Source organism: Streptomyces sp. LHD-70, from assembly GCF_031157275.1.
In the GTDB taxonomy this organism is placed as follows: Bacteria; Actinomycetota; Actinomycetes; order Streptomycetales; family Streptomycetaceae; genus Streptomyces.
This window is the reverse complement of record NZ_JAVIFW010000009.1, coordinates 110606-167138: the sequence shown is the minus strand read 5'-3', so window position 1 is coordinate 167138 and position 56533 is coordinate 110606. Positions and strand designations below refer to the sequence as shown.

Annotated in this window: 52 protein-coding genes (2 of these 52 cut by a window edge); 33 read left to right on the top strand and 19 right to left on the bottom strand. The window is 71.9% G+C overall.

Annotated features, from left to right (window positions below; all coding sequences use genetic code 11):
- Window positions 1-1011 carry the 3' portion of an NCS2 family permease gene (locus tag RCO28_RS19500; protein WP_308942433.1) on the top strand. It extends 435 nt beyond the left edge of the window, so 1011 of the gene's 1446 nt are visible here — the last part of the coding sequence; its start codon lies off the left edge, out of view; its stop codon occupies window positions 1009-1011.
- A gap of 11 nt (window positions 1012-1022) precedes the next feature.
- On the opposite strand, the gene RCO28_RS19495 is transcribed toward RCO28_RS19500, so the two are convergent.
- Window positions 1023-1223: a hypothetical protein gene (locus tag RCO28_RS19495; RefSeq protein ID WP_308942432.1), complete on the bottom strand. Its 201-nt coding sequence runs from the start codon at window positions 1221-1223 to the stop codon at window positions 1023-1025.
- A 68-nt stretch (window positions 1224-1291) separates the two neighbouring features.
- Window positions 1292-1480, bottom strand: coding sequence for a ribbon-helix-helix protein, CopG family (locus RCO28_RS19490; RefSeq protein ID WP_308942431.1), 189 nt, complete (start codon window positions 1478-1480; stop codon window positions 1292-1294).
- A gap of 141 nt (window positions 1481-1621) precedes the next feature.
- On the opposite strand from RCO28_RS19490, the gene RCO28_RS19485 reads away from it, so the two are divergent.
- From RCO28_RS19485 to thpR, 3 genes are all read left to right on the top strand, one after another.
- Entirely contained in the window at window positions 1622-2062 is a 441-nt protein-coding gene (locus RCO28_RS19485) for a MarR family transcriptional regulator (RefSeq protein WP_308942430.1), read from the top strand.
- Between the two features lie 64 nt (window positions 2063-2126).
- The gene (locus RCO28_RS19480) at window positions 2127-3476 is read left to right on the top strand and encodes an MFS transporter (protein WP_308942429.1); all 1350 of its coding nucleotides are present in this window, start codon (window positions 2127-2129) and stop codon (window positions 3474-3476) included.
- Window positions 3477-3588: 112 nt separating this feature from the next.
- Complete coding sequence (thpR, locus tag RCO28_RS19475; RefSeq protein ID WP_308942428.1) at window positions 3589-4161, top strand: RNA 2',3'-cyclic phosphodiesterase; 573 nt, start codon at window positions 3589-3591, stop codon at window positions 4159-4161.
- A 141-nt stretch (window positions 4162-4302) separates the two neighbouring features.
- On the opposite strand, the gene RCO28_RS19470 is transcribed toward thpR, so the two are convergent.
- From RCO28_RS19470 to RCO28_RS19460, 3 genes are all read right to left on the bottom strand, one after another.
- On the bottom strand, window positions 4303-5292 hold the full coding sequence (locus RCO28_RS19470) for an aldo/keto reductase (protein ID WP_308942427.1): 990 nt from the start codon (window positions 5290-5292) through the stop codon (window positions 4303-4305).
- 41 nt (window positions 5293-5333) lie between these two features.
- Window positions 5334-5930: a Uma2 family endonuclease gene (locus RCO28_RS19465; protein WP_308942426.1), complete on the bottom strand. Its 597-nt coding sequence runs from the start codon at window positions 5928-5930 to the stop codon at window positions 5334-5336.
- A 91-nt stretch (window positions 5931-6021) separates the two neighbouring features.
- Window positions 6022-6705: an SGNH/GDSL hydrolase family protein gene (locus tag RCO28_RS19460; RefSeq protein WP_308942425.1), complete on the bottom strand. Its 684-nt coding sequence runs from the start codon at window positions 6703-6705 to the stop codon at window positions 6022-6024.
- A 139-nt stretch (window positions 6706-6844) separates the two neighbouring features.
- Here RCO28_RS19460 and RCO28_RS19455 point away from each other — a divergent pair, with 139 nt between their 5' ends.
- The gene (locus RCO28_RS19455) at window positions 6845-7840 is read left to right on the top strand and encodes a WD40 repeat domain-containing protein (protein ID WP_308942424.1); all 996 of its coding nucleotides are present in this window, start codon (window positions 6845-6847) and stop codon (window positions 7838-7840) included.
- A 252-nt stretch (window positions 7841-8092) separates the two neighbouring features.
- Here RCO28_RS19455 and serC read toward each other — a convergent pair whose 3' ends face one another.
- Complete coding sequence (gene serC / locus RCO28_RS19450) at window positions 8093-9211, bottom strand: phosphoserine transaminase (protein WP_308942423.1); 1119 nt, start codon at window positions 9209-9211, stop codon at window positions 8093-8095.
- Between the two features lie 223 nt (window positions 9212-9434).
- Here serC and RCO28_RS19445 point away from each other — a divergent pair, with 223 nt between their 5' ends.
- Window positions 9435-10307, top strand: coding sequence for an EamA family transporter (locus RCO28_RS19445; protein ID WP_308942623.1), 873 nt, complete (start codon window positions 9435-9437; stop codon window positions 10305-10307).
- A gap of 27 nt (window positions 10308-10334) precedes the next feature.
- Here the strand turns inward: RCO28_RS19445 and RCO28_RS19440 are convergent, their stop codons facing one another.
- Both RCO28_RS19440 and RCO28_RS19435 read right to left on the bottom strand, forming a co-directional pair.
- A complete protein-coding gene (locus RCO28_RS19440; protein ID WP_308942422.1) occupies window positions 10335-10721 on the bottom strand; it encodes a hypothetical protein in 387 nt (128 codons plus the stop codon).
- Window positions 10718-10984, bottom strand: a complete 267-nt coding sequence (locus RCO28_RS19435) for a hypothetical protein (protein WP_308942421.1) — start codon at window positions 10982-10984, stop codon at window positions 10718-10720. Before RCO28_RS19435 ends, RCO28_RS19440 begins: the two co-directional genes overlap by 4 nt.
- A gap of 119 nt (window positions 10985-11103) precedes the next feature.
- On the opposite strand from RCO28_RS19435, the gene RCO28_RS19430 reads away from it, so the two are divergent.
- The 8 genes from RCO28_RS19430 to RCO28_RS19395 all read left to right on the top strand — a co-directional run bounded on the left by RCO28_RS19430 (window position 11104) and on the right by RCO28_RS19395 (window position 21371).
- Window positions 11104-11895 (top strand): TIGR03084 family metal-binding protein, encoded by a 792-nt coding sequence (locus tag RCO28_RS19430; protein ID WP_308942420.1) that lies wholly within the window; start codon window positions 11104-11106, stop codon window positions 11893-11895.
- A complete protein-coding gene (locus tag RCO28_RS19425; protein WP_308942419.1) occupies window positions 11892-13610 on the top strand; it encodes an acyclic terpene utilization AtuA family protein in 1719 nt (572 codons plus the stop codon). Before RCO28_RS19430 ends, RCO28_RS19425 begins: the two co-directional genes overlap by 4 nt.
- Window positions 13611-13641: 31 nt before the next feature.
- Window positions 13642-15246 carry a carboxyl transferase domain-containing protein gene (locus RCO28_RS19420; protein WP_308942418.1) on the top strand — a complete coding sequence of 535 codons (1605 nt, stop codon included), beginning with the start codon at window positions 13642-13644 and terminating at the stop codon, window positions 15244-15246.
- Between the two features lie 10 nt (window positions 15247-15256).
- The gene (locus RCO28_RS19415; protein WP_308942417.1) at window positions 15257-17146 is read left to right on the top strand and encodes a biotin carboxylase N-terminal domain-containing protein; all 1890 of its coding nucleotides are present in this window, start codon (window positions 15257-15259) and stop codon (window positions 17144-17146) included.
- On the top strand, window positions 17143-18309 hold the full coding sequence (locus RCO28_RS19410) for an acyl-CoA dehydrogenase family protein (RefSeq protein ID WP_308942416.1): 1167 nt from the start codon (window positions 17143-17145) through the stop codon (window positions 18307-18309). Before RCO28_RS19415 ends, RCO28_RS19410 begins: the two co-directional genes overlap by 4 nt.
- An 87-nt stretch (window positions 18310-18396) precedes the next feature.
- The gene (locus RCO28_RS19405; RefSeq protein ID WP_308942415.1) at window positions 18397-20007 is read left to right on the top strand and encodes a 4-coumarate--CoA ligase family protein; all 1611 of its coding nucleotides are present in this window, start codon (window positions 18397-18399) and stop codon (window positions 20005-20007) included.
- Window positions 20008-20046: 39 nt separating this feature from the next.
- Window positions 20047-20781: an enoyl-CoA hydratase family protein gene (locus tag RCO28_RS19400; RefSeq protein WP_308942414.1), complete on the top strand. Its 735-nt coding sequence runs from the start codon at window positions 20047-20049 to the stop codon at window positions 20779-20781.
- Complete coding sequence (locus RCO28_RS19395) at window positions 20769-21371, top strand: TetR/AcrR family transcriptional regulator (protein WP_308942413.1); 603 nt, start codon at window positions 20769-20771, stop codon at window positions 21369-21371. Before RCO28_RS19400 ends, RCO28_RS19395 begins: the two co-directional genes overlap by 13 nt.
- 140 nt (window positions 21372-21511) lie before the next feature.
- Here RCO28_RS19395 and pdxH read toward each other — a convergent pair whose 3' ends face one another.
- Window positions 21512-22204 (bottom strand): pyridoxamine 5'-phosphate oxidase, encoded by a 693-nt coding sequence (gene pdxH, locus RCO28_RS19390; RefSeq protein WP_308942622.1) that lies wholly within the window; start codon window positions 22202-22204, stop codon window positions 21512-21514.
- A 206-nt stretch (window positions 22205-22410) separates the two neighbouring features.
- On the opposite strand from pdxH, the gene RCO28_RS19385 reads away from it, so the two are divergent.
- Both RCO28_RS19385 and RCO28_RS19380 read left to right on the top strand, forming a co-directional pair.
- Window positions 22411-23511: a citrate synthase 2 gene (locus RCO28_RS19385; protein ID WP_308942412.1), complete on the top strand. Its 1101-nt coding sequence runs from the start codon at window positions 22411-22413 to the stop codon at window positions 23509-23511.
- 415 nt (window positions 23512-23926) lie between these two features.
- Window positions 23927-25384, top strand: a complete 1458-nt coding sequence (locus RCO28_RS19380; protein WP_308942411.1) for a PAS domain-containing protein — start codon at window positions 23927-23929, stop codon at window positions 25382-25384.
- Between the two features lie 60 nt (window positions 25385-25444).
- Here the strand turns inward: RCO28_RS19380 and RCO28_RS19375 are convergent, their stop codons facing one another.
- The gene (locus RCO28_RS19375) at window positions 25445-26212 is read right to left on the bottom strand and encodes an SIS domain-containing protein (protein WP_308942410.1); all 768 of its coding nucleotides are present in this window, start codon (window positions 26210-26212) and stop codon (window positions 25445-25447) included.
- 249 nt (window positions 26213-26461) lie between these two features.
- On the opposite strand from RCO28_RS19375, the gene RCO28_RS19370 reads away from it, so the two are divergent.
- Complete coding sequence (locus tag RCO28_RS19370) at window positions 26462-27154, top strand: metal-dependent transcriptional regulator (protein ID WP_308942409.1); 693 nt, start codon at window positions 26462-26464, stop codon at window positions 27152-27154.
- A gap of 693 nt (window positions 27155-27847) precedes the next feature.
- Window positions 27848-28699 carry an alpha/beta hydrolase gene (locus RCO28_RS19365; RefSeq protein ID WP_308942408.1) on the top strand — a complete coding sequence of 284 codons (852 nt, stop codon included), beginning with the start codon at window positions 27848-27850 and terminating at the stop codon, window positions 28697-28699.
- A 212-nt stretch (window positions 28700-28911) separates the two neighbouring features.
- On the opposite strand, the gene RCO28_RS19360 is transcribed toward RCO28_RS19365, so the two are convergent.
- The 3 genes from RCO28_RS19360 to RCO28_RS19350 form a co-directional block, all read right to left on the bottom strand.
- A complete protein-coding gene (locus tag RCO28_RS19360) occupies window positions 28912-30525 on the bottom strand; it encodes a transporter (protein ID WP_308942407.1) in 1614 nt (537 codons plus the stop codon).
- Entirely contained in the window at window positions 30522-31346 is an 825-nt protein-coding gene (locus RCO28_RS19355; RefSeq protein WP_374991198.1) for an ABC transporter ATP-binding protein, read from the bottom strand. Before RCO28_RS19355 ends, RCO28_RS19360 begins: the two co-directional genes overlap by 4 nt.
- Before the next feature lie 77 nt (window positions 31347-31423).
- Window positions 31424-32083 (bottom strand): bifunctional DNA primase/polymerase, encoded by a 660-nt coding sequence (locus tag RCO28_RS19350; RefSeq protein WP_308942405.1) that lies wholly within the window; start codon window positions 32081-32083, stop codon window positions 31424-31426.
- A gap of 502 nt (window positions 32084-32585) precedes the next feature.
- On the opposite strand from RCO28_RS19350, the gene RCO28_RS19345 reads away from it, so the two are divergent.
- Both RCO28_RS19345 and RCO28_RS19340 read left to right on the top strand, forming a co-directional pair.
- Window positions 32586-33965 carry a transcriptional regulator gene (locus tag RCO28_RS19345; protein ID WP_308942404.1) on the top strand — a complete coding sequence of 460 codons (1380 nt, stop codon included), beginning with the start codon at window positions 32586-32588 and terminating at the stop codon, window positions 33963-33965.
- A 160-nt stretch (window positions 33966-34125) separates the two neighbouring features.
- Window positions 34126-35994, top strand: a complete 1869-nt coding sequence (locus RCO28_RS19340; protein WP_308942403.1) for a hypothetical protein — start codon at window positions 34126-34128, stop codon at window positions 35992-35994.
- A 36-nt stretch (window positions 35995-36030) separates the two neighbouring features.
- Here RCO28_RS19340 and RCO28_RS19335 read toward each other — a convergent pair whose 3' ends face one another.
- Window positions 36031-37353 (bottom strand): ABC transporter substrate-binding protein, encoded by a 1323-nt coding sequence (locus RCO28_RS19335; RefSeq protein WP_308942621.1) that lies wholly within the window; start codon window positions 37351-37353, stop codon window positions 36031-36033.
- Window positions 37354-37524: 171 nt separating this feature from the next.
- On the opposite strand from RCO28_RS19335, the gene RCO28_RS19330 reads away from it, so the two are divergent.
- Window positions 37525-37971: a hypothetical protein gene (locus RCO28_RS19330; protein ID WP_308942620.1), complete on the top strand. Its 447-nt coding sequence runs from the start codon at window positions 37525-37527 to the stop codon at window positions 37969-37971.
- 54 nt (window positions 37972-38025) lie between these two features.
- Window positions 38026-38895, top strand: a complete 870-nt coding sequence (purU, locus tag RCO28_RS19325) for a formyltetrahydrofolate deformylase (RefSeq protein WP_308942402.1) — start codon at window positions 38026-38028, stop codon at window positions 38893-38895.
- A 69-nt stretch (window positions 38896-38964) separates the two neighbouring features.
- Here purU and RCO28_RS19320 read toward each other — a convergent pair whose 3' ends face one another.
- Entirely contained in the window at window positions 38965-40392 is a 1428-nt protein-coding gene (locus RCO28_RS19320; protein ID WP_374991197.1) for a zf-HC2 domain-containing protein, read from the bottom strand.
- The gene (locus RCO28_RS19315) at window positions 40389-40970 is read right to left on the bottom strand and encodes a sigma-70 family RNA polymerase sigma factor (RefSeq protein WP_308942401.1); all 582 of its coding nucleotides are present in this window, start codon (window positions 40968-40970) and stop codon (window positions 40389-40391) included. The genes RCO28_RS19320 and RCO28_RS19315 overlap by 4 nt, the downstream gene beginning before the upstream one ends.
- Window positions 40971-41406: 436 nt before the next feature.
- On the opposite strand from RCO28_RS19315, the gene RCO28_RS19310 reads away from it, so the two are divergent.
- Together RCO28_RS19310 and RCO28_RS19305 are read left to right on the top strand one after the other, a co-directional pair.
- Window positions 41407-41781 carry an STAS domain-containing protein gene (locus RCO28_RS19310; RefSeq protein WP_308942400.1) on the top strand — a complete coding sequence of 125 codons (375 nt, stop codon included), beginning with the start codon at window positions 41407-41409 and terminating at the stop codon, window positions 41779-41781.
- Between the two features lie 242 nt (window positions 41782-42023).
- Window positions 42024-42542 carry an EF-hand domain-containing protein gene (locus RCO28_RS19305; protein WP_308942618.1) on the top strand — a complete coding sequence of 173 codons (519 nt, stop codon included), beginning with the start codon at window positions 42024-42026 and terminating at the stop codon, window positions 42540-42542.
- A gap of 45 nt (window positions 42543-42587) precedes the next feature.
- On the opposite strand, the gene RCO28_RS19300 is transcribed toward RCO28_RS19305, so the two are convergent.
- Window positions 42588-44138 (bottom strand): AMP-binding protein, encoded by a 1551-nt coding sequence (locus RCO28_RS19300; RefSeq protein ID WP_308942399.1) that lies wholly within the window; start codon window positions 44136-44138, stop codon window positions 42588-42590.
- A gap of 184 nt (window positions 44139-44322) precedes the next feature.
- Here RCO28_RS19300 and RCO28_RS19295 point away from each other — a divergent pair, with 184 nt between their 5' ends.
- From RCO28_RS19295 to RCO28_RS19280, 4 genes are all read left to right on the top strand, one after another.
- On the top strand, window positions 44323-45513 hold the full coding sequence (locus RCO28_RS19295; protein ID WP_308942398.1) for an amidohydrolase family protein: 1191 nt from the start codon (window positions 44323-44325) through the stop codon (window positions 45511-45513).
- A 5-nt stretch (window positions 45514-45518) separates the two neighbouring features.
- The gene (locus tag RCO28_RS19290) at window positions 45519-46682 is read left to right on the top strand and encodes an acyl-CoA dehydrogenase (protein ID WP_308942397.1); all 1164 of its coding nucleotides are present in this window, start codon (window positions 45519-45521) and stop codon (window positions 46680-46682) included.
- 8 nt (window positions 46683-46690) lie between these two features.
- The gene (locus RCO28_RS19285) at window positions 46691-47563 is read left to right on the top strand and encodes an acyl-CoA dehydrogenase family protein (protein WP_308942396.1); all 873 of its coding nucleotides are present in this window, start codon (window positions 46691-46693) and stop codon (window positions 47561-47563) included.
- 489 nt (window positions 47564-48052) lie between these two features.
- Window positions 48053-48562, top strand: a complete 510-nt coding sequence (locus tag RCO28_RS19280) for an ATP-binding protein (RefSeq protein WP_308942395.1) — start codon at window positions 48053-48055, stop codon at window positions 48560-48562.
- A gap of 271 nt (window positions 48563-48833) precedes the next feature.
- Here RCO28_RS19280 and RCO28_RS19275 read toward each other — a convergent pair whose 3' ends face one another.
- Window positions 48834-49760, bottom strand: a complete 927-nt coding sequence (locus RCO28_RS19275; RefSeq protein WP_308942394.1) for a cyclase family protein — start codon at window positions 49758-49760, stop codon at window positions 48834-48836.
- 84 nt (window positions 49761-49844) lie between these two features.
- Between RCO28_RS19275 and RCO28_RS19270 the strand changes: the two genes are divergently transcribed.
- The 4 genes from RCO28_RS19270 to RCO28_RS19255 all read left to right on the top strand — a co-directional run bounded on the left by RCO28_RS19270 (window position 49845) and on the right by RCO28_RS19255 (window position 54456).
- On the top strand, window positions 49845-50756 hold the full coding sequence (locus RCO28_RS19270) for an SDR family NAD(P)-dependent oxidoreductase (protein ID WP_308942393.1): 912 nt from the start codon (window positions 49845-49847) through the stop codon (window positions 50754-50756).
- A gap of 119 nt (window positions 50757-50875) precedes the next feature.
- Complete coding sequence (locus RCO28_RS19265; protein WP_308942392.1) at window positions 50876-52087, top strand: acyl-CoA dehydrogenase family protein; 1212 nt, start codon at window positions 50876-50878, stop codon at window positions 52085-52087.
- Entirely contained in the window at window positions 52084-53151 is a 1068-nt protein-coding gene (locus tag RCO28_RS19260; RefSeq protein WP_308942391.1) for a Zn-dependent alcohol dehydrogenase, read from the top strand. The genes RCO28_RS19265 and RCO28_RS19260 overlap by 4 nt, the downstream gene beginning before the upstream one ends.
- 54 nt (window positions 53152-53205) lie before the next feature.
- Entirely contained in the window at window positions 53206-54456 is a 1251-nt protein-coding gene (locus tag RCO28_RS19255; RefSeq protein WP_308942390.1) for an MFS transporter, read from the top strand.
- On the opposite strand, the gene RCO28_RS19250 is transcribed toward RCO28_RS19255, so the two are convergent.
- A complete protein-coding gene (locus RCO28_RS19250) occupies window positions 54394-55392 on the bottom strand; it encodes a helix-turn-helix domain-containing protein (RefSeq protein ID WP_308942389.1) in 999 nt (332 codons plus the stop codon). The two genes, RCO28_RS19255 and RCO28_RS19250, sit on opposite strands and share 63 nt — an antisense overlap.
- 38 nt (window positions 55393-55430) lie before the next feature.
- Between RCO28_RS19250 and RCO28_RS19245 the strand changes: the two genes are divergently transcribed.
- On the top strand, window positions 55431-56533 hold the 5' portion of the coding sequence (locus RCO28_RS19245) for an MFS transporter (protein WP_374991196.1). Its footprint extends 250 nt past the window's final position; 1103 of the gene's 1353 nt are visible here — the first part of the coding sequence; the start codon lies at window positions 55431-55433; its stop codon lies off the right edge, out of view.

Here is a 56533-nt window from a genome sequence, read left to right as displayed (position 1 = left end):
CGGGTCATGAACGCGGTGCCGCTCGGCCTGCGCAAGGGCATCGCCATCGGTATCGGCCTGTTCATCATGCTGATCGGCCTCGTCGACGCCGGTTTCGTCTCGCGCATGCCCGACGCCGCGCACACCACCGTCCCGCTCCAGCTGGGCGCCGACGGCCACCTCAACGGCTGGCCGGTCCTCGTCTTCGTCCTCGGTGTGCTGCTCACGCTCGCGCTGATCGTCCGCAAGGTGCCGGGCGCGATCCTGATCTCGATCGTCGTGATGACGATCGTCGCGATGGTCATCAACGCCGTGGCCACCGTGCCCTCCTGGGGACTGACCACCCCGAAGTGGCCGGGCAACCCGGTCGCCTCGCCGGACTTCGGGCTCGTCGGTCAGGTCAGCCTGTTCGGCGGCTTCGAGAAGGTCGGCCTGCTCACGGGCATCCTCTTCGTCTTCACCGTGCTGCTCTCCTGCTTCTTCGACGCCATGGGCACGATCATGGCCGTCGGCGAGGAGGCCGAGCTGATGGACGAGAACGACAACATGCCGGGCATGAACAAGGTCCTGTTCGTCGACGGCGTCGCGGTCGCCTGCGGTGGCGCCAGCTCCTCCTCGGCGACCACCTGCTTCGTGGAGTCCACGGCCGGTGTCGGCGAGGGCGCCCGTACCGGATTCGCGAACATCGTCTCCGGTGGCCTCTTCACGGTCGCGCTGTTCCTCACGCCGCTCGCCACGATGGTGCCGTCCGGCGCGGCGACCCCCGCGCTGCTCGCGGTGGGCTTCCTGATCCTGTCCGGTTCGATCGGCGCGATCGACTGGAAGGACTACACGATCGCGATCCCGGCGTTCCTCACGATGGTGATGATGCCGTTCACGTACTCGATCACGAACGGCATCGGCATCGGCTTCATCACGTTCACGGTGCTGCGGGTCGCCGCCGGACGGGCGCGCGAGGTGCCGGTGGCGATGTACGCGGTCTCCGCGGTGTTCGCCTTCTACTACCTGATGCCGGCACTCCAGCTGACGTAAGTCCCTGGGGTCTAGCGCCAGGTGTGCTTGCCGCCGACGAGGAGCGTGTGCTCAAGGACGTCCTCCATCGGGTCGTCGATCTGACCGGTGTGGACGAGCGTGACCACGGGCGCGTTGTGCGAGTTCGTGTGGGTCTCGTCCGCGGCCGCGCTACCCGCGGCCGCCGCGCTGAACGTCATCACCAGGGGCAGAAGGGTCATCATCTTTTTCATGCCGTGATCAACGACGCCGTTGATCACGGGATGCGCTGCGTCAACCGGCAGGTTCCGCAGCTGGGCGATCACCGCACCCCGTAGAACTTCTCCGTCTCCTCGACGGCCGTCTTGAACCGCTCGTCGAAGTCGTCACGAATGAGCGTCCGGACCACGTAGTCCTGGACGCTCATTCCTCTTTTCGCCGCGTGACCCCGGAGCCGGTCGAGCAGCTCTCCGTCTATGCGCAGGCTGAGCACGTTGGTCTCCATGCACATCAGGGTCGCCGGACTGTGACGGGCGGTGTGTCACTTTCCGCAGCCGTCTCACTCATATGGGTGATCTGGATCGATTCCGCTTCCGTGCGGCCCAGGTAATGGGCTGTTCCTTAGTCAGGGTAATGAGTTATGCTAACGAACATGCCGGACCTCTCCCATGGCGACGACGTAGCCGCCGTGAACGCACTCCGCTCCGCGATCATGCGCATCGGGCGCCGCCTCAAGCATCAACGGGTCGACGAGTCGCTGAGCCCGACCGAGATGTCGGTGCTCGGCACCCTCGCCCGGTGCGGCTCCGCGACCCCGGGCGAGCTCGCCCGCAAGGAGCACGTACAGCCGCCGTCGATGACCCGCATCGTGGCCCTGCTCGAAGCCAAGGGACTGGTCCGGCTTGAGCCGCATCCCGAGGACCGCCGCCAGAAGGTGGTCAGCCAGACCGAGACCGCCGAGGCGATGCTCGAGGAGAGCCGCCGCAAGCGGAACGCCTGGCTGGCCCAGCTGGCCGAGGGCCTCGACGAGGAGGAGTGGGAGAAGCTGCGCGCAGCCGCCCCCGTCCTGGAGAAGCTCGCCCACCTGCAATAACCACCCGCACGACCACCCGCACAACCACCCGCACGATCGTCAAGTACCAAGGAGGCGAACTCTTTTGAGTACGGGATCCGGAGCAGACTCCGCCCCCGCACCAGCCACCCACGACACCCCCGTCCGCACCGACTCCCGCAAGCCGAGCATGTTCAGCTCGCTGAAGGTCCGTAACTACCGGCTCTTCTTCACGGGTCAAGTCGTCTCCAACACCGGCACCTGGATGCAGCGCATCGCCCAGGACTGGCTGGTGCTCAGCCTCACCGGCTCCGCCACCGCCGTCGGTATCACCACCGCGCTGCAGTTCCTGCCGATGCTGCTCTTCGGGCTCTACGGCGGCGTGCTCGTCGACCGGCTGCCCAAGCGGAAGCTGCTGTTCTTCACCCAGACCGCGATGGGTCTGACCGGTGCCGCGCTCGGTGTGCTCACCCTCAGCGGGCACGTCCAGGTCTGGCACGTCTACCTCACCGCGTTCCTGCTCGGCCTCGTCACCGTCGTCGACAACCCGGCGCGGCAGACCTTCGTGTCGGAGATGGTCGGCAAGGAGCAGCTGGCCAACGCCGTCAGCCTGAACTCCGCGAACTTCCAGTCCGCGCGCCTGGTCGGGCCCGCCGTCGCCGGTGTCCTGATCACCGCGGTCGGCAGCGGCTGGGCGTTCCTGCTCAACGGCCTCTCCTTCCTGGCGCCGATGGCCGGCCTCGCCCTGATGCGTACGGCCGAGCTGTACAAGGTGGAGCGGGCGCCGCGCGGCAAGGGCCAGCTGAAGGAAGGCCTCAAGTACGTCGCCGGGCGGCCCGAGCTGATCTGGCCGATCGTCCTCGTCGGGTTCATCGGCACCTTCGGGTTCAACTTCCCGATCTGGCTCAGCGCCTTCGTCGACGACGTGTTCGGCGGCGACGCCGGGACGTACGGCCTGCTCAACACCCTGATGGCGGCCGGTTCGCTCGCCGGTGCGCTGCTCGCCGCCCGCCGCGCCACCTCGCGGCTGCGGCTGCTCGTCGGGGCCGCGCTCGCCTTCGGGCTGCTGGAGATCGTGGCGTCCTTCGCGCCCACGTTCTGGCTGTTCGCGGCGCTGCTCGTGCCGCTCGGCATGCTGGGCCTGACGGTCAACGTGACCGCCAACTCCAGCGTCCAGATGGCCACCGACCCGATCATGCGGGGCCGCGTCATGGCCCTGTTCATGATGGTCTTCACGGGCGGTACGCCGGTCGGCGCGCCCCTAGTCGGCTGGATCACCGACACGTACGGTGCCCGGATCGGCTTCGCCGCGGGCGGCCTGATCGCCGCGCTCGCCGCGGGCACGGTCGGCCTGATCCTGGCCCGCGTCGGCGGCCTGCGCCTGAAGGTGGGCATGCACCACGGCCACCCGCAGGTCCGCTTCGTGCCGCGGGATCGGCTGGCCACGGCGGCGTGACGCTGTGCCCCCGGACAGCTCTGGGGGCTCCGCCCCCAGGCCCCCGCTCCTCAAGCGCCGGAGGGCTCAATATTGAGCCCTCCGGCGATGGGGACCCGTGCAGACTGGGTCGATGAGACTCTTCGCCGCCGTTCTGCCCCCGGCTGTCGCCGTCCATCAACTCCTCCGCGAGGTGCGCGAGTTGAAGCGGCTGCCCGGGGCCGACGAGTTGCGCTGGACCGAGCGGGCCGGATGGCACTTCACGCTGGCGTTCCTGGGCGACGTACCCGAGGAGACCCGGCCCGAGCTGCGGGAGCGGCTCGCGCGGGCCGCCCACCGCACCGCGCCGTTCCGGCTCGCCCTGCGCGGCGGCGGCCGGTTCGGGGACCGGGCGCTCTGGGTCGGGGCGGACGGCGAGCTCGATGTGATGCGGCGGCTCGCGGAGCGGGCGGAGGCGGCCGCGCGCAAGGCGGGCCTCGCCATGGAAGGCCACCGCCGCTACACCCCGCACCTCACCCTCGCCCGCAGCCGCGCCGCCGTCGTCGACCTGCGCCCGTACGTCGAAGTGCTCGCCGGATTCGCCTCGGAGCCGTGGACGGTCGGCGACCTCGCGCTCGTGCACAGCCGACTGCCGCGCAGTGGTGTGCCGGGGGAGCGGCCGCGGTACGAGGAGGTCGAGCGCTGGCCGCTCGGGGGCGCCGGTTAACCTCGAAGGGTGGACCCGAAGACCCGTAACCGGATCATGGCCGGTGTACTTGTGCTGATGTTCGTCGTCGTGGCGGTGGCGTCGGCCGTGGGGTGAGGCACCCGCGTACGGCCGACGCCCTCGCGTACTGAGCCGTCCGAGCTACCAGGCGAAGGCCTCCGGCGACGGGCCGGGACCCGGGAAGATCTCGTCCAGGGACGCGAGTACCTCGTCGCCCAGCTCCAGCTCGACCGCGCGCAGCGCCGAGGCCAGCTGGTCGGCGGTGCGCGGGCCGACGATCGGGCCGGTCACCCCGGGCCGGGTGAGGAGCCAGGCCAGGGCGGCCTCGCCGGGTTCGATGCCGTGCTTGTCGAGCAGGTCCTCGTAGGCCTGCACCTTCTCCCGCATCTGCGAGTTGGCGAGTGCGTCGGCGCTGCGGCCGCTGGTCCTGCGCCCGCCCTGCGCCTCCTTCTTGATGACGCCGCCGAGCAGTCCGCCGTGCAGCGGCGACCACGGGATGACCCCGAGTCCGTACTCCTGCGCGGCCGGGATCACCTCCATCTCGGCGCGGCGCTCGGCGAGGTTGTAGAGGCACTGCTCGCTGACCAGGCCGTAGCTGCCGAGGCGGCGGGCGGTCTCGTTGGTCTGGGCGATCTTCCAGCCGGGGAAGTTGGAGGAGCCGGCGTAGAGGATCTTGCCCTGCTTGATCAGTACGTCGATGGCCTGCCAGATCTCCTCGACCGGGGTGCGGCGGTCGATGTGGTGGAACTGGTAGAGGTCGATGTGGTCCGTCTGGAGCCGCTTGAGGGAGGCGTCCACGGCGCGGCGGATGTTGAGCGCGGAGAGGCGGTCGTGGTTGGGCCACACATCGCCGTCGCCGGCCATGTTGCCGTACACCTTGGTGGCGAGCACGACCTTGTCGCGCCGGTCGCCGCCCTTGGCGAGCCAGCTGCCGATGATCTCCTCGGTACGGCCCTTGTTCTCGCCCCAGCCGTACACATTGGCGGTGTCGAAGAAGTTGACGCCCGCGCCGAGCGCGGCGTCCATGATCGCGTGACTCTCCGGCTCGTCGGTCTGCGGGCCGAAGTTCATGGTGCCGAGGACGAGTCGGCTGACCTTGAGTCCCGTGCGTCCAAGCTGCGTGTACTTCATGGGTGTACAGCGAAGTGCGTGGAGTGGGCTCTAGGCAAGGGTCACCGTCCCTCGCGGTGGAAGTCGGAGGTGTCGAGGGTGACGCCGATGACGGTGTGGGTGAGGTCGATCTCTTCGCCGAAGTCAGCCTTCGACTCTGACCGGTATTCGCCGTTCTTGGGGTCGGTGTAGACGTGGCACCGGCCCTGGTAGGGGTCGACGACGAGGTAGAGGGGGACTCCGGCTTCGGCGTAGGCGTCCTTCTTCGGGCCGTAGTCGTTCATTCCGGTGCTTCGGCTGATGACTTCGGCCGTGAACTCGACGTCCTGGTACCGCCACTGGCCCTTGGCGTTCTTGACGGCATCCGCTTTGAGCAGCGTGACGTCGGTGGCGAAGCCGTTGAGATATCCGGGGTAGTCGATCCGCACGTCGGACTTGAGGCGCTTGCGCGGGTACTTGGTGCGCAGCTGGTCGAGGATGTCGAAGATGATTTCCCAGTGGTTGTCCCGCTGCGGCGACATGAAGAGGTGCCCCCCGACGAACTCGGTCTTGTATCCCTCGGGGATGGGCATCTTTTCAAGCCACTCGAACATCTCGTCCAGAGTGCGCTCGTCGTTGCTTTCGGCCATCTCGATCCTGTCGGTCTCTACGACGGTCATCGTGGCGCTCCTCCCCGGGCGCCCATCGGTCACGGGCACCCGCGCAGTACAACGATACGCACGGTGACCGAGTCACGGGGAGTTCGAACCTTTATCCGGAGTACGGCTCTCCGAGGTCCCACGCCTGGTACATCGCGTCCGCGAACGCCTCCGCCAGTTTGTGCTCGCCGGAGGCATTCGGGTGCGTGCCGTCGTACGTGTCGAGGTCGATGTCGTACGACGGCGGGACCGAGGCGAGGAGGACGGGGGAGCGGTCCGTGTCGAGGTCGGCGACCGTCTTCGCGAGGAGTTCGTTGAAGTGGTCGACCTCCGCGGCGAACGAAGGGTCCGTGCGGGCGCGGACGTTGGGGATGACCGGCAGGATCGCGACCGCGATCCGGGGGTTCGCGGCGCGGGCCTCGGTGAGGAACGTGCCGACGTTGGCCGCGGTCTGCTCGGCGTCGGTGTAGAAGCCGAGGTCGATCAGGCCTAGGGAGACGAGGAGCAGATCGGCGCGCTGCTCGCGTACGGTCTCGCCGATCAGCGGGGCCATGTGCAGCCAGCCCTCGCCCCAGCCGGCGAGATGGCGGCGCGGGAAGGCGGGCTCGACGCCGGCCGCGTACTCGTGCGAGACGGGGGCGTCGGCGGCCTTGTCGTAGAGCGTCTCGCGCGGGCCGACGATCTGGAACGGGCCGCCGTACGAGCTGCGCAGGTGCTGCCACATGCGGTGGCGCCAGGTGTGTTCGCCGGCGCTGCCGATGGTCATCGAGTCACCGACGAAGAGGAGCCTGAGCATCCGCTCATCATTCCGGATGCGGGGGGCCGCGGCACCGGCCCGTGGTGTGAGGCTGCACACGTGGGGCCTACGTGTCAGGCGCCTACGTCTCGGGGGCCTGCGCCTCAAGGGCCTCCACCTCACCTGGCAGTCTGGGCGCATGCGTTCACTTGTGGGTGTGACGGGTGTGACCGGGGCGGCGGCGCTCCTGCTGCTCAGCGCGGCGGGTCCGGCGGCTGCCGCCGACGGGGGAAATGACGGGTTCACGATCGAGGACCCGAGGATCACCGAGTCCAGCGGCCTCGCCGCGAGCCGCGCGCACCCGGGGATCTACTGGACGCACAACGACAGCGACGACGGCGCCCACCTCTACGCGGTCGACTCCCGCACCGGGAAGACCGTCGCCACGCTCACCCTCAGCGGGGTGGGTGAGCCGCGCGACGTGGAGGCCGTGTCGATCGGCCCGGACGGCGACCTGTACGTGGGCGACATCGGGGACAATCTCGGCGGCACCTGGGACCACGTGTGGATCTACCGCCTCCCCGAGCCGAAGCAGCTGCGGGACGCGACGGTGAAGGCGACGCAGTACGTGGTGAAGTACGCCGGAGGGGCGCGGGACGCCGAGGCGCTGATGGTGCATCCGAAGACGGGCCGGGTTTATGTCGCCGACAAGAAGCGCGACGGCGGCGGCGGGCTCTACGAGGGGCCGGCCGAGCTGTCCGCCTCGGGCACCAATGTCTTCCGGAGGGTCGCGGACGTCGACCTCTGGACGACCGACGGCGCCTTCTCGCCGGACGGCCGACGGCTGCTGCTTCGCGGCTACTTCGAGGCGTCCTCGTACACCTGGAAGGGCGGCAGGCCGGTCGGCCCCGAGCGGGCGGACGTGCCGTTGCAGCGGCAGGGCGAGTCGGTGACGTACAGCCCGGACGGGACGACGCTGATGTACGGCTCGGAGGGCCGGGGCAGCGAGGTCGAGCCGATCGAGGTGCCGGGGGCGGTGGACGACGAGCCGGTCAAGTCGCCGCTGGAGAACGGGAGTTCGGCATCCAAGGGCGGTGACGGTGAGGGTGACGGGCTCGTGTCCGGAACGGTCGTGGTCGGGCTGATCGTCATGGCGGCCGTGTTCGGCCTGCGGAGGCTGTTCCGCAAGGGGTGAGCGGGACTTTACGGAAACGGTCTGGGGGTGCACCTCGTAGTGCAGCGTCCGGTACCCGCGGATGCGGTGCAAGGTGTGCACCAACACCCCTTGCAGCATGCGGTACTTGCGGTCGCTGAGCCGGGGTCCGCCTCCGCGCCGCGCGCCGCGGCCAGCACCTCGGGTCGAGCACGGTTGAGCCGCTGAGGCAGGTGCACGCGAACGGGCCCGGCACCTGGGCAGGTGCCGGGCCCGTATGCGTACGAAATGGGGTTACAGCTTCTCGATCACGTAGTCCACGCAGGCCGTGAGGGCCTCGACGTCCGCCGGGTCGATCGCCGGGAACATCGCGACGCGCAGCTGGTTGCGGCCCAGCTTGCGGTACGGCTCGGTGTCCACGATGCCGTTGGCGCGCAGCGCCTTGGCGACGGCGGCCGCGTCCACGTCGTCCGAGAAGTCGATCGTGCCGATGACCTGCGAGCGCTGCGCCGGGTCCGCCACGAAGGGGCTCGCGTACTTGGACTCCTCGGCCCAGCCGTAGAGCGTGCGCGAGGAGGTGGCCGTGCGGCGCACCGCCCAGTCGAGACCGCCCTGGCCGTTGATCCAGTCCAGCTGCTCGGCGAGCAGGAACAGGGTGGCGAGCGCCGGGGTGTTGTACGTCTGGTTCTTGCGCGAGTTGTCGATCGCGGTGGGCAGCGAGAAGAACTCCGGCACGTGCCGGCCGCTGCCGTGGATCCGCTCGGCGCGCTCGATCGCGGCCGGGGAGAACGCGGCGAGCCACAGGCCGCCGTCCGCGGCGAAGGACTTCTGCGGCGCGAAGTAGTAGACGTCCGTCTCGGTGATGTCCACGGGCAGACCGCCCGCACCGGAGGTGGCGTCCACCAGGACGAGCGAGCCCGCGTCGGCACCCTCGACCCGCTTGATGGGGGCGGCGACACCGGTGGAGGTCTCGTTGTGCGTGTACGCGTACACGTCCACGCCCGACTCGGCCTGCGGGGTCGGGTGCGTGCCCGGCTCGCTCTGGATGACCGTGGGCTCGGCGAGCCACGGGGCCAGCTTGGCGGCCTTGGCGAACTTGGAGGAGAACTCGCCGAACGACAGGTGCTGCGACTTGTTCTCGATCAGGCCGTGGGTCGCGACGTCCCAGAACGCGGTCGAGCCGCCGTTGCCGAGGACGACCTCGTAGCCCTCGGGGAGCTGGAAGAGGCTCTGGATGCCCTCGCGCACCCGGCCGACCAGGTTCTTGACCGGGGCCTGGCGGTGGGACGTTCCGAGCAGGGAGGTTCCGGTGGCGGCCAGAGCGTCGAGCGCTTCCGTACGCACCTTGGAGGGGCCCGCGCCGAAACGGCCGTCGGCGGGCTTGATGTCAGCGGGAATCTGGATCTCAGCCACGTCGGGAGCCTAGCGGGTCCCAGGCCGGGGGGTTTGCGTGGTCCATCCCCCGAGACGGGGTGTCCACGGACGGAAGGGAGGAGACCTCGACGCCGTCAGTGCAGTACCTTGGCCTGGCTAGTGCAGGATCCTGTACAGCACTTGCTGTGAACGTACGTCATCGGAGACACCCGTGAACCCTGGCCCGCAGACCGCCGAACAGGCAACCGTCGCCCCTGACGGGGTGGGGTCGAGCCGTGCGCGCCGCGGGGCCGGGCCGGTCGGGCTGGTGCTCGGCGGGTGCGTCTCCGTGCAGTTCGGCGCGGCGGTCGCCGTGACGCTGATGCCGCGGGCCGGTGCGCTCGGTGTGGTGACGATCCGGCTCGTCGCGGCGGCCGTGGTCCTGCTCCTGGTCTGCCGCCCGAAGGTGCGCGGCTACACGCGGGCCGACTGGGGCACGGTCCTGGTCTTCGGCGCGACGATGGCCGCCATGAACGGCCTCTTCTACCAGGCCGTCGCCCGTATCCCGCTGGGCCCCGCCGTCACCCTGGAGGTGCTCGGCCCGCTGGCGCTCTCGGTCCTCGCCTCCCGCCGCGCGGTCAACGCCCTGTGGGCGGGGCTCGCCCTGGGCGGTGTGTTCCTGCTCGGCGGGGCGGGCGGATTCGGCGGCCTTGACCCGGTGGGTGCGGCGTTCGCGGTCGGCGCGGGCGTGATGTGGGCGACGTACATCGTGTTCAGCTCCCGTACGGGGCGGCGCTTCCCGCAGGCGGACGGGCTCGCCCTCGCGATGGCGGTCGGCGCGGTCCTGAGCCTGCCGTTCGGCTTCGCCGAGTCCGGCTCGAAGCTCCTGGTGCCCACGACGCTGGCGCTCGGCGCGGCGGTCGCGGTCCTGTCGTCCGTCCTGCCGTACACCCTTGAACTCCTCGCGCTGCGCCGGATGCCGGCGCCCACGTTCGCGGTCCTGATGAGCCTGGAACCGGCCATCGCGGGGACGGCGGGCTTCCTGATCCTCCATCAGGCCCTGTCCTGGACGGACGCGCTGGCGATCGCGCTGGTGGTGGCGGCGAGCATGGGGGCGGTTCGGACGCAGGTGGGGAGCGCTGCGCGAGGGGAGTGACCTCGAGTCCGTGTTCGGTGGGGCCGGTCAGCGGTTCAGGTCGAGGACCGGCACGCCACGCCCCTCGTACGCCTTGGAGGCGACCGTGGCGACCAACGCGTCGGCTCCCCATTCCGGTACGTGCCGTACTGCGTGCATCGCTGCCCCGATACCGGGCGGGACGCCGTCGCGGTGGAGCTGGGCGACGGTGAGGGCGGCGGGGTAGTCGAGATCGACTGTGTGGATGACGTCGAGCTGGCCGATGTGCTCGGCGATACCGAGGAGCTCGCGGTCGGCTTCCAGGATCGACAGGACCGGGGCCCACAGTCGGGTCTCGGGCTCGATGCCTCCCCGGTGGATCAACGCGGAGACCTGCCGGTTGCCGGACAGGGCGAGGAGTGTCGGGGTGTCGAGGATCAGATGGTGCTGGATCACGCTGCCGCGTCTCCCTGGGATTGCGCGAAGGCTTCGCGGAGTCGGCGCCCCATCGCGGCACTCTCCTCGTCGGTCACCTCGACCCCGAAGTGCTCGGCCAGGTAGGCGCGGGTCCGTTCGGCTCGCTCGCGGCGCTCCTCCTCGGTCATGGAGGTCTCGGCGAACTCCTGCACGAGCGAGCGGATCGACGTGCCGCGGGACTCGGCGATGACCGCGAGGCGGTCTCGCACCTCGGCTGGGACTCGGATCATGGCGTCAGACATGAGGGTGAGTATACGTCTGCGTAAACGCCGCCACGGCGCGCTGAGTTTTTCAAGCACGCTTGATTGTTTCTGTCGCCGCTGCCATGCTCACCGCACACCGCATACGTGAGGGAGCGCCCGTGCCCGACCCCGTGTACGTGCTCGACGATCTGCGTGACGAAAGTGCCGGACTCGACGTCCTCGTAGAGGAGTTGGGGCCGGACGAGTGGGCCGGGGCCACGCCCGCGCCCGGGTGGAGTGTCGCTCACCAGATCGCGCATCTGGCCTGGACCGACCGGGCCGCCCTGCTCGCCGCCACCGACGCCGAGGGCTTCGCCCGCGAGGTGGGGAAGGCGGCCGCCGCGCCCGAGACGTTCGTGGACGACGGGGCCGAGGAGCTGGCCGCACTCCCCCCGGGCGAGCTGCTCGCGCGCTGGCGTGACGGGCGCGAGGAGTTGCAGCGCGTGCTCCGGGCGCGGCCCGCGGGGGAGCGGCTGCCCTGGTACGGGCCGCCGATGAGCGTCACCTCGATGGCCACCGCCCGCCTGATGGAGACCTGGGCGCACGGGCAGGACGTCGCGGACGCGCTCGGCGTGCACCGGGAGCCCACCGCACGCCTTCGGCACATCGCGCACATCGGCGTACGGACCCGGGACTTCGCGTTCGGGGTGCGCGGCCTGCCCGTACCGGCGGAGGAGTTCCGCATCGAACTGGTCGGCCCGGGCGGGGAGTTGTGGGCATACGGGCCCGAGGAGGCGCCGCAGCGCGTGACCGGGTCCGCGCTCGACTTCTGCCTGCTCGTCACCCAGCGCGCCCACCGCGACGACCTCGACCTGCGCGCCGAGGGCGCCGACGCCGACCGCTGGCTGGACATCGCGCAGTGCTTCGCCGGGCTGCCGGGGAAGGGCCGGGCCCCGGGGAGGGCCTCGTGAGCGGGCGGCGGCCCCTGCGCGTCGGCAATGCCTCGGGCTTCTACGGCGACCGCTTCGACGCCGTACGGGAGATGCTCACCGACGGCCCCCTCGACGTCCTGACCGGCGACTATCTCGCCGAGCTGACCCTGCTCATCCTCGGCCGCGACCGGCTGCGCGACCCGCAGCTCGGTTACGCCAAGACCTTTCTGCGGCAGGCCGAGGAATGTCTGGGGCTCGCGCACGAGCGCGGCGTACGGATCGTCGTCAACGCCGGTGGGCTGAATCCGGCCGGGCTGGCCCTGAAAGTACGGGAGTTGAGCCAGCGGCTCGGCTTTCCGGCCGCCGTCGCGCATGTCGAGGGGGACGATCTGTCCGGCCGTGGGGGCTGGGGCGAGGGCGTCCTCACCGCCAACGCCTACCTCGGCGGGCACGGCATCGCCGCCTGCCTGCAGGCCGGGGCGGACATCGTCGTCACCGGCCGCGTCACCGACGCCGCACTCGTCACCGGCGCGGCGGCCGCGCACTTCGGGTGGGGGCCCGAGGCGTACGACGAGCTCGCGGGAGCCGTCGTCGCCGGGCACGTCCTGGAGTGCGGGACGCAGGCGACCGGCGGGAACTACGCGTTCTTCGACGAGCCCGGACGGGACCCCGTGCGGGAACTGCGGCGCCCCGGCTTCCCGTTGGCGGAGATCCACGCCGACGGCTCCAGCGTCATCACCAAGCACGACGGCACCGGCGGCTACGTCGACCTCGGCACCGTCACCGCCCAGCTCCTCTACGAGACAGGACCCGCCCGGTACGCGGGCCCCGACGTCACCGCCCGCCTCGACTCCGTACGCCTGACGCAGGACGGGCCCGACCGGGTGCGGATCGACGGGGTGCGCGGGGAGGTGCCGCCGCCGACGCTGAAGGTCGGGCTCAACCGGCTCGCGGGCTTCCGCAACGGGGTCGTGTTCGTGCTCACCGGGCTCGGCGTCGAGGCCAAGGCCGCACTCGTGCGCGCCCAGGTCGAGGACGCCTTCGACCGGGCCAAGTCCCGCCCCGCCGAGGTGCGTTGGGAGTTGTCCCGTACCGACCGCGCCGACGCCGGCACCGAGGAGACCGCCAGCGCGCTGCTGCGGCTCGTCGTGCGCGACCCGGAGCAGGAGGCGGTCGGCCGGGCCGTCAGCGGCGCCGCGATCGAGCTGGCCCTCGGCAGCTACCCCGGCTTCCATGTCACGGCCCCGCCCGGCAAGGGCGCCCCGTACGGGGTGTTCCACGCCGCGTACGTCGAGCAGGGGGACGTGTCGCATGTCGCGGTGCTGCCCGACGGGGCGCGGGTGGCCGTGCCGCCGCCCGCGCGCACCCGGCCCCTTGAGGACCTCCCGCGACCCGCCCTGCCCGAGCCGCTGCCCGAGGGCCCGACCCGGCGGGCGCCGCTCGGGCTCGTCGCGGGGGCCCGCAGCGGCGACAAGGGTGGGGACGCCAACCTCGGTGTGTGGGTGCGCACGGAGGAAGCCTGGCGGTGGCTCGCCCATGAGCTGACCGTCGAGCGTCTCCGCCAACTCCTGCCGGAGACCGCTGAGTTGATCGTCGTACGGCACGTACTGCCGCAGCTGCGCGCCGTGAACTTCGTGATCGAAGGACTGCTCGGCGACGGCGTGGCCGCGCAGGCGCGGTTCGATCCGCAGGCCAAGGGCCTGGGGGAGTGGCTGCGCTCCCGGCACGTCGAGATTCCGGAGGTATTGCTGTGACCGTCCTGTCGGCGTTTCCGGAGGCGCGACCGTGACCGTCCTGAACAGCGCCCTCGACCCCACCGACCCCGACCACACCGCGCACCGCGCCGCCATGCTCGACAAGCTCGCCGAGCTGGAGACCGAGCACGCCAAGGCGCTCGCGGGCGGCGGGGAGAAGTACGTCGAACGGCACCGTAAGCGCGGCAAGCTGCTCGCCCGGGAGCGGATCGAGTTGCTGCTCGACCCCGATACGCCGTTCCTGGAGCTGTCGCCGCTGGCCGCCTGGGGCAGTGACTACCACGTCGGCGCCGCGATGGTCTGCGGCATCGGCACCGTCGAGGGCGTCGAATGCCTGATCACCGCCAACGACTCGACCGTACGCGGCGGGGCCAGCAACCCCTGGACGCTGAAGAAGGCGTTCCGCTCGCATGAGATCGGGCTCGCCAACCGCCTCCCGTCGATCCATCTCGTCGAGTCCGGCGGCGCCGACCTGCCCTCGCAGAAGGAGATCTTCATTCCGGGCGGGGCCCTCTTCAAACACCTCACGCAGTCCAGCGCGGCCGGCATCCCGACCGTCGCCGTGGTCTTCGGGAACTCCACCGCCGGAGGCGCGTACGTACCCGGCATGTGCGACCACGTGATCATGGTGAAGGAGCGGGCGAAGGTCTTCCTCGGCGGGCCGCCGCTGGTCAAGATGGCCACCGGCGAGGAGAGCGACGACGAGTCGCTCGGCGGCGCCGAGATGCACGCCCGCACGTCCGGCCTCGCCGACTACCTGGCGGCCGACGAGCCCGACGCGCTCCGCCAGGCCCGCCGCGTCGTCGCCCGCCTCAACTGGCGCAAGGCGTACGCCGATCCGGACCCGGCGGCGGTGGCGGAACCCACGTACGACCCCGACGAACTGCTCGGCATCGTGCCCGGTGACCTCAAGATCCCCTTCGACCCGCGCGAGGTGATCGCCCGGATCGTCGACGGCTCGGACTTCGACGAGTTCAAACCGCTGTACGGGTCGTCCCTGGTCACCGGGTGGGCGGCGCTGCACGGCTACCCGGTCGGCATCCTCGCCAACGCGCAGGGCGTCCTGTTCAGCGAGGAGTCGCAGAAGGCCGCCCAGTTCATCCAGCTCGCCAACCAGCGCGACATCCCGCTGCTCTTCCTGCACAACACCACCGGCTACATGGTCGGCAAGGAGTACGAGCAGGGCGGGATCATCAAGCACGGCGCGATGATGATCAACGCGGTCAGCAATTCCCGGGTGCCGCATCTGTCGGTGCTCATGGGCGCCTCGTACGGCGCCGGGCACTACGGCATGTGCGGCCGCGCCTACGACCCGCGCTTCCTGTTCGCCTGGCCCAGCGCCAAGTCCGCCGTCATGGGCCCGCAGCAGCTCGCGGGCGTACTCTCCATCGTGGCCCGGCAGTCCGCCGCCGCGAAGGGGCAGCCCTACGACGACGACGCGGACGCCGCGCTGCGCGCCATGGTGGAGCAGCAGATCGAGTCCGAGTCGCTGCCGATGTTCCTGTCCGGGCGGCTCTACGACGACGGCGTGATCGACCCGAGGGACACGCGGACGGTCCTCGGGATGTGCCTGTCCGCGATCCACACGGCCCCCTACGAGGGGGCGCGGGGTGGCTTCGGCGTCTTCCGGATGTGAGGAACTGACCGTGATTACTTGCCTGTTGGTGGCCAACCGGGGCGAGATCGCCTGCCGTGTCTTCCGTACCTGCCGCGACCTCGGCATCGCCACGGTCGCCGTGCACTCCGACGCCGACGCGGACGCCCTGCACGTACGCGAGGCCGACACGGCCGTACGGCTGCCGGGCTCGGCCCCCGCCGACACGTATCTCCGTGGCGACCTGGTGGTGAAGGCCGCGCAGGCCGCCGGGGCCGACGCCGTGCACCCCGGCTACGGCTTCCTGTCCGAGAACGCCGACTTCGCGCGGGCCGTCACGGACGCGGGCCTGCTGTGGATCGGGCCGCCGCCCGAGGCGATCGAGGCGATGGCGTCGAAGACGCGGGCCAAGGAGCTGATGGGCATCGCGCCGCTCGCCTCGGCCGAGGTCACGGAGGCGGATCTTCCGGTCCTCGTGAAGGCGGCGGCGGGCGGCGGCGGGCGCGGCATGCGGGTCGTACGCCAACTGGCCGAGTTGGTACGGGAGTTGGCGGCGGCCGGGGCCGAGGCCGCGAGTGCGTTCGGGGACGGGGAGGTGTTCGTCGAGCCGTACGTGGAGGGCGGGCGGCACGTCGAGGTGCAGTTGCTCGCGGACCGGCACGGCACGGTGTGGCCGCTCGGCACCCGCGACTGCTCGCTGCAGCGCCGCCACCAGAAGGTCATCGAGGAGGCCCCGGCGCCCGGCCTCGATCCCGCGCTCGTGGAGTCGCTGTACGAGCAGGCGGTGCGCGCGGCGCGGGCGACCGGGTACGTCGGCGCGGGCACGGTGGAGTTCCTGGTCGCCGACGGGCGGGCCCAGTTCCTGGAGATGAACACCCGCCTCCAGGTCGAACACCCCGTGACCGAGGCCGTGTTCGGGCTCGACCTGGTCGCCCTCCAGCTCCGCGTGGCCGAGGGTTCGGCCCTTGACCCGGAGCCGCCCGCCGCGCGCGGCCACGCGGTCGAGGCGCGCCTGTACGCCGAGGACCCGGCGAACGGCTTCGCCCCGCAGACGGGCACGCTGCACCGCTTCCGGATCCCCGCCCGCCGCGAAGCGGCTGATGGGCAGCTTCGGGTGGACACCGGCTGCGCGGACGGCGACACCATCGGCGTGCACTACGACCCGATGCTCGCCAAGGCCGTCGCCCACGCCCCGACCCGCGCGGAGGCGCTGCGCCGCCTGGCCGGGGCCCTGGAGCGGGCCGAGGTGCACGGACCGGTGACGAACCGCGACTTCCTCGTACGGTCGCTCCGGCACCCGGAGTTCGCCGCCGCCCGCATGGACACCGGCTTCTACGACCGCCACCTGGAGGAGCTCACCGAGCCCGAGCTCGACCCGTACGCCCCCCTGGCCGCCGCACTCGCCGACGCGCACGGCCGATCCCGCTTCGGCGGCTTCCGCAACCTGCACTCGCAGGACCAGGTCAAGCGGTACCGGAGCGAGCCGGACGGGGCCGAGCACGAGGTGCGGTACCGGCATACGCGGGCGGGGCTCGACGCGGACGGGGTGCGGGTGCTCCAGGCGGCCCCGACACTCGTGGTGCTCGAAGTCGCGGGCGTGCGGCGGCAGTTCAGGGTCGCGTCATATCCGGACGGCGCCGTTCACGTGAACGGCGCCGCGTACACCGCCCTTTCCCGCTTCCCCGACGCCACCGCCGACCAGGCGCCCGGCTCCCTGCTCGCGCCCATGCCCGGCACGGTCGTACGCCTCGCGGAGGGGGTCACGGAGGGCGCCACCGTCCAGGCCGGACAACCCCTGCTCTGGCTGGAGGCGATGAAGATGGAGCACCGCGTCACCGCTCCCGCCTCCGGCACGCTCACCGCGCTCCACGCCGCACCCGGCCGCCAGGTCGAGGTCGGCGCCCTGCTCGCCGTCGTCGTACAGGAGGAGAAAGAGTCATGACCGTCACCCTGGAAACCGAGGAGCACCAGCAACTGCGCGCCGCCGTCGCCGCGCTCGGCAAGCGCTACGGCCGCGACTACATGACCAAGGTCGTCCGCGAGGGCGGCCACCCCGAGGAGCTGTGGGCGGAGGCGGCGAAGCTCGGCTACCTGGGGGTGAGCCTGCCGGAGCCGTACGGGGGCGGAGGCGGCGGGATAGCCGAACTGTCCATCGTCCTTGAGGAGTTGGGGGCGGCGGGCAGCCCGTTGCTCATGATGGTCGTGTCGCCCGCGATCTGCGGGACGGTCATCGCACGCTTCGGCACGGAGGAGCAGAAGCGGACCTGGCTGCCGGGTCTCGCCGACGGCTCCCGCACGATGGCCTTCGGCATCACGGAACCCGACGCGGGCTCCAACTCCCACCGCATCACGACGACGGCCCGCCGTGACGGTGCCTCCGGTGACTGGATTTTGACCGGCCGCAAGGTCTTCATCTCCGGCGTCGACATCGCCGACGCGACGCTGATCGTGGGCCGCACGGAGGACGCCCGTACGGGCCGCCTCAAGCCCTGCCTGTTCATCGTCGACCGGGACGCTCCGGGCTTCCAGCGCCATCAGATCGACATGGAACTCCAGGCCCCCGAGAAGCAGTTCGAGCTGGTTCTGGACGACGTACGGCTGCCTGCGGAGGCGCTGGTCGGCGACGAGGACGCGGGACTGCTGCAACTCTTCGCGGGCCTCAACCCGGAGCGCATCATGACGGCCGCCTTCGCGATCGGCATGGGCCGGTACGCGGTCGCGCGGGCGGTGGCCTACGCGAAGGAACGCCAGGTCTGGCGGGACCCGATCGGCGCCCACCAGTCCATCGCCCACCCCCTGGCCAAGTCCCACATCGACCTGGAACTGGCCCGCCTGATGATGCAGAAGGCGGCCCACCTGTACGACACGGGCGACGACGCGGCCGCCGGCGAGGCCGCCAACATGGCGAAGTTCGCGGCGGCGGACGCCTGCGTACAGGCGGTCGACCAGGCGGTGCACACGTTGGGCGGCAACGGCCTGACGCGCGAGTACGGCCTGGCGTCTCTCATCACCGCCGCACGGGTGGCCCGGATCGCCCCGGTCAGCCGCGACATGATCCTCAACTATGTGTCACATCAGTCGCTGGGGCTGCCGAAGTCGTACTGATCCCCGCGCAGTTACCCGCGCCACCTATCGGGGCACGGGAATCCCCGCAAGGTCCTCGCACCGCACCCGAGGCAACGGAGTGCACCCATGGTCTTCCGCAGCGAGTACGACGACGTAGCCCCGCTCGAACTCCCCATCCACGACGCCGTCCTGGGCGAAGCCCCCGCGTACGGCGAGACCGAGGCGCTGATCGACGGCCTCACCGGCACCACCCTCACGTACGCCCAGCTCGACCACGCCCACCGCCGCATCGCCGCCGGCCTCGCGGAGGCCGGTCTCGGCAAGGGCGATGTGCTCGCCCTGCACAGCCCCAACACCCTCGCCTTCCCGGCCGTGTTCTACGCCGCGACCCGCGCCGGCGCCGCCGTCACCACCGTGCACCCGCTGTCCACGCCCGACGAGTTCGCCAAGCAGCTGCGCGACTCCGGGGCGAGCTGGATCGTCACTGTGTCCCCGCTGCTCGACGTGGCCCGCGCGGCGGCCGAACTCGGGGGCGGGGTAAGGGAGATCCTCGTGTGCGACGAGACGGATCAGACGGATCAGTCGGCGGGGCACCGCTCCATACTCGAACTCGCCGCATCCACCGCACCCGAGCCGCACGTCGACCTGGACCCGGAGCAGGACATCGCCGTCCTCCCGTACTCCTCGGGCACCACCGGCGTCCCCAAGGGCGTCATGCTCACCCACCGCAACATCGCCACCAACCTGGCGCAGCTGTACCCGAGCATGCCCATCGGCCGCGGTGAACGGGTCCTGGCGGTCCTCCCCTTCTTCCATATCTACGGGCTGACCGCGCTGATCAACGCCCCGCTGCGGCACGGCGCGACCGTCGTCGTCCTGCCCCGCTTCGACCTCGACACGTTCCTCGCCGCGATCGAGAAGCACCGCATCACCGCCCTGTACGTCGCCCCGCCGATCGTCCTCGCCCTGGCCAAGCACCCGAAGGTCGCCGAGTACGACCTGTCGTCCGTGCGGCTCGTCCTCAGCGCCGCCGCCCCGCTCGACGCGGACCTCGCCGCCGCCTGCGCCCGCCGCCTCGGCCTGCCCGCCGTGATCCAGGGCTACGGCATGACGGAACTCTCGCCCTGCACCCATCTCGTACCGCTCGACGAGCAGCACCCGCCGCCCGGCACCGTCGGCAGGCTCGTCGCCGGTACGGAGATGCGGATCGTCGACCTCGACGACCCGGCGCGCGACCTCGGGCCCGGCGAGCGCGGCGAGATCGTCATCCGGGGCCCGCAGGTCATGAAGGGCTACCTCGGCCGGCCCGAGGCCACCGCCGACATGATCGACGCGGACGGCTGGCTGCACACCGGCGACATCGGCCAGGTCGACGCCGAGGGCTGGCTGTTCGTCGTGGACCGCGTGAAGGAACTCATCAAGTACAAGGGCTTCCAGGTCGCCCCGGCCGAGCTGGAAGCCCTGCTGCTCACCCACCCCGCCGTGGCCGACGCGGCGGTCATCGGGGTGTACGACGAGGACGGCACCGAGATCCCCAAGGCGTTCGTCGTACGGCAGGAGGGGGCAGGGGCGGCGCGGCTCGACGCGGAGGAGATCAGCGCGTACGTCGCCGAGCGCGTCGCCCCGTACAAGAAGATCCGCCGCGTCGAGTTCGTGGACGGTGTGCCGCGTGCCCTCAGCGGAAAGATCCTGCGCAGGGAACTACGGGACCGCGAGCGCAGGCCTGAAGAGCATTGAAGAGAACTGAAGAGCATTGAAGAGAACTGAGGACCACGCATGCAGCAGCTGACCGTGAGCGAGGACCGGGGCGTCGCCACCCTCACCCTGGACGCCCCGGAGAAGCGCAACGCACTCTCCGCGCAGCTCGTCACCGCCCTCGCGCAGGCGATCGCCGAGTGCGGCAAGGACGCAGGCGTACGGGCCGTGGTGCTCACCCACACCGGCTCCACGTTCAGCGCGGGCGCCGACCTGAAGGAGCCGCCTAACCCGTACGGCTTCGTGGCGCTGCTGCGGCAGCTGGTCGAGCTGCCCAAACCGGTGGTGGCGCGGATCGACGGGCACGTACGGGCCGGGGGGCTCGGGCTCGTCGGGGCCTGCGATATCGCCCTTGCCTCGGCCGGGTCGGACTTCGCGTTCACGGAGGTGCGGCTCGGCGTCGCGCCCGCCGTGATCTCGCTGCCGCTGCTGCCGCGCCTGCAGCCGCGCGCCGCCTCCCGGTACTACCTCACCGGGGAGCGGTTCGACGCGGCGCGGGCGGCCGAGATCGGGCTGGTGACGGAGGCGGTGGAGGACGTCGACGGGGCGCTGGCGGCGGTGCTCGGCGCCCTCCGCAAGGCCTCACCGCAGGGGCTCGCGGAGTCGAAGGCGCTGGCCACGGCTAGAGTCCTGGAGGCCTTCGACCGCGACGCGGAGGACCTCGTACAGCGCTCCGCCTCGCTGTTCGCGTCCAAGGAGGCCCGTGAAGGCATGACGGCATTCTTCGAACGACGGGATCCTGCATGGGTGTTGTGAGCGAATCGGCACGAGCGGACCGCTACCCCAAGCAGGACCGCAGCCGCGCCACCCGACAGAAACTCCTGGAGGCCGCCGTGGCCTGCCTCGCCGAGCACGGCTGGACGGGCTCCACGGTCACCGTCGTCGCCGAGCGCGCCGGAGTCTCGCGCGGCGCGGCCCAGCACCACTTCCCGACCCGCGAGGACCTGTTCACGGCGGCCGTCGAGTACGTCGCCGAGCAGCGGTCGAGCGCCCTGCGTGAGCTGCCCGCGCAGGACCGCGGGGCCGTCCTGCGGGCCCTCGTCGACCTCTACACCGGGCCGCTGTTCCGGGCCGCCCTGCACCTGTGGGTGGCCGCCTCGCACGAGGAGCAGCTGCACGCGCGCGTGACGGAGCTGGAGGCGCGGGTCGGCCGCGAGACCCATCGGATGGCCGTGGAGCTGCTCGGGGCGGACGAGTCCGTGCCCGGGGTACGGGAGACGGTCCAGGGCTTCCTGGACATGGCCCGGGGGCTCGGCCTCGCGAATGTCCTCACGGACGACCGGGGGCGGCGGGAGCGGGTTGTGGGGCAGTGGGCTGAGCTGATCGACGGGGCGCTGGGCGGCTGATCTCCCTTGCCCCGAAAGGGGCGCGGGGAACTGCGCGACCAGCCACGACGGCGCGGCAGACGAACGATCTGCGCCGCAGCCACGCGGCGCCAGCCGCATATCGGACACAGTCGGGAAGGGGCGGGTAGGGGAAAGAGCCCCTACGGCGCCAGGCGTTCGACCCGCCAGCCGTCGGAGCCGGGATCGCGCCGGTACAACAGGCGGTCGTGCAGACGATTCTCCCGCCCCTGCCAGAACTCCACGCTCTGCGGCACCACCCGGAACCCGCCCCAGTGCGGCGGCACAGGGACCTGCTCGCCCTCCGGGTAGCGCTGCTCCAACTCCGCGTACGCCGCGTCGAGTTCGGTGCGCGCGCCGACCACCGAGGACTGCGGGCTCGCCCACGCCCCGAGCTGCGAGCCGTGCGGCCGGGTGCGGAAGTACGCCGCCGTCTCGTCCCGCCCCGTGCGCAGCGCCGTACCCGAGACGATCACCTGCCGGGCCATCGGATGCCAGGGGAAGAGCAGCGAGACGTACGGATGGGCCGTGATCTCGCGGGCCTTGCGGGACTCGTAGTTGGTGAAGAAGACGAAGCCGCGGTCGTCGTACGCCTTCAGGAGCACCGTGCGCGAGCTCGGCCGCCCCTCGGCGTCGGCGGTGGCGACGACCATCGCGTTCGGCTCGTACAGGGCGCCCTGCTCCTCGGCCCGTGCGGCGTCGTGGAACCAGCGGGCGAACTGCGTCATCGGGTCGGCGGCGAGGGCCTCGGGGGTGATGCCCTCGGCGCGGTAGTGGCGGCGCATCGCCGCCGGCTCGGGCGGCGGCACGGGGTCGGAAGCGTTCACGCGGGCCATCCTGCCGTACGCGTACGGCCGTTCACTCACCCCTCTCATCCCGCCCGTATGGCACTGAGTGCCGCGTAACTCACCCGAAGTGGCACTGAGGGCTCCCCAAAACCGGCACCAGGGGTTATCGTCCGAAGACCGCCGCACGCACCCACAGAACGCACCCGCGAACGCACCCGAGAACGCGAGTCCCCTACACCCACAGGAGCCGCCCGATGTCCGACTTCGTACCCGGACTTGAAGGAGTCGTCGCGTTCGAGACGGAGATCGCCGAACCGGACAAGGAAGGCGGCGCGCTTCGCTATCGCGGCGTCGACATCGAGGACCTGGTCGGCAACGTCTCCTTCGGCAACGTGTGGGGCCTCCTGGTCGACGGCGCCTTCAACCCCGGCCTGCCGCCCGCCGAGCCGTTCCCCATCCCGGTGCACTCCGGTGACATCCGCGTCGACGTGCAGTCCGCGCTCGCCATGCTCGCCCCGGTGTGGGGCCTCAAACCGCTGCTCGACATCGACGCCGCCCAGGCCCGCGACGACCTCGCCCGCGCCGCCGTGATGGCCCTGTCGTACGTCGCCCAGTCGGCGCGCGGCCAGGGCCTGCCGATGGTGCCGCAGCGCGAGATCGACAAGGCGTCCAGCGTCGTCGAGCGGTTCATGATCCGCTGGCGCGGCGAGCCGGACCCCAAGCACGTCAAGGCGGTCGACGCCTACTGGACCTCCGCCGCCGAGCACGGCATGAACGCCTCGACGTTCACCGCCCGCGTCATCGCCTCGACGGGAGCCGACGTGGCCGCCGCGCTCTCGGGCGCGGTCGGCGCCATGTCGGGACCGCTGCACGGCGGCGCCCCGTCCCGCGTCCTGGGCATGATCGAGGAGATCGAGCGCACCGGCGACGCCACGGCGTACGTCAAGCAGGCCCTCGACAAGGGCGAGCGCCTGATGGGCTTCGGCCACCGCGTCTACCGCGCCGAGGACCCGCGCGCCCGCGTGCTGCGGCGTACGGCCAAGGAGCTGGGGGCGCCGCGCTTCGAGGTCGCCGAGGCCCTGGAGAAGGCGGCCCTCGAGGAGCTGCACGCCCGCCGCCCCGACCGGGTCCTCGCGACGAACGTGGAGTTCTGGGCGGCGATCATGCTGGACTTCGCCGAGGTCCCGGCGCACATGTTCACGTCGATGTTCACCTGCGCCCGCACGGCCGGCTGGTCCGCGCACATCCTGGAGCAGAAGCGCACCGGCCGACTCGTACGCCCCTCGGCTACGTACGTCGGACCGGGCACGCGCTCGCCGCAGTCGATCGAGGGGTACGCGCAGATCGCGGACTGAGGCTCGTGGTTCCGTACGGCGCCTGAACGCAGACGATCCGCGGGCCCTGGTTCCCGCCGCTCTCGGCGGCGGGAAGCCGGCCGGACATCACCGGCGGGCCCGCGGATCGGGTGACTGCGTTGGATTGGCCGGCTGCGTGCTCACTCGCACGCTGGTCCGGCACCGCACTGAGTGCGACAGCAGGCCGCTAGCCCGCAGTCACCTCTCCTGTCCGGTTTGCATACATCTGCCGAACCACCTCCCTTCCGAAGTGACTCCAGCCTAGGAACCCGCCCCGGCCGCTTCAAGCGAATTAACGGGACCGCTTTTTCCCAAAACTTGGTGTGGGCTGCGTCACCTTCGAGTTGAATGATCTGTGTGCACTGCATGCGCGGTGCACGCCGCAAGGCTCACTCGTCCTGCAGGGGGTGGCCAGGTGAGTGCTTCCCGGCACAAGACAGGTAACGGCACCGACAGCGACAGCGACGCAGGCCCCGGGCGCGAAGGCTCCGGCCGCGAAGGCCCCGCCTCCGACGACCTGCTGGCGGCACTCCTCGACGGCATGGACGCCGCACTCTGCGCCCTCGACGCCGACGGAGTCGTCACGCACTGGAACCGCGAGGCCGAACGCATCCTCGGCTGGACCTCCGACGAGGCCGTCGGGCAGAGCGGCTTCGCCGGCTGGGCCGTGCGCAGCGCCGACGCGGCCGAGGTCGAGCAGCGGCTGCTCTCCGCGATGTCCGCGCCCGGCCGCCAGGTCCACGAGTTCGCGCTGCTCACCAAGGACGGCCGCCGGGTGCTCGTGCGCACCCAGTCCGCCGCCGTGCGCGGCCCGGACGGCAAGCCCGCCGGGGTGTACTGCGCGTTCAGCGAGGTCCACACCCAGATCGACCTGGAACGCTCCATCGCCCTCAGCGAGGCCCTCTTCGAGGACGCCTCCTGGGGCGTCGTCCTGATCGACGCCGACCTGCGCCCCGCCGTCGTCAACGCGCACGCGGCCCGCCTCCTCGGCACCAACCGCACCGCCCTCCTCGGCCGCCCCCTCGGCGAGCTCCTCACCCGGGGCGTCGAGGAGCTGGAGAGCGTCCTCACGCACGTACTCGCCGAAGGCGCCCCGCCCGCACCCGCCGAGCTGTGGGTGTCGGTGCGGGGCGACAGCTCCCAGCGAGCAGGAGGTGCCGAGGGCGCCGGGGGTGACGCGGGTGCCGGAGGTGCCGTGGGGGAGCAGCGGCGCTGCTGGCGCAGCGGCTTCCTGCGGCTCGCCTCGCCGCTCGCGGAGGAACCCGTTCCGCTGGGTGTGGGCTGGCTGTTCCAGGACGTCACCGAGTCCAGGCTCGCCGAGCAGGAGGCGGCCCAGCTGCGCTTCCGCGGCAATCAACTCCAGCGCGCCGCGCGGGCCGCGGGCGAGTGCGAGGACCCGATGGAGGCGGCCGGCGTCCACCTGGACTTCGCGCTCGCCGGATTCGCCGACCACGCCCTGGTCGACGTACTCGACCCGGCCGGACACATCGACCCGCCGCGACTCGTCCGGGCCGCCGCCACACCCGCCGAGGCCCCGGGGCCCGTGCTGCCGGGCGACCGGTCCTGGCTTCCGGTGCGGTACGCGGAGGGGCATCCGGCGCTGCAGTGCGCGGCCCGTGCGGGATCGGTGCGGGCGAGCGCGGGCGCGGCCCCGCCCGAGGACTGGGCGCGCGCCCGGCAGTGGCCCGAGGGCTCGGTGCACGCCCTGTGCGCGGTGCTGCGCAGCCGGGGCGTGACGCTCGGCGTGGTCACCTTCCTGCGCTCGGCCAGCCGCACCCCGTTCGAGCGCGGCGACGCCGGGTACGCGGAGAGCGTCGCGGCCCGGGTCGCCGCGGCCCTCGACCTGGCGCGCCTCGTCGAGCAGAAGTACTGAGCAGAAGTACTGAGCAGAAGTACTGAGTCGTACGGGAATCCTCGGGACCGTTGCGAGAGTTCAGCGCCGGTAGAAGATCCGGTCCCCGTACTCCTCGAAGACCCGGCCGTTCCACTCGTGGCCGCCGTCCACGTTGCCCGAGCGCAGCATCGGCGGATCGAAGCCGCGCGCGGCGAGCTCACCCGCGGCGGCCGCCATCGTGGCCTGCAGCAGCGCGTTCGTGACCACGCTCGACGCGGGGCCGAACGGCGCGGCCACGCCCTCCGCGGTCAGCTCCGCGTCCCCGACCGCGATCTTGCTGTCGAGGACGATGTCGCAGTGGTCCTTCAGGAAGGTTCCGGACGCGTGCCGCGAGCGGGTCTCCGTCGCGTACACCACCGAGGTCACGCCGATCACCTTCAGGCCGAGCGCGCGGGCGTTCATCGCCATCTCGACCGGCAGCGCGTTCCGCCCCGAGAGCGAGATGATCACCAGGACGTCGCCGGGCCTGGCCGGGCTGGTGTCGAGCACGGCGGCCGCGAGCCCGTCGACCCGCTCCAGGGCGGAGCCGAGCGTGGCGGGCATGACGTCCACGCCGACCACACCGGGCACCGCGAGCAGGTTCATCAGGGCCAGACCACCCGCGCGGTACACCACGTCCTGCGCGGCGAGCGAGGAGTGCCCGGCGCCGAAGGCGAAGAGCCGGCCGCCGGACTCGACGGTGTCGGCGACGGCCGTGGCCGCCGCGGTGATCGCGGCCCCCTCCTCGTCCCGCACCCGCTCCAGGAGTCCGATCGCGGCGTCGAAGTACTGTCCGGCCAGCTTGTTCTCGCCGTTCGTGGGGCTCATCGCCGAGGGCCTCTCCCGGGAAGGTGCCTGACAAGGGCGGCATGGGTGCCTGCCGCCGATCACGTTGCGGTCTGGACCAGTGCCCTGTCAATACGGCCGTGGCGGCCTGTGGACAACGGTCGGCGAGGGCCGGATCCCCGGGCGCGGCACGGTTGTCGGCGCTATGCGTCAGAATTGGTGCAGGGCCAGCGCAGGACGCTGCGGAATTGCTCCGCAGCTCTCTTTTCTGTCACAGCATGAGGGGCACGTATGTCCGGACTGATCGATACGACGGAGATGTATCTCCGCACCATCCTCGAGCTCGAGGAGGAAGGTGTGGTCCCCATGCGCGCCCGGATCGCCGAGCGGCTCGACCAGAGCGGGCCGACGGTCAGCCAGACGGTGGCGCGCATGGAGCGTGACGGACTGGTGTCCGTCGCCAGCGACCGCCATCTGGAGCTCACCGACGAGGGCCGCCGCCTGGCCACCCGCGTGATGCGCAAGCACCGGCTCGCCGAGTGCCTGCTCGTCGACGTGATCGGTCTGGAGTGGGAGCAGGTGCACGCCGAGGCCTGCCGCTGGGAGCACGTGATGAGCGAGGCCGTGGAGCGCCGCGTCCTCGAACTGCTCCGCCACCCCACCGAGTCGCCGTACGGCAACCCGATCCCGGGTCTCGAGGAGCTGGGCGAGAAGGCCGAGGCCGACCCGTTCCTGGACGAGGGAATGGTCAGCTTGGCCGACCTGGACGCGGGGAGCGACGGCAAGACGGTCGTCGTGCGCCGTATCGGGGAGCCGATCCAGACGGACGCGCAGTTGATGTACACGCTGCGGCGGGCCGGTGTGCAGCCGGGCGCCGTGGTGAGCGTGACGCAGTCGCCGGGCGGTGTCCTGGTGGGCAGCAGCGGCGAGGCCGCCGAGCTGGAGGCGGACATCGCCTCCCACGTCTTCGTGGCCAAGCGCTAGAGGCCGACAGCTGCACGCACTGCCCGCCGGGTCCTGCCCGGCGGGCAGTGCTGTTTCGGGCGGTGCTGTTTCGGTGCGTGCTGTTTTGGGCGGCGCTCTTCGGGAGGTGCTGTCTCGGGCGTTGGGCATCTGGCGGCGGATTCCAAGATTCACTGGGCGGAATCGCAGCGGCCGGGGGATTTGCGTGCCAGCCTGTTCCGTGAGGCGTTTGGCCACCGGGGAGGGGGCGGGACGATGGTCCGTACGGAACGGGTGAGCCCCGGCGCCGTGAAGCGCCGGGGCCCTTCCTCCCCTGTGCTGACCTGGAGCCCCGAGCTCTCAAGGTCAATCCCCTCGGACCGTTTTCCCCGAGCGGCCCGCCTCCCGTTGAAGATCTCCCCTCGGCCGGGCCCGTCAATCCTTGAGTGTGGTCACTCGAATGAGGGGTGTTGGCGCCAGGAGCCGTGTTCTCGAATGGGGGTTCGATAGCGTGGTTCGTACGTCGTGAGGTGAAGTGATTTACGCGGCGCGATCCGCGCGACGGCTTCGATGTACGCGGCTCGATCCACGGGGGTGGCTCGATCCGCGATTCGGTACACGACTCGATCCGTGACTTGATCCGCAGGGCGATTCAGACTCGATCCATGGGGTGACTCGGACTCGATTCAGGGGTGACCCAAGGGAACTCGGGCCCACAAAGGGGGTGCCAGAAGGATGCGGCGCATCGACGTGATCGGAGCGGGAGGCACACGCCTCGCCGCTTGGGAGTTCGGCGAGCCGCCCAAGGCCCAGGAGGCCGAGGGGGCGGGCGTGCTGATGCTGCACGGCCTGATGGGCAGCGCCTCGCACTGGGCGGGCACCGCCGCCTGGCTCGCCGAGCGGCACCGCACGGTCGCCCTCGACCAGCGCGGCCACGGCGAGAGCGACAAGCCCGTGGGGCCGTACACACGGGAGGCCTATGTCGAGGACGCCGAGGCCGCCCTGGTGCAGCTCGGGCTCGCCCCCGCCGTCCTCGTCGGGCACTCCATGGGCGCCCTCACCGCCTGGCAGTTGGCGGCCCGCCGGCCCGACCTGGTGCGCGGGCTGATCATCTGCGACATGCGGGCCTCCGCGCTTGGCGCCGCCTCGCAGCGGGAGTGGACCGACTGGTTCAAGACCTGGCCCGTGCCCTTCGCCACGCTCGACGACGTCCGCCGGTGGTTCGGCGAGGACGACCCGTGGGTGGAGCGCCCGAACCCGGCGCGGGGTGCGTTCTACGCCGAGGTGATGGCCCGCTCCGAGGACGGCTGGCGCCCCGTCTTCGACCCGGCCCAGATGCTGACCTCCCGGGAGACGTGGGTGACCGACGCGCACTGGGAGGAGCTCGCCCAGGTCCAGTGCCCCACGCTCGTGGTCCGGGGCCTGGACGGGGAGCTGGGCCGTGCCGAGGCCCAGGAGATGGTCCGCGTCCTGCCCCACGGGGCGTACGCGGAGGTCCCCGAGGCCGGCCACCTCGTCCACTACGACCAGCCGGAGGGTTGGCGCGCGGCGATCGAGCCGTTCCTCCACGGCGCGCTGATCGGCTAGCGCCGGGCTCTTCCCCTCACCGCCCCTTCCCGAACTGGGGGCCAGCCCCCAGACCCCCGCTCCTCAAACGCCGGAGGGGCTGTCTTTAGGGGCGCGGGGAACTGCGCGACCAGCCACGACGGCGCGAAAGCTGAACGACACAGCGGGGTCTGGGGGCGCAGCCCCGAGAGCCGTCCGCTGAGGACTTCGGGAAGGGGCGGGGAGGGGGAAAATCACCCCCGACTGACCGCCGCCAAGATCTCCGGCAGCCGCCCCGCCACCCGAGGCGCGGCCAACCGCAGACCGGCCACGGTGATCCCGTACCCATAGCAAGCGCCGACCGGCAGCAGCACCCACAACGCGTCCCGCGCGCCCCTCACATGGAGCCAGATCGAGAGCGCGATCACCGGAGCGCACAGCAGCGCCGCGCCCACCATCCCGCCGAAGATGGAGATCCAGGCGAGCCCCGCCTGGCCGGGGGCCACGTTCTTGTAGCCCTCCTGCGGGATCGAGTACGGAAAGCGGGCCGAGGCCCACGCCCCCGTCGACAGCATCGCGCCGAGCAGCGCGAACGACAGGCCGAGCACCTCCGCGAGCCGCCCCCAGTCGCCGAGCACCGCCGTCGTCACGACCACCACGAACGCCGCGTACGGCAAGGTCAGCAGGGTCAACGCCAAGGCGCGGGCGCGCAGTTCGACGTACGCGTCGCGGGGCGAGGAGATCGTCATCGCGACCATCCAGAACGCCGAGGTGTCCTGGCCGAACTGGTTGTACATCAGGATGCCGAGCATGCCCGAGGCGAAGCACGCGAAGTAGACCGAGCCGGTGCCCTGCAGTGCGTTGAACAGCGGCACGATCAGGCCGATCGCGAGCGACGTCACCCAGGCCGCCTTGGTCTTCGGATCGCGCCAGACGTACCGCAGGCTGCGCTCCATCACCGTGCCCGTGCGGCCCGCGGGCAGCAGCCGGGACAGGCCGTGCGCCCGCCCCCGGTTCCGGGACGGTTCGGCGGCCTGCAGCGTGGACCCGTCGGGCGACGTCATCAGCCGCGTCAGGCTCCGCCCCCAGAACCCGACCACGAGCGCCAACGCCGCGCCGCACAGGGCGAGTTGGGCCAGGCCCGTCCCGTACGAGCCGCGGCTCATCGAGTCGACCGCGCCGATCGACGCCGACGGCGGGATCCAGCGCAGGATCTCCGCCGCCGGATCCAGTTTCGACAGCCCGCCGGGCGTGCTCAGCCGCTGCGCGCCGAAGTTCACCACCTGCGCGCCGACCGCGATCAACAGGCCGCTCAGGACCGCCAGGTCACGCCCCTTGCGGCTGGTCAGGAGGCGGATGTTCGCCGATGCCACGGCCCGCGCGAGCGCTACGCACAGTACGAGGGCCAGCGGCACCGCGACGATCCCGGTGAGCAGCCCCGCCACGCCCCGCCCCACCGCGACCGCCGAACCCGCCGCCAGGCACAGCGTGAACAGCGGCCCGATGCCGACCAGGGAGGCCACGAGCAGGGCCCGTACCAGCGGCCGTGGCCGGAGCGGCAGCATCACCAGGCGCGTGGCGTCCAGGGTCTCGTCGCCGCTCGGGAAGAACAGCGGCATCACCGCCCAGCCGACAGCCAGGACGGCCAGGGCGAGCACCGTGACTGTCGCGGCGTGCGTGCTGCCGCGCAGCGCGAGCAGCCCGAGCAGCAGCAGCGCCGCGCCGAGCAGCGTCACGACGACGGAGGCAAGATACGCGGCCCTGCGCCCCGCCGACTGCCGCAGCCCGTTGCGCAGCAGGGACAGCTTCAGGCGTACGAAGGTGCCGGTCAGGCCGGGGACGTTCCGTGGGTGCGTGGCCGTCGTCATCGCGCCCCGCCGCCCAGCCAGTCCAGGCTCTCCCCGGTGTCCCGGCCGTTCGCGCCGACCAGTTCGAGGAACGCGCTCTGCAGCGACGGCGCCCCGCCCCGTACCTCGTCGAGCGTGCCGTGCGCCCGGATGCGGCCCGCGGCCAGCACGGCGACCCAGTCGCACAGCGACTCCACCAGCTCCATCACGTGCGAGGAGAACACCACCGTCGCACCGGACGCGGTGTAGCGCTCCAGGACCCCGCGGATCGTCTGCGCCGACACCGGGTCGACGCCCTCGAACGGCTCGTCCAGGAACAGCACTTCGGGGTTGTGGAGGAGAGCCGAGGCGAGCCCGATCTTCTTGCGCATGCCGGTCGAGTAGTCCACGACGAGCTTGTGCTGCGCCCCGCTCAGGTCCAGTACGTCGAGCAGCTGGCCCGCCCGCTTGTCGACCTCGTCGCCCGGAAGTCCGCGCAACCTCCCCGTGTACGCGAGGAGTTCACGCCCCGAGAGCCGCTCGAACAGCCGCAGCCCCTCCGGCAGCACCCCGATCCGCGCCTTCACCTCGGCCGGGTCGCGCCACACGTCGTGCCCGACCACCTCCACGCTGCCCTGGTCGGGCCGGAGCAGCCCGGTGACCATGGAGAGCGTGGTGGTCTTGCCCGCGCCGTTCGGCCCGACCAGGCCGATGAACTTGCCCGCGGGCAGGGCGAGATCGATCCCGGCGACCGCGATCTGCTCCCCGAACCGCTTCCACAGCCCCTGCACCCGCACCGCGTCCGCTGCCACGACTTCCGCCCTTCGTCCGCGCACCGCCCCGTCCGCCCCGTCCGTCCGCACACGATACGGAGCCCGCCCCAGGTGAGGGACGGGCTCCGGGACGAAGCTGCGGGCGCGTCGCGGACGCGTGCGGGGACCTACACCCGCCGCTCCCGTCCGCACGCGTACGCCAGCGGGCTGATCAGCTCCTCCGTGTCCGGCAGCCAGCGGTTCGCGGGCGTGGGCTGGCGCACCCACTGGACCGCGCCGCGCCCGCCGACCCGGGTCGGCGGGGCCGCCACCCAGTCGCCCTCGCCGAGCGTCCGCAGGTCCAGGGAGGCCGGCGGCCAGCCCAACTTGCGTACCAGATCGGGGGCCTTGGCCAGGGCGCCGGGCAGCACGAAGAACTGCATCCGGCGGCACGGGGTGAGCGTCACCGGGCCGAGCGCGAGATCCATCCGCTCCATCCGCGCGAGCGCCAGGAACCCGGCGGTCTCCGGCACGTCGATCGCGTCGAACGTCCGCCCCGTCGGCAGCAGGATCGAGGAGTTCGGCTGCTTCGACCACAGCCGGCGGGCGACGGTGGCGCTGCCCGTCGCCTGGTTCGTCCAGTCCTCGCGTACGGGATGGGCGCCGGGCAGGGCGCAGGACGGCTCGCCGCAGCTGCAGCGCTCGACGCCGCCCTCGGCCTCTAGCCAGGTGCCGGGGAACACGTCCCAGTGCCGCTCTTTCGCATAGCGCACGGCGGCGTCGGGCAGCTGTTCCCCGCGCTGCTGGGGGACCTGCGCGGATCGGGCGACTTCGATGGTCTCTTCCACGCTCAGCTCAACTCCCGCCGTCACCTTGGGTTACGCCCTCCCTTCGGCCCGTTCCGGCGGCTGCTCGCGGAGCGTTGACCTGGGCGGGTCGGGCGCCACCCGGGTACGCCGACCCGGCGCATCGTTCCTGCACATGGGGCGCACGGGTGCATGACCGGGGGCGCGCACGCGCATCGGCAGCGGGGGCGGGTAGCCGCTTGAGGAGGCGAGGTGCGGATCGAGGTGCGGAGCGAGGCACGGAGCGCGGCACGGAGCGAGGCACGGAGAGAGGTACGGAGAGATTCCGGTGGTCGGTCGGCCGGGGCAGCGGTCGGCGGGGGCGCGGCTGTTCAAGTCGCGGGCAGCGGCGGCTGCTATGTCGCGCTATGCCGGAAATTGTTCCGCATTTTCGTCGACCCGATGGGCATCGATCACCGGGACACAACTTCCGGACGCAACTTCCGGACGCAACTTCCGGACGCAACTTCCGGACGCAACTTCCGGCGCACACAGGGGGTACGCCATGGCCGCAAGGCCTCTCGTCGCGCGACAGCCCAACGAACGGCTGCAGGCGCTCATCCAGGAAGCCGGCTGCTCCAACGCCGGTCTCGCCCGCCGCGTCAACATGTGCGGCGCCGAGCACGGCCTCGATCTCCGGTACGACAAGACCTCCGTGGCCCGCTGGCTGCGCGGCCAGCAGCCACGCGGCAGGGCGCCCGGCATCATCGCCGAGGCGCTCGGGCGCAAGCTGGGGCGCGCGATCACGATCGACGAGATCGGGATGGCGGGCGGCAGGAACCTCGCCTCCGGCGTCGGCCTGCAGTTCTCGCCGACGGTCATCGGCGCCGTCGAGCAGGTCTGCGAGCTGTGGCGCAGCGACGTCGGCCGGCGCGACTTCCTCTCCGGCTCCGCCGTCGCCGCCTCCGCGCTCGTCGAGCCCAGCCGGGACTGGCTGATCAGCGCGATGGACACCCAGGTCGCCAGGACCGCGGGCAGCCGCGTCGGCCGCTCGGACGTCGCCGCGGTGCGCGCCATGACCGACTCCCTCGTCCAGCTCGACCACCAGTACGGCAGCGGACACGTACGCCCGGTCGTCGTGCACTACCTCAACTCCGTCGTCTCCGGGCTGCTCGCCGGGGCCTACCGGGAGGCCGTCGGGCGTGAACTCTTCGCCGCCGTGGCCCGGTTGACGGAACTCGCCGGCTACATGGCGGTGGACACCGGCCAGCCCGGCCTCGCCCAGCGGTACTACATCCAGGCCCTGCGTCTGGCCCAGGCCGCCGGCGACCGCGGCTACGGCGGGTACGTCCTGGCCGCGTCCATGAGCCACCTCGCCGCCCAGCTCGGCAACCCGCGGGAGATCGCCCAGCTCGCCAGGGCCGCGCAGGAGGGTGCGCGCGGCCAGGTCACACCGCGGGCCGAGGCGATGTTCTACGCCGCCGAGGCGCGCGGGCACGCCCTGCTCGGGGACGCCCGCTCGGCGCACACCGTGGCGGCCAGGGCGGAGGCCGCGCTCGACCGGGCGGACTCGGCGGTCGAGGACCCGGTGTGGATCCGGCACTTCGACGCGGCGTACCTCGCGGACGAGCTGGCGCACTGCCACCGTGACCTCGGCCACGCGCAGGCCGCCGCGCGCGCCGCCCAGGACTCCCTCGACGGGCACCCCGAGTCCCGCGCGAGACGCCGCGCCATCGGCCTGGTCCTGCTCGCCACGGCGCAGCTGCAGGAGCGCGAGGTCGAGCTGGCCTGCCACACCGGTACGCAGGCGATGGAGCTGCTCGGCACGCTCCGCTCCAACCGGGGCAGCGAGTACCTGGAGGACTTCCAGGGCCGGCTCGCCCCCTTCCAGGACCAGCAGGCGGTACGGGATTTCGGCGCCCGGCTGCAGGGGCAGGCGGCGTGAACGGGCCCGGCGCGTGAGGCATTCCACGCCCCTTCGGTGAACCCCCGGTTACGGCAGGTCACGGAACAGATCGCGGGCAGGAGCTGCGTAGCACCCCATATAGGGGACCCGGTAGCGTGAGCCGACGATTCCGTAGGTCCCCCCATATGTAGGAGTCCCGGTGACGCAGAGCGGACAGGGCGAGGAGCCGCAGATACCCGCGGCACGGCCCGCGCACGAAGGTGTCGTGCTGCCCGCAGACGGCGGAGAGCCCCTGGTGCCGGGCACCTACGGAGACCAGGCGGTGCCGGCCGGCGGCACCCCGTGGGGCCAGCCCTGGGGCCCGGATGTCCCGCAGGCGGGCCCGTCGTACGGCCAGAACGACGGCTTCGCACCGGGCCAGGCCTGGGGCCAGGACCCGCAGCAGCAGCCGTACGGTATGCCGCAGCAGCCTCAGCAGTTCCCCTACGACGGCACGCCGCCCCAGTACGACGCCGCGCAGCCCCAGCCCTCGCAGCCGTACGAGCAGTACCCGCCGCAGCAGCCCGCCGCCCCGCAGCCGTACGCGCCGCAGCACCAGCAGCCCTACGCGCAGGACCCGCAGCCCTACGCGCAGCAGCCGCAGCCTCAGGCGCCCCAGCCCCAGCCCCAGCAGCTTCAGCAGCCCCAGCCCTCGCAGCAGGCGCCCGGCCTTCCGCCGCAGCAGGCCGCACTCGGCCTCCCGCCCGCCGAGCAGCCGCAGGCCCCGCAGGCTCCGCTCGGCGCGCTGCCCGCGCAGCCGCAGCCGCAGTCCGGTGCCGCGCTTCCCGAGCCGCACCAGGCGCAGTCCGGTGCCGCGCTCCCGCAGCCGCAGCAGCCTCCGCAGTCCGCTCCGCTGCCGCCTCCCGCCCAGGGCGGCGCCCCGCTGCCGCCCGCCGACGCCGAGGCGACGCAGTACCTGTCCGCCGTACCGCAGAACGCGCAGCAGACGCAGGGGAGCCAGGGCGGGGAGTCCAACTCCCCGGGCCCGTACGGCGGTTCGCAGGGGGTGCAGGGGACGCAGGGGACGCAGGGGGGCGCTCCGCTTCCCGGTGCGCTGCCGCCGGAGGCGCCCGCCGCCGACGCGACCCAGTTCCTCGGCCGCCAGGCCATGCCGCAGCCCCCGGCCGCGGGCGGCCCCGACTCGGAGGCCACGCAGTACATCGCGCCCGTGCCCCCGGCACCCGCGTCCGCCCCGTACGGCATCCGGCCCGGCGCGCCCGGTGACCGGCAGCCGCCCGCCGAGTTCGACAGCCTCTTCCGCAGTGAACCGGCCGGTGCGGGCGGTGCCGGCGGTGCCGAATCCACCCAGCAGATGCCGCAGTTCAACCAGCCGCCGGCGCAGCCGCAGCCGGGCATGGGGCAGGGGCAGTACGCCGGTCCGCCCGAGCCGACCTCCCGTCGTACGGGATCGAAGGTGCCGCTGTTCGCCGCGATCGGTGTGGCCATCGCGGTGCTCGGCGTCGGCGCGGGCGCGCTGATCGCGGGCGGCGGCGAGGACGAGAAGGACGAGCCGAAGAACGCCGCCGAGTCGCAGCCCGCCGAGCAGAAGCCGTCGCCGACGACCGACCCGGCCGAGGAACAGGCCGTCGCGCTCGACAAGTTGCTCGCCGAGAGCAACGACAGCCGTACGGCGGTCATCAACTCGGTCAAGAGCATCGAGGCCTGCCGCAACCTCGGCCAGGCCGCCACCGATCTGCGCGACGCCGCGAAGCAGCGCAACGGCCTGGTGACCCGGCTCGCCCAGCTCGAGGTCGACGAGCTGCCGGACCACGCCACCCTGACCGCGGCCCTCAACAAGGCCTGGAAGGCGTCCGCTTCGGCCGACAACCACTACGCCGCGTGGGCCGACCAGGTCGCCGCGAAGGGCAAGAAGGGCTGCGTCAAGGGCAAGGCCCGTACGACCAAGTCGCGTGCCGCCGGGAACACGGCCAGCGGGGACGCCACCGCGGCCAAGAAGCAGGCGGCGCCGCTGTGGAACACGATCGCCGGGCAGTACGGCCTGACGAAGCACACCTGGATCCAGCTGTGACCGGTCAGGCCTGAAGGGCGGGCCTCCTGGCGCGGCTCAGGAGGCCTCTTCCAGCGTCCGCGAGACGTCCACCGCGGACTTGCGGGCCGCCACGAGCCGCCCGTCGCGGACCACCTGGTACGTCACGTTCGCGTTGACCAGGCGCGGGAACTCACTCGCCGCCACGGTGTCCTCGAAGCGCCAGCTGAGCGTCGGCGTGAGGCCGCCCGTGCCGACGCGCACGCCGTCGTTGAGCGCCCGCGTCACGGTCCGCGCGGTCACCTCGCCGTCGCCGAGCGACTCGACGACCTTCTTGAACACGGTGTACGCGATCCAGGTCGTCTGCACACCGGCGTTCGCCGGGTCGATCCGGTGGTCCCCGAAGGCCTCCTCGCGGATCACCCGGCGCATCGGGTCCCAGCGCGCGTCGTCGGCCGCCGGGTACCAACTCGTCACGTACGCCCCCTCGTACGGGCCGGACGCGCCGCCCGTGCGGTCCACCGAGGTCTGGTCGACGCTGCCGAGCACGGAGGAGATCCGTACCTTCTGGTGGTCCTCCTGCGCGCGCCGGAACGAGTCGAAGAAGCCGTCCGTACGGTCGCCGAGCGCGGCCGTGACGCAGCCCTCACGGGCCCGCTCGGAGGCCCCCTCGCGGCCTAGCGTGGAGACGAGGGAGGGGTCGGCGCCCGCGGCCTTCAGCGCCTGCTCGGCCTGCCTGCTGTAGTCGCCGGAGTCCTCCGCCGCGAGGATGTCCGTGGCGGGCTTGCGGTGGCCTTGCGCGAGGCCGGCGTTGAGCAGTCCGGGCAGCAGGTCACCGGCGAGCGTGTCGGGCCGTACGAGCGAGACGCGCTCGCAGTCCCGGGCCAGCTGCCGCCCGTTCCCGGCGAGCAGCGCGACGACACCGCCGTTGACCGGGAAGGACGTCGGGCTGACGAACTCCTCCTCGGTCAGCCCGTAGCCACCGATGTACGGGATACCTGCGGCCTCAAGCGGGGAGAGGAAGGCCTGGCCGTGCTGGCTGTACGAGCCGACCACGGCGGCCACGTTCGCCTTCACCGCGCGCCGGGCGCAGTTCGCGGCGCCCACGGAGTCGTTGTGGTCGTTGCAGGTGAGGACCTTGAGGGGGCGGCCGTTGAGCCCGCCGTGGTCGTTGACCCAGCGGGCATACGCACGCGCCATCGCGGGCATTCCGGGCATGTCGGTCGCCTCGGTCCGGTCGGGGGCCCAGGTCATCACGGTGACGGGCTCCCCGGACTCCCCCGACGACCCGGGGATCGCCCCGCAGCCGACCGCCGCCGTGGCGATCGCCGCGAGGGCCGTCACGGTGATGGTGGCGGTCTTGAGCGGGCGGGTGAGCCGAGGGCGGCGCCGGACAGTCATGGACATGCACCATTCCGGTCGGTCCCTAACCTTTGAGTGATCTCGGCTCAACGGCGAGTGACGTGAAGGTGAATTCCAGGGGCTGGTGGGGGCGCGCGCGTGGGGAACGTACGATCGACAACCGTGCAAAGCTCGGAGAACCCTTCCCGTCGTGGCCGCCGCTCCTCCACCATGGGCGGCATGCCTCTGAACGACATGCCGTGGTGGCGCTGGCGCAGCAACGTGCGCTCGGCGCTGCACATGCTCGCGGACCCGGAGTTCCAGCAGACCGTCTGGCTCGCGGGCGTCGACGGGTACGGAGACGTGACGGACGCGGTGTACCGCCTCGTCGAGGACACCTGGCTCGACAACTGGTCCGCGGAGAAGTACGTCGGGACGATCTTCCGCGACTCCCAGGAGGCGGTCCTCGTCGACCTGGCCGTCCTGCGGGTGCTGCGGATCATGCACCAGGTCGGCCCCGACGCCCCCGTCTCCGCCTACCTCGACCACCACGGCTGGGACGAGGCCGTCCGGGCGGCGCGGGACGCGCACGTGCGGTTGGCCACGGGGGACGGGGACGACCCGGACGCGGTGCCCAGCACGCTGGAGGTGCTGCGGATCCTGACGAGGTCGGCCTAGCCGAGGCCTGGACGGAACGGCGCCCGGCGCAGCGGGGCAGGTAGCCTTCCCGCTATGACCGCACAGCCCGCACCCGCCGCCGACCAGTACGTCCTCACGCTGTCCTGCCCCGACAAGCAGGGCATCGTCCACGCCGTGTCCAGCTACCTGTTCATGACCGGCTGCAACATCGAGGACAGCCAGCAGTTCGGCGACCACGACACCGGGCTGTTCTTCATGCGGGTGCATTTCTCCGCCGAGGCCGTGAACGCCGAGAAGCTGCGCGCCAGCTTCGCTGCCGTCGGTGACTCCTTCCATATGGACTGGCAGATCCACCGGGCCGAGGAGAAGATGCGCATCGTCCTGATGGTCAGCAAGTTCGGGCACTGCCTGAACGACCTGCTGTTCCGGGCCCGGACCGGCGCGCTGCCCGTGGAGATCGCCGCCGTGGTCTCGAACCACACGGACTTCGCCGAGCTCGTGTCGTCGTACAACATCCCCTTCCACCACATCCCGGTGACGAAGGAGAACAAGGCGGGGGCCGAGGCGCAGTTGCTCGCTCTCGTACGCGAGGAGAACGTCGAGCTGGTCGTCCTCGCCCGCTACATGCAGGTGCTCTCGGACGAGATGTGCAAGGCGCTCAGCGGGCGGATCATCAACATCCACCACTCGTTCCTGCCGAGCTTCAAGGGCGCCAAGCCCTACCACCAGGCGCACGCGCGCGGTGTGAAGCTGATCGGCGCGACCGCGCACTACGTGACGGCCGACCTCGACGAGGGCCCGATCATCGAGCAGGAGGTCGAGCGCGTCGGCCACGAGGTCACGCCGCAGCAGCTCGTCGCCGTCGGCCGGGACGTGGAGTGCCAGGCCCTCGCCCGCGCGGTGAAGTGGCACAGCGAGCGCCGCGTCCTGCTCAACGGCCGCCGCACGGTCGTCTTCGCGTAAGGCCGCTGCGTACGTAAGGCCGCTGCGTGCGTAAGACCTGTGCGTGCGTAAGACCTCTGCGTACTGCGGCTACATCCGGCTGAGCGCGGCCGCCGCCGACAGGACGTCCCGGATCGCCTCGCGGTCGCCGACCTGACCGGCCGCCGCGTCCTCGGGCGGTACGTGCCCGGCGGCGAGGCGGCAGAACTCCACGCCGTCCAGGGCGACATGGGCCACTTCGCACTCCTGTGACGCGGCTGCTCCCGGGGAGTCGAGCGGGATCAGCCACTCGCCGCCGCCGTGCCCCTCGACCTCCAGGCGCAGGCTGCGTCCGGGCGCCCCGGCGGCGACCAGCTCCTTGGCCGGTGCGGCGAGGCCCGCGCGGCGCCGGTCGGCGAGCGCGCCGGGCAGCATGCGGGCGGCGAGGTCGATCATCCGGTTGAGGTGCCGGGGTGCGGGCGGTTGGTACGGGTAGTCCACCGCGTCCGCGATGTCCCCCGCGTGCACCCAGCACTCGAAGGCGCGGTCGAGCATCGAGTCCCGCAGGGGCAGCGTGAACTCGCCGTAGGGCACGGCGAGTTCGGCGGAGCCGCCGCCCGCGAAGGACACCGTGCGGATGACGGTGTGGCTCTGCTCCCGCCACGGCAGGCGCACGCCGCGCGTGGCCGGGAACCGGGAGGCGTTCCAGTACGCCTCGGTGCGTTCGGCGGGCGAGGTGCCGGTGAGGGCGGCGCGCGCGGCCTCGGGCAGCGGGTCGTCCAGGCCGAGGGTCGTCGCGACCAGGCCGTCGACCGTCAGGAGGTGGGCGATGACCCCGGCGACGGTGGTGCGGCGCGTGACGGCCTCGTCCCCCTCGTACCACTTCAGCTGGACCGGGGCGTGCCACTCGCCGTTGCCGAAGTCCTGGAGCAGGGCGTCGAGCCGGGCCGTCTCGGCGTCGTAGGGCGCGGCCCAGTCGGGGACGGGTATGCGGGGCGGGCGGCGGTCCAGGCAGCCGGCGAGGACGCGGGAGCGCAGGCCCGGGTCGAGGTCGAGGCTCTCCTCGGGGTGCAGCAGGCCGACGGCGTCCCGCAGCCGCAGTGCCTCGTCCGCGCAGGCGCCGCAGCCGCCGAGGTGCAGCTCGACGGCTGCGGCCTCCTCGGCGGAGCAGGCGGCGAGCGCCCAGGCGCCGAGCAGCGACTTGAGGACCTTGTGCTCCAGGACGGGCGGCGCGGGCGCGGGCACGGCGGGCAGCGGCGGCGGCTCGGGCAGCGGGCGGCCGGAGTCCTCGATGGAGCTGCGCGGTGGCGGTATGCGCAGGCCGCCGCCGTGCGGGGGCCGGGCGCCGGGGTGCTCGCCGGGGCCCGGCCGGCCGTTCTCACGCGGGCGGCCGTCCGGCCCTGGCACACCTTCGGCGAGGGCGCCGCCGGTCGCGATGTCGTCGTCCGCGCGGCCGTGGCGGGGGTCGCTCTCGCCGTGCCGGTCCGGGCCGTCGTGACCCTCGGGGCCGTCGTCCGGCTCGGAGGGGTCGGCGTTCACAGTGCGCTCCCGTAGCCGGGCGGAGGGGCGGCGGCGGGCCGCTGTTCGTTGGCGGTGGACAGGAGTTGCAGGCCGAGGCGGAGGCGGCGCCGGGCCTCGTCCTCGGTCACGCCGAGGTCGGCGGCGGTCTGGCGGTAGTCCCGCCGCTGGAAGTAGGCGAGTTCGAGGGCGGCGCGCAGCGGGGCGGGCATGGACGTCACGATGTAGTCCGCGCGGGCGGCGACGGAGGCGCGGCGGACCTTCTGCTCCATGTCCTCCGTGGTGCCCTGGCCGCCGTCGGCGAGCGCCTCGGTCTCGGTCTGCCGCAGCCGCGCCACCGCATACCGGTTGGTGAGGCCGGCGAGCCAGGAGCGCATCGAGCCCTTCTTCGGGTCGTACTCCTCGGGGTTCTCCCAGACGTGGGCGAAGACCTCGCGGGTGACGCGGTCCGCCGCCGCGTCGTCGTCGAGCACGCGGTGGGCGAGGCTGTGCACGAGGGAGGCGAGCCTGTCGTACAGCTCGCCGAGCGCGGCCGCCTCTCCGCGTGCGAGCCGCTGCTGCATCTTGCGGTCCCAGCGGGGCGGTGCGTCTTTCGCCATGTGGCCCCCTCCTGCCGTGGCACGACCGTACGTGCCGACCGTACGAGCGCGAACCCTCCAACGAATGTAGTGCCCGCCACCGACAACGCACCTCGGTTTGCGGCAACGGGCGGCGCGGGGTGGCTGCGGATGGTAGTGAATTGGTCACGCTGTGCTGAGAGTTGAGTCAATGTCGCGTCGAAATTCGTTGAAGTCCGTTGAACGAACTGGATCGACGTAGATCGAATCGGTGCATATGTGATAGGCCTGCCGGATGGCCTGTTGTTCAGGTGAGGTGTTTTACGGGGGAGTAGCGGGGCAACCGCGAACCAGGGAAGCGTAAGCACGGCTTCCGGATACCGCCACGATGGCTGAAGGTTGTGGACCGGACCCGGAAACCGAAGCCCGGAACCGAGCCGTACGCGGCGTACGAGTGGAACGAGAGGCGGCGTGGCGGATGGCGCTCAAAGTGACCGATGGCGATCAGGGCGGCTGGGCCGTCATCCAGGTCAGCGGTGAGATGGACCTGGTGACGTCGCCGATCGTGCGCCAGCGCGTCCACGACGCCGTCGCCGAGGGCCGCCGCAGCCTCGTCCTCGACCTCTCCGAGGTCCTCTTCTGCGACTCCTCCGGCGTCGGCGTGCTCATAGCCACCCGCCGCCTCATCCGCTCCTGCCGCGGCCGCCTCCGCCTGATCCTCCCGGCCCAGGGCGCGGAGGACGGCTCCCACGTGAACCGGGTCCTGGCGGCCCTCGGCGTCCGCCGCCTCTTCGAGGTCTTCCCCGACCTCGGCTCAGCGGTGGACGAGGAAGCCTCGCCGCTCTCGGCGTAGCGCTGCCGCCGGGTCATCGGGGCGGGTGAAACAACCCACACCGCACCCCCCGCATCCCCCGGCGCCCACCGGGAACGCGTCACCCCCAGCGCCGTCCGACCTCGATCAGGTCGCGGAATGTCACCGGTCTTGATACAAGCCTGGGTGAAGCTGCGACTTTCGGGGCCCGGGCGGCTGAGCCCGACGTACGCTCCGTGGTGAACGCAGTGGAACGCATCACCCACCTGATCAGTGAGGCCGAGATGGACAGCGCAGAGTACGAGCGCAGGATTGCCGCGCGATTTGCGAGCTTCGACCAGGACGGCAACGGCTACATCGACCGCGAGGACTTCAGCGGTGCGGCGAAGGCCGTCCTTGCCGAGTTCGGGACGACCGCGCGGTGCGACAAGGGGCAGGCGCTGTACGCGGGTGCTGAGGCGTTCTGGCAGGGCATGGCCGGGATCGCCGATGTCGACGGGGATCAGCGGGTGACCCGCGAGGAGTTCGTGACCGGTGCGGTCAAGCGGCTGCGGGACAGTCCGCAGCGGTTCGCCGAGATCGCGCGGCCGTTCCTGAAGGCCGCGATCGCCGTCGCCGACGAGGACGGCAAGGGCGCCACCCCGAAGGGGACCGAGCGGGTCCTGAAGGTGCTCGGCGCCGACCCGCAGACCGCCGCCGCCGCGGCCGCCGCCCTGGACACCGACGGGGACGGCCGGATCTCCGAGGAGGAGATCCTCACCGCCTTCGCCGCCTACTTCACGACCCCCGCGCCGGACGCCTGAGGGCTCCCCGCGCCGGACGCCTGAGCGAACCCCGGCCCGGCGCCGTCACGCGTACCGCTCGCGCAGCTTGTACTTGAGCACCTTGCGCAGCGTCTCGTTGCGGGGCAGGGCCTCCACCACCTCCAGTTGTTCCGGCAGCTTGTGGGGGGAGAGGCCCGCCTCGCGGAGGTGTGCGCAGACCTCGGGCAGGCTCAACTCCGTCGAGCCCGGCGGGAGTTCGAGGACCGCGCAGACGCGTTCGCCGCGCTCCGGGTCCGGGAGGCCGATGACCGCCGCCTCGCCGACCGCGGGGTGGACGTGCAGCAGGTCCTCGATCTCCTTCGCCGAGATGTTCTCCCCCTTGCGGATGATCACGTCCTTCGCGCGGCCGGTGAGGACCAGATGGCCGCTCTCCCGTACGTGCCCCAGGTCGCCCGTGATCAGAAAGCCCTCGGCGTCGAAGGCCGCGGCCGACTGCGACGGCTCCAGGTAGCCCCGGCAGACGGCCTCGCCGCGCAGCCGCACCTCCCCGTCGACCCCGGCAGGCACCGGCTTCCCGTCGGCGTCCGTGATGCGGATCTCCATCCCGGCCGGGGGCCGCCCCTCCGTACCGGCGAGGCGGTCCGGGGTGTCGTCCGGGGCGCCCATGGTGATCATCGGGACCTCGGTCATGCCGTATCCGTGGGTGAGTTGGCAGCCCATCTCCTGTACGACAGCGTGGTAGAGCTCGGGGGGTTTGGGGGCGCCGCCGCCCGCGAGCAGGCGCAGGGTGGGGATGAGTCTGCGGCCCTCGGGGAGCCGCCGCTGCTCGGCCAGGAACATCGAGTAGAAGGCCGTGGAGCCGCCCGCCGTCGTCACCCCGTGGCGGCGGTAGCCGTCGAGCGCGTCCGGGAGCGCGAACTTCTCGAAGAGTACGGCCGGGAACCCGTAGAGCAGCAGCATCACCAGGTAGTCCGGGCCGCCTATGTGGGCGAAGGGGAACGCGATCGAGCCCACGTCCGCGGACGACAGGCGCAGCGCGTGGGCCAGGCAGGAGCCGCCCGCGATCAGTGAACGGTCGGTGTGCAGCACGCCCTTGGGGTCGGAGGTGGTGCCGGAGGTCCAGTAGATCCAGCGGACGTCCGTGCCGTTCGCCGGTGGCGCGGGCAGTACGGCGGGGTCGGCCTCCGGGAGGTCCGCGTACGCCTCGAAGACGCCGCGGGCGTCCAGGCGGCGGGCCATCTCCGTGTGGTCGAAGCCGCGCCAGACCCCGGGCGTCGCGAAGAACTCGGCCCCGGACTCGCGCAGCGCGAAGCCGACCTCCTTCTCGCGGTAGAAGGGGATGACGGGGGACTGGGTCGCGCCGAGCCGGGCCAGGGCGGCGGTGAGCAGGACCGTCTCGATGCGGGTGGGCAGCTGCCAGGCGATGACCGTGCCGGAGCGCACGCCCTGCTCGTACAGTCCCGCCGCGACGCGTTCCGCGCGCTCGCGCAGGGCGCCGAAGGTGAGGGTGCGGTCGGCGGCCTGCTCCGCCTCGGCCTGGATCAGCGCCGGGCGGTCCGGGGTGAGTTCGGCGCGGCGTCGGATCAGTTCCCAGAGCGTCGGGGACTCGCCCAGTTCGTGTGCCGTGTCCCGCATAGCCGGCCTCCCCATCTCCTCAACTGACGATCTGTCAGATCGAGGCAGAGCGTAGGCCTCACCGCCTTGTCGGTCCAGAGGTCCGGGGGCTAGCCTCTTTCTGACGACCCATCAGATTAGGCACCGTCTGATCAGACACGTCAGATCAGACACGTCAGATTCGTACTGCGGCGAGGGGACCCCCATGGAACTGCCTCGGATCATCAGCGTCGACGACCACGTCATCGAACCGGCGCACCTCTTCGAGACCTGGCTGCCGCAGAAGTACCGCGACCGCGGGCCCAAGCCGCTGACCGCCGGGATCGGGGAGCTCGAGTACACCGGCGGCAAGTACGTGATCACCATGGACCCGGAAGGCCCGCCCACCGACTGGTGGATCTACGAGGACCTGAAGTTCCCGTACAAGCGGAACATCGCCGCCGTCGGCTTCGACCGGGACGACATGACCCTGGAGGGCATCACCCGGGCCGAGATGCGGCGCGGCTGCTGGGACCCGGTGGAGCGCCTCAAGGACATGGACCTCAACCATGTCGAGGCCAGCCTCTGCTTCCCGACGTTCCCGCGCTTCTGCGGGCAGACCTTCGCGGAGGCGCACGACAAGGAGGTCGCGCTCGCCTGTGTGCGCGCGTACAACGACTGGATGGTCGAGGAGTGGTGCGGGGACAGCGGGGGGAGGCTCATCCCGCTCTGCATCATCCCGCTGTGGGACATCGACCTCGCCGTCGCCGAGGTGAAGCGGAACGCGGCGCGCGGGGTGCGGGCGGTCACCTTCTCCGAGATCCCGACCTACCTCGGGCTTCCGTCCATCCACTCCGGGTACTGGGACCCGTTCTTCGCGGCCTGCCAGGAGACCGGGACGGTGGTGAACATGCACATCGGGTCGTCGAGTCAGATGCCCGCCGCCTCGCCGGACGCGCCCCCGGCCGTGCAGGCGTCCCTGTCCTTCAACAACGCCATGGCCTCGATGATGGACTTCCTGTTCTCCGGGGTCCTGGTGAAGTTCCCGACGCTCAAACTCGCCTACAGCGAAGGGCAGATGGGCTGGATCCCGTACGCCCTGGAGCGTGCCGACGACGTGTGGGAGGAGCACCGCGCCTGGGGCGGCGTCCGCGACCTGATCCCCGAGCCGCCGTCCACGTACTACTACCGGCAGATCTTCTGCTGCTTCTTCCGCGACAAGCACGGCGTCGCGTCCCTGGACGTCGTCGGGCGCGACAACGCCACCTTCGAGACCGACTACCCGCACGTCGACTCGACCTTCCCGCACACCAAGGAGGTCGCCCTCGACCACGTCAAGGGCCTCGACGACGAGACCGTGTACAAGCTGATGCGGGGCAACGCCATCCGCATGCTGAGCCTCGACCTCGACAAGTAGCGCCCATGGACCTGGCCTACACCGAGGAAGAGGAAGAGTTCCGGGCCCGCCTGCGCGCCTGGCTCGCGGACGTCCTCCCGCAGCTGCCGCCCCGCCCCGACCCGTCCGACTGGCCCGGCCGCCGCGCGTACGACCTGGGCTGGCAGCGACGCCTCCACGACGCCGGGTACGCGGGCCTGCACTGGCCCGTCGACGCGGGCGGGCAAGGGGCCACGCCCACGCAGCACCTCATCTACCTGGAGGAGACCGAGCGCGCCGGGGCCCCGTACGTCGGCGCCAACTTCGTGGGCCTTCTGCACGCCGGGCCGACGATCGCCGCCGAGGGCACCCCGGAGCAGCGGCGGCGCTGGCTGCCGCCGATCCTGCGCGGCGACGAGGTGTGGTGCCAGGGCTTCAGCGAACCGGACGCCGGGTCCGACCTGGCGTCCCTGCGGACGCGCGCGGTGCGGGACGGCGACCACTACGTGGTCAGCGGCTCCAAGATCTGGACCTCGCACGCGGAGGTCGCCGACTGGTGCGAACTCCTCGTCCGTACGTCCCCCGTCACCGACGAGGTGCCCAAACACCGCGGCATCAGCTGGCTCGCCCTGCCGATGGACGCGCCCGGCGTCACCGTACGGCCGCTGCGCACCCTCGCCGGGTCCACCGAGTTCGCGGAGATGTTCCTCGACGAGGTGCGCGTGCCCGTCGGCAACCGGGTCGGAGACGAGAACGACGGATGGCGGGTCACCATGGTCACGCTCTCCTTCGAGCGCGGCACCGCCTTCGTCGGCGAGGTCGTCGCCTGCCGCCGCACGCTGACCGCACTCGCCGCCGAGGCCCGGAAGAACGGCCGCTGGGACGACGCCGTCCTGCGCCGCCGGCTCGGCCGCCTGAACGTCGAGTTCAGCGCCCTGTGGCGGCTCACCCAGTGGAACGTCTCCGAGGCCCAGCGCACCGGCGGCGTCCCCGGCACCGGCGGCTCCGTCTTCAAGCTCCGCTACTCGCACGCCCGCCAGGAGCTGTACGACACGGCCGCCGAGGTCCTCGGTCCCGACAGCCTCGACCTCGACCGGGAGTGGAACCTCGACCGGCTCTCCTCCCTCTCGTACACGATCGCCGCGGGCACCTCGCAGATCCAGCGGAACATCGTCGCCGAGCGCATCCTCGGCCTGCCGAAGGGGCGGTGAGGCCCGCCATGGACTTCCAACTCACCGAGGACCAGCGGGCGTTGCAGTCCGGTGTGCGCGAGCTGCTCGCCGGGCGGTTCGGGCGGGAGGCCCTCCGCGCCCTCGCCGACGGGCCCGAACAACCCTCCCTCGACCGGGAGTTGTGGCGTGAGCTCGGCGCCGCCGGGTTCTTCGCGCTGCGGCTCCCCGAGCGCGACGGCGGCGTGGGCCTCGGCCTGCCCGAGGCCGTGCTCGCCTTCGAGGAGGCGGGCCGCGCGCTGCTTCCCGGCCCGCTGGTCGCCACCCACCTCGCGGCGGGCGAGGTCGAGGGCGCCGCCACCGGGGACACGGTGGTCACCGCCGTCGACAGCTCCGGCCTGGTGCCCTGGCTGGACGCCTCGGACGTCGTACGGGGCGATGCCGCCGGCGCCGTCCCCACCCGCTCCGTCGACCCGCTCACCCCGCTGCACCGGGCCCCCGCGGGGGTGGGGGCGCCGGACCCGCTCGCCGTGCTGCTCACCGCCGCCGAACAGCTCGGCAGCTCCGCCCGCAGCTGCGAGACGGCGGTGCGGTACGCGCGCGAGCGCAGCCAGTTCGGGCAGCCGATCGGCGCGTTCCAGGCCGTGAAGCACCTGTGCGCGCAGATGCTCGTCCGCACCGAAGTGGCACGCGCGGCGGTCTACGCGGCCGCCGTCACGGCCGACCGGGCGGAGATCTCCGCGGCGGCCCTGCTCGCCGACGAGGCGGCCGTCCAGGGCGCGCGCGACTGCCTTCAGGTGCACGGCGGCATGGGTTTCACCTGGGAGGCCGACGTCCACCTCCATCTGAAGCGGGCCTGGCTGCGGGCCGCACTCGGGCCGTCGGCGGGCGCGGTGGAGGAGGAGTGGGCGGCGGCGCTGTGACCTGTGCCGTGTTGCCGGCTGTGTCTTTGGCGGCGTTGCCGGCTGCGTCATTGGCGGCGTTGCCGCAAGTGATCGAATGACTGCCAAGAACGGTCCGTGAACACAGCACAGAGTGACCGTGGGGTGTCGATATCGGCTTGTGTCCTAGGCGTGACTCGTCACGGCACGGAGTCGGGGCGACGCTCCGGTACGCTCCGTGGGATGCGAGTGGTTCTCTTGGCGAGCCATACCGGTGGGGCCTGTGTGGCGCTTCCGGAACCGGCGATGCCCGCCTCTCGCAGGGCATGGCGGCGTGAGACGCCCCCCTGTTCGACACCCCGCGGCGCGCGTCGCACAGTATGCCGCACGCGTACTCCTTCGTGCTGGAATATGCCCGAAGCGCTTGTTGGGGTGACTGTACGTCAACCATGCTGTGTCGTACGGGGATCACGTTCCGTGACCCCGACGAGACACGAGGCGATGTGTCCGCCGGTTCGGATGGTGTGAGCGGTGCAGGTGCTTCAAGTTCAGACGGAGGTCCGCCCCGACCCCGCGGAGGTGGGGCGGGCCCGTAGGTGGGCGAGGTCACGGCTCGCCGGTTCCGGGATAGAGGTGGACGAGCCGCTGGCGGAGACGCTGGTGCTGCTGATCTCGGAGCTGGTCACCAACGCCGTGGTGCACACGGGCTGCCCGGCCGTGCTCCGCCTGCTCCTGCCGCGCCTGCCGGAGTCCGCTCCGGCCACCGTGCGCGTGGAGGTCACCGACGCCAGCACCCGCCCGCCCCGCCCCCGGCAGGCCGAGGGTGACGACACCAACGGCCGCGGCCTGGCCCTCGTGGACGGCCTCGCGGACCGCTGGGGCTGGCAGTCGGACGGCGCGGGCAAGCGCATCTGGTGCGAGGTGGACCGCTGCGAGCCGAAACCGAAGGCGGCGGAGGACGCGGGGGACGCCGGGGATGCCGGGGGCACCGCGGGGGTGCGGCACTTGGGTGCGGCGCCGGTCGTGGCGTTCCCCTTCTGAGGGTTCCGGGCGGGACCGCCCCCGCGCCGAACTGCCGCCTCCCACAAGGGACTTGACCGTACGAGCCGAGGGTTGGCGGCGCGCCCATGTCACCCCGAGCGTGACACCGCGCGCCGCCGGACGAACACGACTCGCACTCGCCGAGCGTCTGCCCCTCGCCAGGCCCTCGACGTCCCCTCACGGCGGATCGCTGCCACAAGGGTGAGGAAACGGACAGGCGACGTCAACACCTGGGGTGGGGGTTTGTGTTCGGCGGTCGCGGGCGTACGAGTCAGAGAATCGCCACCGGCGCGACCGGTGTGCCCGTCGCGCCGACGAACGGCTCCGGCATCGCGGACAGCAGGAACGTGTGCCGCGACTCTTGTGCACAGGCTGTGGACAACTCTTCGAGGAACCAGTTCTGCCCCTGCGGCATGCCCATCTCGACCAGGTCCAGGGCGTGCACCGGCAGCCACAGGTTCTCGATCTCGGGCGGGAAGATCTCGAAGGTCAACGTGTCGTTGGCGACGGCCGCCACGTCCCGCGCGTGGAACCACTCCGGCGTACGGATCGACAGGCCCGGTGACGGATAGCCGTACCCGTGCTTGTCGCCCGCCAGATAGACCTGCACCTGTCCGGTCCGTACGAGTACGACATCGCCGGCGCGGACCTTCGTACCCGCGAACTCCTCGGCCTCGTCCAGGTCTTCGGGGGTCACCGCGTGCTCGCCGGGCAGCCGGTCCAGGCCCTTGGTGCGGGCCACGTCGAGCAGGACGCCGCGCGAGACGACGTGCCGCATCGAGGCGGCCGCGCCGAACTCGGCGCCGCCGTGGGCCGTGATGGTGCCGGCGGGGCGGCCGTTGTAGAGGCGGCCCGAGTGCGAGACGTGGGACAGGGCGTCCCAGTGCGTTCCGGACTGGAGGCCCATCGTCACGGCGTCGTCGCTGCAGGCCACCGTGCCCGGGCCGAAGAGCTCCTGGTTGATCTGCACCATCGTGTGGAACGGGTTGATGCGGCCCTGGATCATGCCGCTCTGCACGCCGTCCTCCTTGAGCGGCAGGGCGAGCGGTATGCGGTGCCCGCTGCGGACCTCGGCGGTGGCGTCCCGTACGACCGCGTCGGTGATCAGGTTCAGGGTGCCGGACTCGTCGTCCGCGCCCCAACGGCCCCAGTTGTTCACGCGCTTGGCGATGTCGTGGAACTCGGGCGGCAGTGACATCGGGGCCTCCTCAGGGCTTGTGCTCCCGTATCTGATGACCCGTAAAATCTAACGGTCCGTCAGAAAACGCGGGAAGGGGCCGACGTGGGGAACTTCTTGGCAGGCAAGGTGGTCGCCGTCACCGGGGCCGGGCGCGGCATCGGCCGGGCCGTGGCGATCGCCGCGGCAGCCGAGGGCGCGAAGGTCGTCGTGAACGACTACGGCGTCTCGATCGAGGGCGGTGAACCGACCAGCGAGGTCGCCGAGTCGGTCGTCAAGGAGATCGAGGCCGCGGGCGGGGAGGCGGTCGCCGTGGCCGACGACATCGCCACGATGGCGGGCGGGCAGCGGATCGTCGATGTGGCGCTCGCCGAGTACGGGCGGATCGACGGGGTCGTGTGCGTCGCCGGGATTCTGCGCGAGCGGATGCTGTTCAACATGTCCGAGGAGGAGTGGGACCCGGTGGTCGCCACCCACCTCAAGGGCACCTTCACCGTGTTCAAGGCGGCGTCGGCGGTGATGCGGAAGCAGGGCGGCGGCACGCTGATCGGCTTCACGTCCGGCAACCACCAGGGGTCGGTGGCCCAGGCCAACTACTCGGCGGCCAAGGGCGGGATCATCTCGCTGGTACGGAGCGCGGCGCTCGGACTGCACAAGTACGGGGTGACCGCGAACGCCGTCGCGCCGGTCGCCCGTACGCGGATGTCCGCCAACGTGCCGATGGAGCTGAAGGAGATCGGGGAGCCGGAGGATGTGGCGGCGCTCGTCGTGTACCTGCTGAGCGAGCGGGCCCGCGCCGAGAGGATCACCGGGCAGGTGTACACGATCGCCGGTCCGAAGATCGCGGTGTGGGCGCAGCCGCGGGAGCTGCGGGCGGGGTACGCGGAAGGGGGCTGGACACCTTCCCGGATCGCGGACTTCCTGCCGGGGACGGTGGGGACTGATCCGATGCCGATGCTGGTGCAGCTGGAGGCTATGGCGGAGGCGGCGGCTCGACGGGACCGGCCGAACGCTTGAGCTGCCCCGATAGGGGCGCGGGGAACTGCGCGACCAGCCACGACGCCGCTGCAGCCGAACGACAGCGCCGCAGGCTTTCGGGAAGGGGCGGGGTGGGGATCAAATCGACGGAGGCGAACGTGGACTTCAGCTTCACGGAAGAGGATGAGGCGTTCCGTACCGACGCCCGCGCCTGGCTGGAAGCACACCTCACCGGAGACTTCGCCGAAGCCCGAGGCCAGGGCGGGCCCGGCAGTGAGCACGAGGGGGGCGCCGCGCGCCGCGCCTGGGAGCGGGAGCTCGGACGGGGCGGGTGGATCGGGATCGGCTGGGGGGACGGCGCGTACGGGAATCGCAGCGCGAGCCTGACCCAGCAGGTCGTCTGGGCCGAGGAGTACGCACGGGCCGAGGCCCCGGGCCGGTACGGGCACATCGGGGAGAACCTGCTCGCCCCCACCCTCCTCGCGTACGGCAGCGCAGCGCAGAAGCAGCGGTTCCTGCCGGCGATCGCGCGGGGCGAGGAGCTGTGGTGCCAGGGCTACAGCGAGCCCGGCGCCGGCTCCGATCTGGCGGGGGTACGGACGGCGGCTGCACGGGAGGGGGACGCGTACCGGATCACCGGCCAGAAGGTGTGGACCTCCCTCGCGCACGAGGCCGACTGGTGCTTCGTGCTCGCCCGGACCGATCCGGACGCGCGGCGCCACCAGGGGCTGTCGTTCCTGCTCGTGCCGATGGACCAGCCGGGGCGGATCGAGGTGCGGCCGATCCGGCAGCTGACCGGGACGAGCGAGTTCAACGAGGTGTTCTTCGACGGGGCGGTGGCACGGGCGGAGCACCGGGTCGGCGCCGAGGGCGAGGGCTGGCAGGTCGCGATGGGGCTGCTCGGCCTGGAGCGCGGGGTGTCCACGCTGGTGCAACAGATCGGCTTCGCCGAGGAGTTGGCGACGGTTGTGCGTACGGCCGTGGCGAGCGGTGCGGCCGAGGACCCCGTCGTACGCGACCGGCTCGTACGTCAGTGGGCCGAGCTGCGCGCGATGCGGTGGAACGCCCTGCGGACGCTGGGGAGTTCAGGGGCCCGTGACGCGGGCGCGCCGAGCGTGGCGAAGCTGCTGTGGGGCGCCTGGCACCGTCGGCTCGGTGAGCTGGCCGTGCAGGTGCGCGGGGCGCTCGCCACCGTCGGCCCGTCCGACTGGAGCGCGGAGCGGGCGTACGAACTGGACGCGTTGCAGCGGCTGTTCCTGTTCACCCGGGCCGACACGGTCTACGGCGGTTCGGACGAGGTGCAGCGCAACATCATCGCCGAGCGGGTGCTCGGTCTGCCCAGGGAGCCCAAGGGAGGGGTCCGGTCGTGAGAGGTGTCGTGTTCGACGGCAGGCAGCCGCAGGTCGTCGACGACCTGGAGATACGGGAGCCGGGGCCGGGCGAGGTGCTCGTGGCCGTGGCCGCGGCGGGCCTGTGCCACAGCGATCTGTCGGTGGTGGACGGGACGATTCCGTTCCCGCTGCCGGTGGTGCTCGGGCATGAGGGCGCGGGGGTCGTGGAGGCGGTCGGTGCCGGGGTCGCGCATGTGGCGCCCGGCGACCACGTGGCCCTGTCCACGCTGGCCAGTTGCGGGGCGTGCGCGGACTGCGACCGGGGGCGGCCGACGATGTGCAGGCGCGCGATCGGGCGCCCGGAGCGGCCGTTTACGCGCGGCGGGGAGCCGGTGTACCAGTTCGCCGCGAACTCCGCGTTCGCCGAGCGCACCCTCGTGAAGGCCGTACAGGCGGTGAAGATCCCGAAGGAGGTGCCGCTGACTTCGGCGGCGCTGATGGGCTGCGGGGTCGTGACCGGGGTGGGCGCCGTCCTGAACCGGGCGCGGGTCGAGCGCGGCGACAGCGTGCTCGTGACCGGCGCGGGCGGCATCGGGCTCAACGTCCTGCAGGGCGCGCGCCTGGCCGGGGCGACCACGATCGTGGCGGTCGACGCGAACCCCGAAAAGGCGGGTGCCGCCCGGCAGTTCGGGGCCACGCACTTCGTGGACGCGTCGACCACTTCGGACGTACCGGCCGCCGTACGGGAGATCCTGCCGACCGGCGTGGACCACGCCTTCGAGTGCGTGGGCCGCGCCGAGCTGATCCGCCAGTCCGTCGACCTCCTCGACCGGCACGGCCAGGCCGTCCTGCTCGGCATGACCGCACCGAAGGTGGAGGCGTCGTTCCTGCCCGCGGCGATGTTCCTGGACAAGTCCATCCTCGGCTGCCGCTACGGCTCCAGCCGCCCGCAGCGGGACATGGCCCTGTACGCGGACCTGTACCTGAAGGGCCAACTCCTCCTGGACGAGCTGGTGTCGGCGACGTATCCGGTGGAGGAGTTCGAGCGGGCGGTGGCGGATCTGGAAGGGGGGAAGGTGGCTCGGGGGGTGGTGACGTTCTAGGCACCGCACCAAATCCCTTGCCCCGCCTCCGCCCCCGCCCGCTACCGTCCCCCCATGTCCCTGCGTGCGTACCGTCAGATCCTCACCCGGCCCGTGCTGACCTGGGGTGCTGTTGCCGTGGGGGCGCGGATGCCCGTGGCCATGGCGCCGCTTGCTCTGGTGCTGCTCGTGCGGGAGCGGCCGGGTGGGTACACGCTCGGGGCGTTGCTCGCCGCCGCGTATGTGCTCGGAGAGATCGTGGGGGCGCCGCTGCTGGGCATGCGGCTGAACGCCGAGCGGGCTCGGCCGCAGCTGGCCGTCGGGCTTGCCGTGGGGGCCGCCGCCTTCGCCGGGCTCGGGGTGTTCCCCGGGGCCCATCCCGTACTGCTCGCCGTGTTCGCGTTCCTCGCCGGGGCCGCTCCCGCCGCCTCGCCCGGCGGGCTGCGGGCGCTGCTCACCTCCCTCGTGCCGGAGCGGGCCGTCACGCAGGCGCTGAGCGCCGAGTCGATGCTGACCTTCGCCGTCTGGGCCATCAGCCCGGCCGCGGCGACCGGACTCGCGCTCGGGGTGGCCGCGCCGCTGCCGCTGCTGCTCGCCGCCGCCTTCATGGCCGCCGCGGTGGCCGGGCTGTGGGCGCTGCCGGAAGGGTGGGAGGCGGAGAGCGGGGGCGGTCACGGCGGCTCGATGCTGCGGGTGCTCGTGCGGGCCTGGCCGGTGTACGTCACCGGGGCCGCGTCCCTGTCCCTCCTCGGGCTCGCCGAGCTGATCCTGCCCGCGCTGCTCGAACACCGCGGCATCCCGCTCGCCCTCGCGGGCCCGCTGCTGGCCGGGTTCGCGGTCGGCTCGGGGGTCGGGTCGTTCCTGTACGGACTGCGGGACAGCTGGCCGGGACGGCTTCCGACGCAGTCGCTCGTGCTGCTGCTCACGCTCTCGGCGTGCGTGGCGCTCGTCGCCGTACTGCCGTCCGCGCTGTGGATGGGCGTGGGCCTGCTGGCCGCCGGAGTGCTGCAGGCCGGGGCGATGCTCACCCGGAACCTGCAGCTGCGCCGGGTCCTGCCCGCCGAGGCGCTCGCCGCCGGGTACTCCGTGATGTACGCGGCCGTGGGCGCGGGTTACGCCGCGGCGGGCAGCCTCTCCGGCGCGCTGCTCACGGCCGTCGAGCCGGACGTGGCGATCCTCGCCGGGGTCGGCCTCACCCTCGTCCTGACCGTCGTCGGAGCGGTGGGGGAGCGGGCAACGCGGGGGCGTACCAAGGAAGTTGCCTCAGGTGGTCGCGCCGGCGCGGAACGTGCGCCGGTAGGCGGTCGGGGTGACGCCGAGGGCTGACTGGAGGTGCTGGCGCAGGGACTGGGCCGTGCCGAAGCCGGCGTCGTGGGCGACCTGGTCCATGGAGAGCTCCGTGGACTCCAGGAGGTGCCGGGCGCGCTCGATGCGCTGGCGGGTGAGCCACTGGCCGGGGCTGACGCCGACCTCCTCGCGGAAGCGGCGCGTGAACGTACGCACCGACATCGCCTCCTGCTCGGCCAGGTCCCGCAGCTGGATCGGCTCGTGCAGGCGCGCGAGGGCCCAGGTGCGGGCGGTCCGGGTGGTCGCCAACTGGGCCTCGGGCACCGGGCGTTGGATGTACTGGGCCTGGCCGCCGTCGCGGTGCGGCGGGACGACGGTGCGGCGGGCGACCTCGTTCGCGACGGCCGTACCGTGGTCGCGGCGCACGATGTGCAGGCACAGATCGATGCCCGCGGCGACCCCGGCCGAGGTCAGCACGTCACCGTCGTCGATGAACAGCACGTCCGCGTCCACCTCGACGGCCGGGAAGACCCGCTGGAAGTGTTCGGCGGACGCCCAGTGCGTGGTGGCGCGGCGCCCGTCCAGGTAACCGGCGGCGGCCAGGACGAATCCGCCCGTGCAGATCGCGACGAGCCGCGTGCCGGGCCGGATGTGGGCGAGTGCGGCAGCCAGCTCGTCCGTGAGCCGCCCCTCGTCGTACACCGGGCCCATCTCGTACGAGGCGGGGACGACGACCGTGTCCGCCGTGGCCAGCGCCTCCGGTCCGTGCTGGACGAGGATCGAGAAGTCGGAGTCCGTACGGACCGGGCCCGGCGGCCGGATCGAGCAGGTCACCGTCTCGTAGAGCCGGGAGCCCTCGGCGTCCTTGGCGCGGTCGAAGATGCGGTGCGGGATGCCGAGCTCGAAGGGGAGCAGGCCGTCCAGGGCGAGGACGACGACGCGGTGGCGGGGCGGGGGCGTACCGATCCGGTCCATGGCCCGATCCTACCGAACAGTGTCCCTCGGGCCACTCGATGGACGTGTTCGCGCCCGGCACGCTGTCGTACGTGACTGAGACGACCGCCGCTGCCTCCTCCCGTGGAGACCGCAGAGACCGCAGACCCCGCAAGCCCCGCCCCGCACCGCCGTACGGCCGCTTCCACCGCGCCTGGTTCGTCGCCGCCGTCGCCTTCGTGACGATCATCGGCGCCGCCGCCTTCCGCTCCCTGCCGGGCCTGCTCATCGATCCGCTGCACCGCGAGTTCGACTGGTCGCGCGGCACGATCGGCTTCGCCGTCTCCGTGAACCTCGCCCTGTACGGGATCACCGCACCCTTCGCCGCCGCCCTCATGGACCGGTTCGGCATCCGCCGCGTGGTCGCCGTGGCCCTCACCGTGATCGCGCTCGGCTCCGGGCTCGCCGTGTGGATGACGGCCGCCTGGCAGCTCATCCTCTACTGGGGGTTCCTGGTCGGCCTCGGCTCGGGCTCGATGGCGCTCGCGTTCGCCGCGACGGTCACCAACCGCTGGTTCACCGAGCGGCGCGGCCTGGTCACCGGCATCCTCACCGCCGCCAGCGCCTCGGGCCAGCTGATCTTCCTGCCGCTGCTCTCCTGGATGGTCGAGGGCCACGGCTGGCGCCCCGCCGCGATCACGGTCGCCCTGACCGCGCTCGCCGTCGTCCCGTTCGTCTGGCTGCTCCTTCGCGACCACCCGGCCGACGTGGGCCTCGCGCCTTACGGGGCCAAGGAGTTCGTGCCGAAGCCGCCGCCCGTGCAGGGGGCCGCGAGCCGCGCCCTGAAGGTGCTCTTCCGCGCCGCGAAGACGGGGCCCTTCTGGCTGCTCGCGGGCACCTTCGCGATCTGCGGCGCCTCCACCAACGGCCTGATCCAGACCCACTTCATCCCCGCCGCCCACGACCACGGCATGCCCATCACGGCGGCGGCCTCGCTGCTCGCGGTGATCGGCGTCTTCGACGTCATCGGCACGATCTTCTCCGGCTGGCTCACCGACCGCTTCGACGCCCGCCGCCTCCTCGGCGCGTACTACGCGCTGCGCGGCATCTCGCTGCTCTTCCTGCCGATGCTGCTCGCGCCGGATGTGCGCCCGCCGATGCTGTTCTTCATCGTCTTCTACGG

What these genes read in the sequence shown, in the direction of transcription:
- purU (WP_308942402.1), top strand. Translation starts at nt 38,026, where the DNA reads ATGACCGCACAGCCCGCACCCGCCGCCGACCAGTACGTCCTCACGCTG.
- RCO28_RS19290 (WP_308942397.1), top strand. Translation starts at nt 45,519, where the DNA reads ATGGACCTGGCCTACACCGAGGAAGAGGAAGAGTTCCGGGCCCGCCTG.
- RCO28_RS19395 (WP_308942413.1), top strand. Translation starts at nt 20,769, where the DNA reads ATGGGTGTTGTGAGCGAATCGGCACGAGCGGACCGCTACCCCAAGCAG.
- RCO28_RS19285 (WP_308942396.1), top strand. Translation starts at nt 46,691, where the DNA reads ATGGACTTCCAACTCACCGAGGACCAGCGGGCGTTGCAGTCCGGTGTG.
- RCO28_RS19375 (WP_308942410.1), bottom strand. Translation starts at nt 26,212, where the DNA reads ATGAGCCCCACGAACGGCGAGAACAAGCTGGCCGGACAGTACTTCGAC.
- RCO28_RS19255 (WP_308942390.1), top strand. Translation starts at nt 53,206, where the DNA reads ATGTCCCTGCGTGCGTACCGTCAGATCCTCACCCGGCCCGTGCTGACC.
- RCO28_RS19465 (WP_308942426.1), bottom strand. Translation starts at nt 5,930, where the DNA reads ATGACCGTCGTAGAGACCGACAGGATCGAGATGGCCGAAAGCAACGAC.
- pdxH (WP_308942622.1), bottom strand. Translation starts at nt 22,204, where the DNA reads ATGGCCCGCGTGAACGCTTCCGACCCCGTGCCGCCGCCCGAGCCGGCG.
- RCO28_RS19410 (WP_308942416.1), top strand. Translation starts at nt 17,143, where the DNA reads ATGACCGTCACCCTGGAAACCGAGGAGCACCAGCAACTGCGCGCCGCC.
- RCO28_RS19310 (WP_308942400.1), top strand. Translation starts at nt 41,407, where the DNA reads ATGGCGCTCAAAGTGACCGATGGCGATCAGGGCGGCTGGGCCGTCATC.
- RCO28_RS19335 (WP_308942621.1), bottom strand. Translation starts at nt 37,353, where the DNA reads ATGACTGTCCGGCGCCGCCCTCGGCTCACCCGCCCGCTCAAGACCGCC.
- RCO28_RS19490 (WP_308942431.1), bottom strand. Translation starts at nt 1,480, where the DNA reads ATGTGCATGGAGACCAACGTGCTCAGCCTGCGCATAGACGGAGAGCTG.
- RCO28_RS19405 (WP_308942415.1), top strand. Translation starts at nt 18,397, where the DNA reads ATGGTCTTCCGCAGCGAGTACGACGACGTAGCCCCGCTCGAACTCCCC.
- RCO28_RS19360 (WP_308942407.1), bottom strand. Translation starts at nt 30,525, where the DNA reads ATGACGACGGCCACGCACCCACGGAACGTCCCCGGCCTGACCGGCACC.
- RCO28_RS19300 (WP_308942399.1), bottom strand. Translation starts at nt 44,138, where the DNA reads ATGCGGGACACGGCACACGAACTGGGCGAGTCCCCGACGCTCTGGGAA.
- RCO28_RS19400 (WP_308942414.1), top strand. Translation starts at nt 20,047, where the DNA reads ATGCAGCAGCTGACCGTGAGCGAGGACCGGGGCGTCGCCACCCTCACC.
- RCO28_RS19295 (WP_308942398.1), top strand. Translation starts at nt 44,323, where the DNA reads ATGGAACTGCCTCGGATCATCAGCGTCGACGACCACGTCATCGAACCG.
- RCO28_RS19370 (WP_308942409.1), top strand. Translation starts at nt 26,462, where the DNA reads ATGTCCGGACTGATCGATACGACGGAGATGTATCTCCGCACCATCCTC.
- RCO28_RS19365 (WP_308942408.1), top strand. Translation starts at nt 27,848, where the DNA reads ATGCGGCGCATCGACGTGATCGGAGCGGGAGGCACACGCCTCGCCGCT.
- RCO28_RS19275 (WP_308942394.1), bottom strand. Translation starts at nt 49,760, where the DNA reads ATGTCACTGCCGCCCGAGTTCCACGACATCGCCAAGCGCGTGAACAAC.
- RCO28_RS19435 (WP_308942421.1), bottom strand. Translation starts at nt 10,984, where the DNA reads ATGTCTGACGCCATGATCCGAGTCCCAGCCGAGGTGCGAGACCGCCTC.
- RCO28_RS19455 (WP_308942424.1), top strand. Translation starts at nt 6,845, where the DNA reads ATGCGTTCACTTGTGGGTGTGACGGGTGTGACCGGGGCGGCGGCGCTC.
- RCO28_RS19470 (WP_308942427.1), bottom strand. Translation starts at nt 5,292, where the DNA reads ATGAAGTACACGCAGCTTGGACGCACGGGACTCAAGGTCAGCCGACTC.
- RCO28_RS19330 (WP_308942620.1), top strand. Translation starts at nt 37,525, where the DNA reads ATGGGCGGCATGCCTCTGAACGACATGCCGTGGTGGCGCTGGCGCAGC.
- RCO28_RS19305 (WP_308942618.1), top strand. Translation starts at nt 42,024, where the DNA reads ATGGACAGCGCAGAGTACGAGCGCAGGATTGCCGCGCGATTTGCGAGC.
- RCO28_RS19385 (WP_308942412.1), top strand. Translation starts at nt 22,411, where the DNA reads ATGTCCGACTTCGTACCCGGACTTGAAGGAGTCGTCGCGTTCGAGACG.
- RCO28_RS19250 (WP_308942389.1), bottom strand. Translation starts at nt 55,392, where the DNA reads ATGGACCGGATCGGTACGCCCCCGCCCCGCCACCGCGTCGTCGTCCTC.
- thpR (WP_308942428.1), top strand. Translation starts at nt 3,589, where the DNA reads ATGAGACTCTTCGCCGCCGTTCTGCCCCCGGCTGTCGCCGTCCATCAA.
- RCO28_RS19315 (WP_308942401.1), bottom strand. Translation starts at nt 40,970, where the DNA reads ATGGCGAAAGACGCACCGCCCCGCTGGGACCGCAAGATGCAGCAGCGG.
- RCO28_RS19495 (WP_308942432.1), bottom strand. Translation starts at nt 1,223, where the DNA reads ATGAAAAAGATGATGACCCTTCTGCCCCTGGTGATGACGTTCAGCGCG.
- RCO28_RS19460 (WP_308942425.1), bottom strand. Translation starts at nt 6,705, where the DNA reads ATGCTCAGGCTCCTCTTCGTCGGTGACTCGATGACCATCGGCAGCGCC.
- RCO28_RS19345 (WP_308942404.1), top strand. Translation starts at nt 32,586, where the DNA reads ATGGCCGCAAGGCCTCTCGTCGCGCGACAGCCCAACGAACGGCTGCAG.
- RCO28_RS19485 (WP_308942430.1), top strand. Translation starts at nt 1,622, where the DNA reads ATGCCGGACCTCTCCCATGGCGACGACGTAGCCGCCGTGAACGCACTC.